Annotated in this window: 60 protein-coding genes, 1 tRNA gene and 1 riboswitch (2 of these 62 cut by a window edge); of the genes, 24 read left to right on the top strand and 37 right to left on the bottom strand. The window is 70.2% G+C overall.

Annotated elements, in window-relative coordinates; translation table 11 throughout:
* From ACIQR3_RS14105 to ACIQR3_RS14115, 3 genes are all read left to right on the top strand, one after another.
* Positions 1 to 37, top strand: the 3' portion of a protein-coding gene (locus tag ACIQR3_RS14105) for a Gfo/Idh/MocA family oxidoreductase (RefSeq protein WP_403538178.1). Its footprint begins 1,034 nt before the window's first position; 37 of the gene's 1,071 nt are visible here — the last part of the coding sequence; its start codon lies beyond the left edge, outside the window; the stop codon is at positions 35 to 37.
* Positions 34 to 513 (top strand): heme-degrading domain-containing protein, encoded by a 480-nt coding sequence (locus ACIQR3_RS14110; protein WP_403538180.1) that lies wholly within the window; start codon positions 34 to 36, stop codon positions 511 to 513. Before ACIQR3_RS14105 ends, ACIQR3_RS14110 begins: the two co-directional genes overlap by 4 nt.
* Positions 514 to 619: 106 nt before the next feature.
* A complete protein-coding gene (locus ACIQR3_RS14115) occupies positions 620 to 1,495 on the top strand; it encodes an LLM class F420-dependent oxidoreductase (protein WP_403538181.1) in 876 nt (291 codons plus the stop codon).
* A gap of 59 nt (positions 1,496 to 1,554) precedes the next feature.
* Here the strand turns inward: ACIQR3_RS14115 and ACIQR3_RS14120 are convergent, their stop codons facing one another.
* The 3 genes from ACIQR3_RS14120 to ACIQR3_RS14130 form a co-directional block, all read right to left on the bottom strand.
* Entirely contained in the window at positions 1,555 to 2,412 is an 858-nt protein-coding gene (locus ACIQR3_RS14120) for a fumarylacetoacetate hydrolase family protein (RefSeq protein ID WP_403538183.1), read from the bottom strand.
* A gap of 134 nt (positions 2,413 to 2,546) precedes the next feature.
* Positions 2,547 to 3,269: a YidC/Oxa1 family membrane protein insertase gene (locus ACIQR3_RS14125; RefSeq protein ID WP_403538185.1), complete on the bottom strand. Its 723-nt coding sequence runs from the start codon at positions 3,267 to 3,269 to the stop codon at positions 2,547 to 2,549.
* Between the two features lie 156 nt (positions 3,270 to 3,425).
* Positions 3,426 to 3,746 (bottom strand): DUF6412 domain-containing protein, encoded by a 321-nt coding sequence (locus ACIQR3_RS14130; protein ID WP_403538187.1) that lies wholly within the window; start codon positions 3,744 to 3,746, stop codon positions 3,426 to 3,428.
* Positions 3,747 to 4,514: 768 nt separating this feature from the next.
* On the opposite strand from ACIQR3_RS14130, the gene ACIQR3_RS14135 reads away from it, so the two are divergent.
* Complete coding sequence (locus ACIQR3_RS14135) at positions 4,515 to 4,859, top strand: barstar family protein (RefSeq protein WP_403538188.1); 345 nt, start codon at positions 4,515 to 4,517, stop codon at positions 4,857 to 4,859.
* A 94-nt stretch (positions 4,860 to 4,953) separates the two neighbouring features.
* On the opposite strand, the gene ACIQR3_RS14140 is transcribed toward ACIQR3_RS14135, so the two are convergent.
* The 4 genes from ACIQR3_RS14140 to ACIQR3_RS14155 form a co-directional block, all read right to left on the bottom strand.
* Entirely contained in the window at positions 4,954 to 5,526 is a 573-nt protein-coding gene (locus ACIQR3_RS14140) for a DinB family protein (RefSeq protein WP_403538190.1), read from the bottom strand.
* A gap of 390 nt (positions 5,527 to 5,916) precedes the next feature.
* Positions 5,917 to 6,174, bottom strand: a complete 258-nt coding sequence (locus ACIQR3_RS14145) for a hypothetical protein (RefSeq protein ID WP_403538446.1) — start codon at positions 6,172 to 6,174, stop codon at positions 5,917 to 5,919.
* A complete protein-coding gene (locus ACIQR3_RS14150) occupies positions 6,171 to 6,245 on the bottom strand; it encodes a hypothetical protein (RefSeq protein WP_403538448.1) in 75 nt (24 codons plus the stop codon). The genes ACIQR3_RS14145 and ACIQR3_RS14150 overlap by 4 nt, the downstream gene beginning before the upstream one ends.
* 203 nt (positions 6,246 to 6,448) lie before the next feature.
* The gene (locus ACIQR3_RS14155) at positions 6,449 to 7,528 is read right to left on the bottom strand and encodes an acyltransferase family protein (protein WP_403538192.1); all 1,080 of its coding nucleotides are present in this window, start codon (positions 7,526 to 7,528) and stop codon (positions 6,449 to 6,451) included.
* Between the two features lie 294 nt (positions 7,529 to 7,822).
* On the opposite strand from ACIQR3_RS14155, the gene ACIQR3_RS14160 reads away from it, so the two are divergent.
* A complete protein-coding gene (locus ACIQR3_RS14160; RefSeq protein ID WP_403538194.1) occupies positions 7,823 to 8,851 on the top strand; it encodes an SEC-C metal-binding domain-containing protein in 1,029 nt (342 codons plus the stop codon).
* A 23-nt stretch (positions 8,852 to 8,874) separates the two neighbouring features.
* On the opposite strand, the gene ACIQR3_RS14165 is transcribed toward ACIQR3_RS14160, so the two are convergent.
* The gene (locus tag ACIQR3_RS14165; RefSeq protein ID WP_403538195.1) at positions 8,875 to 9,726 is read right to left on the bottom strand and encodes a helix-turn-helix domain-containing protein; all 852 of its coding nucleotides are present in this window, start codon (positions 9,724 to 9,726) and stop codon (positions 8,875 to 8,877) included.
* Between the two features lie 15 nt (positions 9,727 to 9,741).
* Entirely contained in the window at positions 9,742 to 10,500 is a 759-nt protein-coding gene (locus tag ACIQR3_RS14170) for a DUF6879 family protein (protein ID WP_403538196.1), read from the bottom strand.
* 269 nt (positions 10,501 to 10,769) lie between these two features.
* Here ACIQR3_RS14170 and ACIQR3_RS14175 point away from each other — a divergent pair, with 269 nt between their 5' ends.
* The 3 genes from ACIQR3_RS14175 (at position 10,770) to ACIQR3_RS14185 (ending at position 13,709) form a co-directional block, all read left to right on the top strand.
* On the top strand, positions 10,770 to 11,270 hold the full coding sequence (locus ACIQR3_RS14175) for a hypothetical protein (RefSeq protein ID WP_403538197.1): 501 nt from the start codon (positions 10,770 to 10,772) through the stop codon (positions 11,268 to 11,270).
* A 75-nt stretch (positions 11,271 to 11,345) separates the two neighbouring features.
* Positions 11,346 to 12,002 carry a class I SAM-dependent methyltransferase gene (locus ACIQR3_RS14180; protein ID WP_403538199.1) on the top strand — a complete coding sequence of 219 codons (657 nt, stop codon included), beginning with the start codon at positions 11,346 to 11,348 and terminating at the stop codon, positions 12,000 to 12,002.
* 357 nt (positions 12,003 to 12,359) lie between these two features.
* On the top strand, positions 12,360 to 13,709 hold the full coding sequence (locus ACIQR3_RS14185; protein WP_403538200.1) for a DNA cytosine methyltransferase: 1,350 nt from the start codon (positions 12,360 to 12,362) through the stop codon (positions 13,707 to 13,709).
* Here ACIQR3_RS14185 and ACIQR3_RS14190 read toward each other — a convergent pair.
* Genes ACIQR3_RS14190 through ACIQR3_RS14205 form a run of 4 tightly spaced genes read right to left on the bottom strand, consistent with a single transcriptional unit; the run spans position 13,635 to position 18,110 of the window.
* Positions 13,635 to 14,102 carry a very short patch repair endonuclease gene (locus tag ACIQR3_RS14190; RefSeq protein WP_403538202.1) on the bottom strand — a complete coding sequence of 156 codons (468 nt, stop codon included), beginning with the start codon at positions 14,100 to 14,102 and terminating at the stop codon, positions 13,635 to 13,637. The two genes, ACIQR3_RS14185 and ACIQR3_RS14190, sit on opposite strands and share 75 nt — an antisense overlap.
* A gap of 44 nt (positions 14,103 to 14,146) precedes the next feature.
* Positions 14,147 to 15,964 carry a DEAD/DEAH box helicase gene (locus ACIQR3_RS14195; protein WP_403538203.1) on the bottom strand — a complete coding sequence of 606 codons (1,818 nt, stop codon included), beginning with the start codon at positions 15,962 to 15,964 and terminating at the stop codon, positions 14,147 to 14,149.
* Positions 15,961 to 17,388: a hypothetical protein gene (locus ACIQR3_RS14200; protein ID WP_403538204.1), complete on the bottom strand. Its 1,428-nt coding sequence runs from the start codon at positions 17,386 to 17,388 to the stop codon at positions 15,961 to 15,963. The genes ACIQR3_RS14195 and ACIQR3_RS14200 overlap by 4 nt, the downstream gene beginning before the upstream one ends.
* Positions 17,389 to 17,399: 11 nt before the next feature.
* Entirely contained in the window at positions 17,400 to 18,110 is a 711-nt protein-coding gene (locus tag ACIQR3_RS14205; protein ID WP_403538206.1) for a hypothetical protein, read from the bottom strand.
* A gap of 310 nt (positions 18,111 to 18,420) precedes the next feature.
* Between ACIQR3_RS14205 and ACIQR3_RS14210 the strand changes: the two genes are divergently transcribed.
* Positions 18,421 to 19,452, top strand: coding sequence for a hypothetical protein (locus tag ACIQR3_RS14210; protein ID WP_403538208.1), 1,032 nt, complete (start codon positions 18,421 to 18,423; stop codon positions 19,450 to 19,452).
* On the opposite strand, the gene ACIQR3_RS14215 is transcribed toward ACIQR3_RS14210, so the two are convergent.
* Positions 19,449 to 20,087 carry an ATP-binding protein gene (locus tag ACIQR3_RS14215; protein ID WP_403538210.1) on the bottom strand — a complete coding sequence of 213 codons (639 nt, stop codon included), beginning with the start codon at positions 20,085 to 20,087 and terminating at the stop codon, positions 19,449 to 19,451. The genes ACIQR3_RS14210 and ACIQR3_RS14215 overlap by 4 nt on opposite strands.
* 219 nt (positions 20,088 to 20,306) lie before the next feature.
* On the opposite strand from ACIQR3_RS14215, the gene ACIQR3_RS14220 reads away from it, so the two are divergent.
* The 5 genes from ACIQR3_RS14220 to ACIQR3_RS14240 all read left to right on the top strand — a co-directional run bounded on the left by ACIQR3_RS14220 (position 20,307) and on the right by ACIQR3_RS14240 (position 24,253).
* Positions 20,307 to 21,152, top strand: a complete 846-nt coding sequence (locus ACIQR3_RS14220) for a helix-turn-helix domain-containing protein (RefSeq protein ID WP_403538212.1) — start codon at positions 20,307 to 20,309, stop codon at positions 21,150 to 21,152.
* Positions 21,153 to 21,353, top strand: a complete 201-nt coding sequence (locus ACIQR3_RS14225) for a DUF397 domain-containing protein (RefSeq protein ID WP_403538214.1) — start codon at positions 21,153 to 21,155, stop codon at positions 21,351 to 21,353.
* A gap of 180 nt (positions 21,354 to 21,533) precedes the next feature.
* On the top strand, positions 21,534 to 23,156 hold the full coding sequence (locus ACIQR3_RS14230; protein WP_403538216.1) for a hypothetical protein: 1,623 nt from the start codon (positions 21,534 to 21,536) through the stop codon (positions 23,154 to 23,156).
* A complete protein-coding gene (locus tag ACIQR3_RS14235; RefSeq protein WP_403538218.1) occupies positions 23,153 to 23,695 on the top strand; it encodes a hypothetical protein in 543 nt (180 codons plus the stop codon). Before ACIQR3_RS14230 ends, ACIQR3_RS14235 begins: the two co-directional genes overlap by 4 nt.
* Before the next feature lie 45 nt (positions 23,696 to 23,740).
* A complete protein-coding gene (locus ACIQR3_RS14240; protein ID WP_403538219.1) occupies positions 23,741 to 24,253 on the top strand; it encodes a nucleoside deaminase in 513 nt (170 codons plus the stop codon).
* Positions 24,254 to 24,317: 64 nt separating this feature from the next.
* Here ACIQR3_RS14240 and ACIQR3_RS14245 read toward each other — a convergent pair whose 3' ends face one another.
* The 3 genes from ACIQR3_RS14245 to ACIQR3_RS14255 all read right to left on the bottom strand — a co-directional run bounded on the left by ACIQR3_RS14245 (position 24,318) and on the right by ACIQR3_RS14255 (position 26,400).
* Positions 24,318 to 24,692 carry a DUF4259 domain-containing protein gene (locus tag ACIQR3_RS14245; protein ID WP_403538221.1) on the bottom strand — a complete coding sequence of 125 codons (375 nt, stop codon included), beginning with the start codon at positions 24,690 to 24,692 and terminating at the stop codon, positions 24,318 to 24,320.
* Positions 24,693 to 24,874: 182 nt separating this feature from the next.
* A complete protein-coding gene (locus tag ACIQR3_RS14250; protein ID WP_403538449.1) occupies positions 24,875 to 25,630 on the bottom strand; it encodes an SDR family oxidoreductase in 756 nt (251 codons plus the stop codon).
* A gap of 20 nt (positions 25,631 to 25,650) precedes the next feature.
* Positions 25,651 to 26,400, bottom strand: coding sequence for an SDR family NAD(P)-dependent oxidoreductase (locus tag ACIQR3_RS14255; protein WP_403538222.1), 750 nt, complete (start codon positions 26,398 to 26,400; stop codon positions 25,651 to 25,653).
* A 114-nt stretch (positions 26,401 to 26,514) separates the two neighbouring features.
* Between ACIQR3_RS14255 and ACIQR3_RS14260 the strand changes: the two genes are divergently transcribed.
* Entirely contained in the window at positions 26,515 to 27,114 is a 600-nt protein-coding gene (locus tag ACIQR3_RS14260; RefSeq protein ID WP_403538224.1) for a TetR/AcrR family transcriptional regulator, read from the top strand.
* 36 nt (positions 27,115 to 27,150) lie between these two features.
* Here the strand turns inward: ACIQR3_RS14260 and ACIQR3_RS14265 are convergent, their stop codons facing one another.
* Positions 27,151 to 27,996 carry a helix-turn-helix transcriptional regulator gene (locus ACIQR3_RS14265; RefSeq protein WP_403538226.1) on the bottom strand — a complete coding sequence of 282 codons (846 nt, stop codon included), beginning with the start codon at positions 27,994 to 27,996 and terminating at the stop codon, positions 27,151 to 27,153.
* A gap of 200 nt (positions 27,997 to 28,196) precedes the next feature.
* Here ACIQR3_RS14265 and ACIQR3_RS14270 point away from each other — a divergent pair, with 200 nt between their 5' ends.
* Both ACIQR3_RS14270 and ACIQR3_RS14275 read left to right on the top strand, forming a co-directional pair.
* Positions 28,197 to 29,141, top strand: coding sequence for an SDR family oxidoreductase (locus ACIQR3_RS14270; protein WP_403538228.1), 945 nt, complete (start codon positions 28,197 to 28,199; stop codon positions 29,139 to 29,141).
* A 187-nt stretch (positions 29,142 to 29,328) separates the two neighbouring features.
* Positions 29,329 to 31,029, top strand: coding sequence for a hypothetical protein (locus ACIQR3_RS14275; RefSeq protein WP_403538230.1), 1,701 nt, complete (start codon positions 29,329 to 29,331; stop codon positions 31,027 to 31,029).
* 90 nt (positions 31,030 to 31,119) lie between these two features.
* On the opposite strand, the gene ACIQR3_RS14280 is transcribed toward ACIQR3_RS14275, so the two are convergent.
* The 4 genes from ACIQR3_RS14280 to ACIQR3_RS14295 form a co-directional block, all read right to left on the bottom strand.
* Positions 31,120 to 31,596, bottom strand: coding sequence for a carboxymuconolactone decarboxylase family protein (locus tag ACIQR3_RS14280; protein WP_403538232.1), 477 nt, complete (start codon positions 31,594 to 31,596; stop codon positions 31,120 to 31,122).
* 75 nt (positions 31,597 to 31,671) lie between these two features.
* A complete protein-coding gene (locus ACIQR3_RS14285; RefSeq protein WP_403538233.1) occupies positions 31,672 to 32,583 on the bottom strand; it encodes an alpha/beta fold hydrolase in 912 nt (303 codons plus the stop codon).
* Positions 32,584 to 32,842: 259 nt separating this feature from the next.
* Complete coding sequence (locus ACIQR3_RS14290; protein WP_403538235.1) at positions 32,843 to 33,403, bottom strand: DUF2267 domain-containing protein; 561 nt, start codon at positions 33,401 to 33,403, stop codon at positions 32,843 to 32,845.
* A 100-nt stretch (positions 33,404 to 33,503) separates the two neighbouring features.
* Entirely contained in the window at positions 33,504 to 33,926 is a 423-nt protein-coding gene (locus ACIQR3_RS14295) for an Hsp20/alpha crystallin family protein (protein ID WP_215166505.1), read from the bottom strand.
* Positions 33,927 to 34,068: 142 nt separating this feature from the next.
* On the opposite strand from ACIQR3_RS14295, the gene ACIQR3_RS14300 reads away from it, so the two are divergent.
* Positions 34,069 to 34,374, top strand: a complete 306-nt coding sequence (locus ACIQR3_RS14300; RefSeq protein ID WP_215166504.1) for a hypothetical protein — start codon at positions 34,069 to 34,071, stop codon at positions 34,372 to 34,374.
* A 67-nt stretch (positions 34,375 to 34,441) separates the two neighbouring features.
* On the opposite strand, the gene ACIQR3_RS14305 is transcribed toward ACIQR3_RS14300, so the two are convergent.
* Entirely contained in the window at positions 34,442 to 35,986 is a 1,545-nt protein-coding gene (locus tag ACIQR3_RS14305) for an MFS transporter (protein WP_403538237.1), read from the bottom strand.
* Between the two features lie 77 nt (positions 35,987 to 36,063).
* Positions 36,064 to 37,326 (bottom strand): DUF445 domain-containing protein, encoded by a 1,263-nt coding sequence (locus tag ACIQR3_RS14310; protein ID WP_403538238.1) that lies wholly within the window; start codon positions 37,324 to 37,326, stop codon positions 36,064 to 36,066.
* Positions 37,327 to 37,971: 645 nt separating this feature from the next.
* Between ACIQR3_RS14310 and ACIQR3_RS14315 the strand changes: the two genes are divergently transcribed.
* The gene (locus ACIQR3_RS14315) at positions 37,972 to 39,390 is read left to right on the top strand and encodes an SGNH/GDSL hydrolase family protein (RefSeq protein WP_403538240.1); all 1,419 of its coding nucleotides are present in this window, start codon (positions 37,972 to 37,974) and stop codon (positions 39,388 to 39,390) included.
* 64 nt (positions 39,391 to 39,454) lie between these two features.
* Here the strand turns inward: ACIQR3_RS14315 and ACIQR3_RS14320 are convergent, their stop codons facing one another.
* The 4 genes from ACIQR3_RS14320 to ACIQR3_RS14335 form a co-directional block, all read right to left on the bottom strand.
* Positions 39,455 to 40,258, bottom strand: a complete 804-nt coding sequence (locus ACIQR3_RS14320) for a DUF1707 domain-containing protein (protein ID WP_403538242.1) — start codon at positions 40,256 to 40,258, stop codon at positions 39,455 to 39,457.
* Positions 40,259 to 40,323: 65 nt separating this feature from the next.
* Positions 40,324 to 41,310 (bottom strand): ATP-binding cassette domain-containing protein, encoded by a 987-nt coding sequence (locus ACIQR3_RS14325; protein ID WP_403538244.1) that lies wholly within the window; start codon positions 41,308 to 41,310, stop codon positions 40,324 to 40,326.
* Complete coding sequence (locus ACIQR3_RS14330; protein WP_215166542.1) at positions 41,307 to 42,083, bottom strand: ABC transporter permease; 777 nt, start codon at positions 42,081 to 42,083, stop codon at positions 41,307 to 41,309. Before ACIQR3_RS14330 ends, ACIQR3_RS14325 begins: the two co-directional genes overlap by 4 nt.
* Positions 42,084 to 42,198: 115 nt before the next feature.
* Positions 42,199 to 42,999 carry an ABC transporter permease gene (locus ACIQR3_RS14335; RefSeq protein ID WP_403538451.1) on the bottom strand — a complete coding sequence of 267 codons (801 nt, stop codon included), beginning with the start codon at positions 42,997 to 42,999 and terminating at the stop codon, positions 42,199 to 42,201.
* A 253-nt stretch (positions 43,000 to 43,252) separates the two neighbouring features.
* On the opposite strand from ACIQR3_RS14335, the gene ACIQR3_RS14340 reads away from it, so the two are divergent.
* On the top strand, positions 43,253 to 45,640 hold the full coding sequence (locus ACIQR3_RS14340; protein ID WP_403538246.1) for a transglycosylase domain-containing protein: 2,388 nt from the start codon (positions 43,253 to 43,255) through the stop codon (positions 45,638 to 45,640).
* A gap of 26 nt (positions 45,641 to 45,666) precedes the next feature.
* On the opposite strand, the gene ACIQR3_RS14345 is transcribed toward ACIQR3_RS14340, so the two are convergent.
* The 3 genes from ACIQR3_RS14345 to ACIQR3_RS14355 all read right to left on the bottom strand — a co-directional run bounded on the left by ACIQR3_RS14345 (position 45,667) and on the right by ACIQR3_RS14355 (position 46,867).
* Positions 45,667 to 45,987 (bottom strand): multidrug efflux SMR transporter, encoded by a 321-nt coding sequence (locus ACIQR3_RS14345; RefSeq protein WP_109498544.1) that lies wholly within the window; start codon positions 45,985 to 45,987, stop codon positions 45,667 to 45,669.
* A gap of 30 nt (positions 45,988 to 46,017) precedes the next feature.
* A riboswitch (guanidine-III (ykkC-III) riboswitch) is annotated at positions 46,018 to 46,083 on the bottom strand.
* 73 nt (positions 46,084 to 46,156) lie between these two features.
* Positions 46,157 to 46,513 carry a co-chaperone GroES gene (locus ACIQR3_RS14350; protein WP_215166495.1) on the bottom strand — a complete coding sequence of 119 codons (357 nt, stop codon included), beginning with the start codon at positions 46,511 to 46,513 and terminating at the stop codon, positions 46,157 to 46,159.
* A 24-nt stretch (positions 46,514 to 46,537) separates the two neighbouring features.
* A complete protein-coding gene (locus ACIQR3_RS14355) occupies positions 46,538 to 46,867 on the bottom strand; it encodes a DUF3618 domain-containing protein (protein WP_215166494.1) in 330 nt (109 codons plus the stop codon).
* Between the two features lie 99 nt (positions 46,868 to 46,966).
* Between ACIQR3_RS14355 and bcp the strand changes: the two genes are divergently transcribed.
* Positions 46,967 to 47,434 (top strand): thioredoxin-dependent thiol peroxidase, encoded by a 468-nt coding sequence (gene bcp, locus ACIQR3_RS14360; protein WP_403538248.1) that lies wholly within the window; start codon positions 46,967 to 46,969, stop codon positions 47,432 to 47,434.
* A 104-nt stretch (positions 47,435 to 47,538) separates the two neighbouring features.
* Positions 47,539 to 47,622, top strand: a tRNA-Leu gene (locus ACIQR3_RS14365).
* A 53-nt stretch (positions 47,623 to 47,675) separates the two neighbouring features.
* Here ACIQR3_RS14365 and rdgB read toward each other — a convergent pair.
* The 4 genes from rdgB to ACIQR3_RS14385 all read right to left on the bottom strand — a co-directional run bounded on the left by rdgB (position 47,676) and on the right by ACIQR3_RS14385 (position 49,946).
* Positions 47,676 to 48,278, bottom strand: a complete 603-nt coding sequence (rdgB, locus tag ACIQR3_RS14370) for an RdgB/HAM1 family non-canonical purine NTP pyrophosphatase (RefSeq protein ID WP_403538250.1) — start codon at positions 48,276 to 48,278, stop codon at positions 47,676 to 47,678.
* A 53-nt stretch (positions 48,279 to 48,331) separates the two neighbouring features.
* Positions 48,332 to 48,739, bottom strand: a complete 408-nt coding sequence (locus tag ACIQR3_RS14375; protein ID WP_403538252.1) for a hypothetical protein — start codon at positions 48,737 to 48,739, stop codon at positions 48,332 to 48,334.
* A 159-nt stretch (positions 48,740 to 48,898) separates the two neighbouring features.
* Positions 48,899 to 49,636: a ribonuclease PH gene (gene rph, locus ACIQR3_RS14380; RefSeq protein WP_215166488.1), complete on the bottom strand. Its 738-nt coding sequence runs from the start codon at positions 49,634 to 49,636 to the stop codon at positions 48,899 to 48,901.
* A gap of 76 nt (positions 49,637 to 49,712) precedes the next feature.
* A complete protein-coding gene (locus ACIQR3_RS14385; protein ID WP_215166487.1) occupies positions 49,713 to 49,946 on the bottom strand; it encodes a glucose PTS transporter subunit EIIB in 234 nt (77 codons plus the stop codon).
* 219 nt (positions 49,947 to 50,165) lie between these two features.
* Here ACIQR3_RS14385 and ACIQR3_RS14390 point away from each other — a divergent pair, with 219 nt between their 5' ends.
* Positions 50,166 to 51,416: a PTS transporter subunit EIIC gene (locus tag ACIQR3_RS14390; protein WP_215166486.1), complete on the top strand. Its 1,251-nt coding sequence runs from the start codon at positions 50,166 to 50,168 to the stop codon at positions 51,414 to 51,416.
* Positions 51,417 to 51,481: 65 nt separating this feature from the next.
* Here the strand turns inward: ACIQR3_RS14390 and ACIQR3_RS14395 are convergent, their stop codons facing one another.
* Positions 51,482 to 52,234, bottom strand: coding sequence for an MBL fold metallo-hydrolase (locus ACIQR3_RS14395; protein WP_403538254.1), 753 nt, complete (start codon positions 52,232 to 52,234; stop codon positions 51,482 to 51,484).
* Between the two features lie 206 nt (positions 52,235 to 52,440).
* Between ACIQR3_RS14395 and ACIQR3_RS14400 the strand changes: the two genes are divergently transcribed.
* Entirely contained in the window at positions 52,441 to 52,857 is a 417-nt protein-coding gene (locus tag ACIQR3_RS14400; RefSeq protein ID WP_403538256.1) for a type II toxin-antitoxin system PemK/MazF family toxin, read from the top strand.
* Between the two features lie 4 nt (positions 52,858 to 52,861).
* Here ACIQR3_RS14400 and ACIQR3_RS14405 read toward each other — a convergent pair whose 3' ends face one another.
* Positions 52,862 to 53,798 carry the 3' portion of a PLP-dependent cysteine synthase family protein gene (locus tag ACIQR3_RS14405; protein WP_403538258.1) on the bottom strand. It continues 14 nt past the right edge of the window, so the window shows 937 of its 951 coding nt (coding positions 15-951); the start codon falls outside the window, past its right edge — the gene reads right to left on this strand; its stop codon occupies positions 52,862 to 52,864.

Below are 53,798 nucleotides of genomic sequence, written 5' to 3' on the forward strand. Positions count from 1 at the left end.
GCGTTCGGCCCTCGACGGATCGGTGGTGGCGCTGTGACGACGAAGCCCGAGCTGACGCCGAGCCTGGAGGAGCTGGAGGCGCAGGAACGCCGCCTGGTCTTCCGTTCCTTCACCCACGACGACGCGTGGGCGCTGGGTTCGCTCCTGGTGGAGCTGGCCCGTGAGCGCCAGGCGCCGGTCGCCGTCGACATCCACCGGTCAGGACAGCAGCTCTTCCACGCCGCGCTGCCCGGCTCCACGCCCGACAACGACGCCTGGATCGCCCGCAAGCGCCGGGTGGTGGAGCGGTACGGCCACGCGTCATACCTGGTCGGCGCCCGGTTCCGGGCCAAGGGCACGACGTTCGAGGAGTCCTCGCGGCTGGACCCCGACACCTACGCGGCGCACGGCGGCTCCTTCCCGGTCACCGTGGAGGGCGTCGGTGTGGTCGGCGCGGTGACGGTCTCCGGGCTGCCGCAGCTCCAGGACCACCGGCTGGTGGTGGAGGCGCTGGAGCGGTTCCTGGAGCGGTGACCGGTCACCCGTCCGGCCGTCCGCCGGGAATCACCTCCGGTACGCCGCGGTTGCCACGCGGTAGATGAGTGATCGTCACCGCACCCCACCGGAGGGACCGGAACCGATGAGCGACACCGCGGCTGCCCTGAGGACATCCGTCGGACGGTACGGCGTCTGGAGCGCCGCCCTGCGCGCCGAGGACGCCGAGGGGCGCGGTGCCCGCGCCGAGGCCGCGGCCGAACTGGAGGAGCTGGGCTTCGGCGCCCTGTGGCTGGGCGGCAACAGCTTCGCCGAGCACGCCGTCCCGCTGATCGAGGCGACCTCGCGGATCGTGGTCGGCACCAGCATCCAGAGCATCTGGGAGCACGAGGCGTCCGAGGCCGCCGCCCGCTTCGCCGAGCTGGAGGTGGCCCGCCCCGGCCGCTTCGTGCTCGGCCTGGGCGTCAGCCACGGTCCGATGGTGAAGGGCTACCAGCGTCCGTACTCGGCGATGGTCGCCTACCTCGACGCGCTGGACCGGGCCGGGGTGCCGGACCACCACCGGCTGCTGGCCGCGCTCGGCCCGAGGATGCTGGAGCTGTCCCGGGACCGGGCGGCGGGCGCGATCCCGTACCTGGTCACGCCCGAGCACACCGCGAAGGCCCGGGAGCTCCTCGGCGACGGCCCGCTGCTGGCCCCGGAGTTCAAGGTGGTCCTGGAGTCCGACCCGGCGCGGGCCCGCGCCACGGCCCGCGGCTACCTCGCCCGCTACCTCCGGCTCCCCAACTACACCGACAACTTCCTCCGTCTCGGTTTCACCGACGCGGATGTCGCGGACGGCGGCAGCGACCGTCTGATCGACGCGGTGTTCGCCTGGGGCAGCGACGACACGGTCCGCCGCCGGATCGCGGAGTTCCACGAGGCGGGCGCCGACCACGTCGCCCTCCAGCTGGTGGAGGACGGCCCGGGCACGTCCCTGCCGAGGGAGGGCTGGCGCCGCCTGGCCGCTCTGCTGGGGTGACGAGGGGCGCCCTGGCCGGGTGACGAGGGCGCCCTGGCCGGGTGACGAGGGCGCCGGGCTCAGGCGCCCTTCAGCTCCTGCCGCTGCCGCCCGAGCCCCTCGATCTCCAGCTCCACGACGTCCCCGGCCCGCAGGTACGGCTTGGGTTCGGGCCGTCCCATGGCCACGCCCGCCGGTGTCCCGGTGTTGATGACGTCACCGGGATACAGGGTCATGAACTGGCTGACGTACCGCACGACCTCCGCCACCGGGAAGATCTGCTCCGCGGTCGTCCCGTCCTGCTTCAGCTCCCCGTTGACCCACAGCCGCAGCCGCAGGTCCTGCGGGTCCGGCACCTCGTCCGCCGTCACCAGCCACGGCCCCAGCGGGTTGAACGTCTCGCAGTTCTTGCCCTTGTCCCAGGTCCCGCCGCGCTCGATCTGGAACTCCCGCTCGGAGACGTCGTGCGCGACCGCGTACCCCGCGACGCAGGCGAGCCCTTCCTCCGCCGACTCCAGGTAGCGGGCCGTACGCCCGATCACGACCGCCAGCTCCACCTCCCAGTCGGTCTTCACGGACCCGCGCGGTACGAGCACGGTGTCGTACGGCCCGACCACGGTGTCCGCCGCCTTGAAGAAGACGACGGGTTCGGCGGGCGGTTCGGCCCCGGTCTCCCGGGCGTGGTCGTGGTAGTTGAGCCCGATGCACACGACCTTGCCGATGCGGCCCAGCGGCGGCCCGATCCGCAGCCCCGTCCCGTCGAGCACGGGCAGGTCGCCGGCGTCGGCGGCGGCCCGGACCCGGGCGAGCGCCGCCTCGTCGGCGAGCAGCGTCCCGTCGACGTCCGGCACCACGCCCGACAGGTCGCGCAGGGTGCCGTCGGCGTCGAGCAGCGCGGGCCGCTCCGCCCCGGCCGTACCGACTCGCAGCAGCTTCATGTTCTCTCTCCCTCGCTAGCGGACCGCCCGTCCGACGGGGCGGGGCGGCGCCCGGGTGCGGCGGGCGGCCCATCCATCGGAGGACTGGTCGATCCTCCAAGGTCACGTTCGGCTCCGCAAGCCCCCGCCGGGGCTCACCGGTACAGCACGGCCCGTTCGACGACGCTCCAGGTGGTGCTGGTGACGACGTAGAGCGCGGCGGCGAGCGGGACGACGGCCACGGTGACGAGGGTGAGGAAGGACATGAACGGCATGGCCTTGGTGAGCGCGGTGACGGCCCCGGCACCCGGCAGCTGCTCCTGCCCGGCGGCGGGGAGCACCGGCCGGTCGGCCATCGTGCGCCGGGTGAGCCGGTAGCCGGCCACGGCCACGGCGGTGACGAGCGCGAACAGTCCCGCGTAGACGAGCCCGGCGCCGCCGAAGGGCCCGCCGCCCGCGAGCGCGTCGCCCCAGTTCCCGCCCAGCGGGGCGGCGAACAGCTGGTGGCCGAGCAGGTGGTTGGCCTGTCCGCCGAGCGAGGTGCTGGAGAAGAGGTGGTAGAGGAGGAAGAAGGCGGGCAGCTGCACGAGGCCGGGCAGGCAGCCGGCCAGCGGTGACACCTTGGCCTCGGCGTGCAGGTCGAGTACGGCCCGCTGGAACCTCTCCGGACGCTTGGCGTACGTCCGGCGCAGTTCGGCGATCTTCGGCTGAAGTGCGGTGCGGGCCTTCTGCCCGCGAGCGGCGGCCCGGGACAGCGGATGGAGCAGGAGCCGTACGAGCGCGGTGAACAGGACGATGGCGGCGGCAGCGGCGCCGGCGCCGAACAGCGGCTGGAGCAGGTCGGCGAGGCCGCCGACCAGATCGGCGAACACGGACATGGTGCGGAACCCTCCGGGGGTCTCGTCGTGCCGGGTGAGGGGAACGGCGGGACCGGCGGACCGGGGAGGGGCACGGAGAACGGTGAGCAGCAGCGCACCGGGTGCTCAGGGGGCGCTCGGATGAGCGGTCCGTGGGCGGGGAGGTGGAAGTGTGCCCTACGCGGCGGTCGCCGGGAGGGCGCGGCCGGGCGCTCGGGGCCTGCGGCGGCCGGCGGCGTCGGGATCGCGTTGCGGCAGGAAGGCCGTACGCCGGTCGCGGTCGCGGATGGCCGTACGGACCCGGGTGGGCGGCACGACGGGCGCGCAGCGCGCGGCGGCGAGGGCGCAGAGGCTGAGCGCGGAACCGGCCGCGGCGGTGGCGGCCAGCGCGACGGTGACGGAGAGCCCCCCGGCGTCGGCCAGGGCGAACTGCACCAACACCGCGACGAGCAGCACGGCGAGGGCCCGGAAACGTACGCCGGTACGACTACGGCCCATCGACGTCCCTCCCCGCTCCCCGGTCACCTGTACGGCTCTTCTTCCGCTCATCCGGTTATACCGCATCCGCCGCAGAAGACGCGGCCCCGAGGTGATCGGTTCCGTGGCCCACGGTCCGGAGGCCGCCGGCCGAAACGCGGACCCCGAGCGCCGTCTCGGCGGACACCCGATACGTAACTCCTGACCCTCTCGGCCTCGCGCCGGCGCCCAATCCCAACACCTACGTCCACAACCCCCACACCTGGACTGACGCACTCGGGCTTGCGCCCCAATGCCAGGAGGGGCAGATCCTGGGTGACACATCCAGGCTTCGAGGCTGGATCCCCACAACCGTGCCCGCAGAGTCGAAGGCGCTACTACAGGACATTCGTCAATTCGGTGTCGAGGCGCAGGGCGCTGGACCACAGCTCATGGGACCATCGATGCCTCGCCCGTTCGAGAACAGCGGCAAGGGCGGCGGTTACAAGCTTCCAGAATTTGACAGCACCGGGAACCCCATTCGCTACACAGAATGGGGAACCGTACAGTCGACTTCGAATCCGAACCCCGGCGGAGAGCGAATTGTTACCGGATCCGATGGTTCCGCATACTATACTCCAACTCATTATCAGACGTCATCGTCATGGAGGTTGGACGATGAATGAAAGTCCTTGGTGGGACGACAATGCACCCTGGATGCATGCCGTCCAGAACGATTCACCCATTCCGGCATGGTACGCATTTCCGCCGAGCGGGTCCATCTTTGTCGCCAGAATGCACGGTCGGGAGATGGGTGACGTCGACGGTGTTTTCTCCCAGTTTTGCAAGACCCTCAGGCTTCCGGGCTATTTCGGCTGGAACTGGAACGCCCTGCATGACTGCCTGTCTGACCTGAACTGGATCAGCGCTACGCGCTACCTCTTGATCATGGAAGAATCAGAAAAGATCCTGAACGAGGCTCCCGAAGAACGCAGCACCTTCTTCCGAACCCTTCTCAGGTCGGCCGAGGACTGGGCTCGTAGACCGAACTCTGCCGAGCATGCAAAGAGTACGTTCCACGTGATTTTCCTCTACAGCGCAGGCGCACGTGATGCGTTGCAGAGGGAAATCGATCGATCCTCGGCGCCGGAGTGACGGATGGAACTACTGGCTTCACCGTTGTACTGGCGCGATATCGCGTGGATAGTGTACGACCGACCCTTTCACTCCAAGAGTCTCGACAGGATACTCATGCGGCCGATCTGGCGGCCTGCTCGATCTTCGCGCAGTGGGCTGCACGGGCTTCCTCGTCGATCCGATTCTCGTGTTCGGGGCGCATCCCGGTTCGGCCGTCGACGCCTTCGCGCAGGATGTCGGCGTGCCCGGCATGCCGGTTGGTCTCGCCAAGGACGTGGACCAGGACGGCGAACAGGTTCGTGTGGGAATGCGGCTCCGGCCACCACGGCACGTGGCCGGGGACATCGAGGGGAAGCTCGTTGATCGTCGCGTCCGAGTGTTCCCACGTACGCCGGTAGAACCCGATCACCTGATCGCGTGTCTCGTCCTCGGCTGCCCACAGATCGCTGCCGTCATGGTCCTGCCACCGAGGCAGCGGTTCCGGGAAAGGGCGGTCGAAGACCTCGCCGAAGTACCTGGCCTCGACACTGGCCACGTGTTTGACCAGGCCGAGAAGGTTGGTCCCAGTAACGGTCAAGGGCCGGCGGGCGTCGTATTCGGATAGTCCGTCGAGTTTCCAGAGCAGCGCCTTGCGGTCCCGCCGCAGTCTCCCGTGCAGGTTGCCCCTTGCGAATGTATCGATCACGCGGCATGAGCCTGCCATGGGCTACTCGTGGCCTCAAGATCCCGTACGTGGAACGCAGCGACCGGCAGAGCCGAAACCTGACCACGACTACGGCCCTGAGCAAGCGCGCGGAACTCGCCACGTGAGACAACCTCTTGCTCCCGGCCAGACAGCCCAGTCCGTCAAGGAGGCTCACCAGCGCGCCTGAGAAGGTCACACTGAACATCCTGTCCGTCGAATCAGTGACGTCCGCTGACCGGACACGGGTCCGGCGAGGCCGTGTGCGTGGTGCGATGCTTCGAGGGAGTGCACGGACGGGCGAGACGTTCGTGACGGAGACGAACTCAAACCGTTCCGGCCGACCTCGATCGCCGTCGTCCAGGGTCTTTGCGGGTAGTCGCTCTGCATCGCTCAGCACATAGCAGACGCGAGGCGGGGCGAACGTCGCGTGACCCGCTCCTCCCCCGCCACTCCCGCCGACACCCTGGTCCTGGACAGCGATGCGGCGGGTGACGGCCCCGCCCGGTTCCCGCGTCTCGACCGGGTGCCGTCCTCGTCGTACGTGAGGACGGCGGTGGTGTTGTCGGGGCGCCCGACGCTCAGGGGGGGGCGGCCCAGGTCGTCGTAGGTGTAGCGGGTCGTGGCGCCGAGGGGGTCGGTGACGGTCAGGGGCGGTGCTGGTCGTCGTAAGTCGTTCGGGTGGTATGCCCCGCGCGGTCGGTCTCGACGACGATCCTCAGCCGGGAGTCGTCGGTGAACTAGGAGACGTGGCCGAAAAAGTCGGTGACGCGCGGGACGTGAAAACCGGCGAGGCGCGTACCAGCGAGGGCCCCGGTGGTTTCGGTGAGCGACTGACCATTCCCAGCCCTTCCGGCGCCACCCGGGCCCACGGGCGGTGGGGACCACCGCGGTCCGGTGTTGCTGCTGACGCTGTCGTTCCGCGTCAGCCGACGAGTTCCCTGGGCGACTGGGCCCGCGGTTCCGGTGCCGGGGCCTTCGGCTTCGGCCGGAAGAGGAAACGGTCGATCGGGGGACGGGTGAGGGGACGGGCCAGGCGACGCATCAGGGGGCTGCCGAGGAAGACCGCCAGGGCGACCGCGCCGAGGAACACGGCGGCTTGTTCGAAGCGGGTATCGACGCGGTCGGCGTAGCCGAGGACCAGGAAGGGGCGGATGAACAAGGGGTGGAGCAGATAGATGGTGAAACCTGCGGCACCCATCGACGTGATGTACGGGATGCGCCGGTTGGGGGTGACACGGAGCAGGCAGAGCACCAGGGCCGCCGACGCCACCAGGATGAAGAAGCGGGGGAGCCAGGCGAGCTCGATGGGCAGGGGAACGTCGTCGTACAGCACCGCGGAATGAGGCCACGGCCGCCAGACGAGGAAGGCACCGCCGAGACCGGCGATCAGCCCGGCCCAGGCAAGGGGCAGGGTACGGCGCGAGGTGAACCACGAGGCGAACAGGGTGCCTTGGCCGAGGCGCCAGCCCAGGTAGAACAGGGGTAGGTACAACAGGGTCCGGGCCCCGGCGTAGTTCATGCCGATCTCACCGAAGTAACCGGATACGAGGGCGAGCGCCGTCGTGCAGAGCAGCGGAAAGCGCAGCTGGGTGATGAGGGGCAGCAGCAGCCGCCACCACAGCAGGGCCATCAGGAACCACAGAGTCCAGGGCCATCGGCTCAGGTGGAAGGTGAACTCCATGCCGAGCAGGACCTTCTCCGTGGAGAGCAGGATCCAGCACAGTGTGGCGGGGACGAGGATCCTTCCGACGAGGCCACGCGCGTAGCGCGAGTCCAGTGGGCCCCCCTGACTGAACACCCCTGCGAGGATGACGAACGCGGGGACGCGCAGCGGCCACATGGTGACGTTGAAGGTTTGAAGCATGCCACCGTCCGGCACGGCCGGCCCTGTGGTGTGCAGCACCACGATCAACGTCGCCGACAGCGCTCGCACGTTGTCCCAGCGCGGGACTCTGTCCGTCGCCGAGGCAGCCTGAAGCCGCTCATTCGATGGCAGTGCCATAACTGCTCGAAGCCTCCGACACGAATCCGATGTGTGCCCAGCACAGGAGCGCCACCGATTGACCGGGGGCGGAAACGTCGCGCCGTGGGGCCAGGCGAGCATAGGCGATCAGTGCGATGAACGTAAGTCCTGATCGCTCTTGTCTCCTAGGTGGGCCATGCCTCCGCTGCCGCACCGTCCTGGCGATCCTGCGCCGCTCCGACGTCCACCCTTCGACCCCGCGAGACCGCGGACCACCGGTACTCCGACCGGCTTCACACCCCTCTGTCACCAGGCCGCAGTACGGTGTCCCCCATGCGCCCCGACACGCCCGCCGAGAACGTCGACCACACCGCCGAAGCGGCACGCCTGGAGCGGACCGCCGGCCTGTACCCGGAGGACGCCGAGGCCCTGCTGCTGCGGGCCGCAGCCCACCTGGAGCTGGCCGGCGAGCGCCCCGCCGCGACGGCCTTCTACGACCGTCTGCTCTCCGCCCCCGGCACCCTGGAGAACCCGGCCCTGGTCCGCGCCCTCAAGGCGTCCAACCTCTGGGAGTACGGCCACGAGGCCGAGGCCAGGGCCATCATCGAGGGCGTCCGCGCGGCGTCCCCGAGGGACCCGGCCCCCTGGGTCATCGTCGCGGAGTCCCTGGAGTCCCACGACGAGCTGGAGTCGGCCCACGAGACCTTCACCGAGGCCGCCCGCCTCCTCCTGGCCGACGCCCCCGAGCCCCCGCGCCCGACCCACCCCCTCCTCTACGGCCGCCACCGCGTCCGCCGCATGCTGGGCCTGCCCCACGACGACTGGGACACCCTCGCCGACACCCTGCACTCCATGCCGGTCACCCTGGACGAGCTGCACGACCCCAAGCGCGTCTGGTCCCTCGGCTCGGACAACCCCGCCGAACTGGAGGCCGAGATCTCCCGCCTCCGCGCCGAACTCGGCGCCTACCGCGAGGCCCTCTCCCGCCCCTTCCCGGTCGCCATGCTCCACTGGCCCACCGAAGAACTGACGGAACTCCTGTCGGCGTACCCGTCCCTCTCCGCGGAGTACCCGTCCTACGAGGAGCACCTGGCGGCGATAGAGGACGCGCTGAGGGAACTGGAGTCGTCGGGGACGCGGAACCTGGGGGTCGTACGGGGCACGGTCCCGTCCTACGAGGCGTTCGCGGCGTCGGAGGGGGCGTCTCCGGCCGACGCGTCGCTGTTGCCGCAGTACGCGACGACTTTGGGGGCGCGGGGGCGGGCGGTTGCCTGGCCGCCGCAGCGGGGGGCCGAATGTTGGTGCGGGTCGGGACGGACGTACGGCGACTGTCATGGAGCGAGCACCGCTGCGGAGCGGTGACCTCCTGGCAGGACGCTGCCACCTCAGCGGGTACGCAGCCCTCGTCGCGCCGCGTTGATGACGTTCTGCGCGTCGACGCCGTACGCCGCGGACTCGCGCAGCGTTCTCCAGGTCCGCCGGTACGTGTCGACGCTCGCCTCGTCGTCGATCCACAACTCCGCGTGCCAGTTCTCGACAATCACCTGACGGTCGTCGTAGATCCAGAAAGCGGTGGCCGGAGGGATCTTGAGCGGGGCGGACAACGGGATGACTCCCAGTTCGACCGTGTCCAGGCCAATGGTCCCCAGCAGGCGGTCGAGCTGGGCCGCGAGCACCGACGGCGGACAGACCAGGGAGTGAAGGGCGGCTTCCCACAGAATGAGGTGAAAGCGCTTCGCGGAGTCGTACAGCGCTTCTTGCCTCTTCATTCGGGACCGGACCGCTTCCTCTGTGTCGCGCGGCGACCGCTGTAGCTCCGCGTACTGCGTGAAGACCGCCCGGGCGTAGTCCGGAGTCTGGAGTAACCCGAAGATCATCGACGACTCCCAGCCGTGGAAGACCGAGGCGTCGGCATGGGCCCTCAGGTGGATGTCCTGGACCGCCTTGTGCCCCGAGGCGAGCTGACGCCGCCATGACCGGATGTGGGACTCGAAGCCGCGAAGGCGCGCGACCAGCTCGTCGTATGCCTCCGCCTGGCCGGTTGCCTCCGCCCACTTGCGCAAGTCATCGGGCGTCGGGGTCTGTCTGCCGTTCTCCAGCCTGCTGACCTTGGACTTGTTCCACCCGTACCGGCCGGCGAGCTCAGCGCCGGTGAGCCTGCCCCCAGGGGCGGAGAGCCGGAGTTCGCGCAGCCGTACCCCGAGTGCTTCCCGTGCCTGCTGGTAGTCCGTGCTCACCGCTCCACACCTGCCTCAGTCCTCCTTCGCGGTCAGCCGTGCCGCGAACTCCTCGTACGGCACGGCATGGTGCAGCGCCGCGTCGCGCGCCCTGACGTACCGCACCACCGCAGCGGGCTCCGTGACCAGCTCCACGCTGAACAGGTGATCAGTGTCATCGAAGTTCAGCAGCGCGACCAGCCGGGAATCGAAGATCCAGAAATCTTCGGCGGGCAGACCGAGGCGGTCGGCATCCCCTCGCCGCAGATTGTGGATCACCTCGCCGACAGCGCTGTTACGGCGTGCGTTGTCGAGCAAGTAGAGCTGGCCGCTCGTGGGCGGCTCGTCGACCACGCGGACCCGCTCGAACCGCTTGCCGAGAGCCACCTGCTCGCGGCGCTCGGCGCACCAGTCCGCGTCAGCGCCCTCCCAGTCGACGGGCTCGCCACGCATGAACTGGGCATAGGTGTCGGTGAGCTCGTCCGACGCGTAGCGGCGACGCGTCTCCAGACGCCAGGCCGTGTGCTCGAACCGTGTGAAGAGCCGGTCGAACTCCTCCAGTCCGATGATGTCGGGCTCGCGCACCACCTCTTTCGGACCGAAATCGACCAACAGCTCGCGCGGTACCACGATGGGCACCTCGCCCTCGTTCAGGTGACGGAGCTGTGCGAGGTCGCCCGGGTCGGTGAGTGCGGGACCGTGAATGATGATCTCGCCCGTGTCGAGGTCCTCATGAAGGGACGGGCATCCGTTGACGCCGCTGCCTGTGCCGTTGAAACGCAGTCGTCGGGTCATGATCGCGTCCTTCCCTCGGGGTCCGGCTCCCGGAGCTTTCCCAGGACTCACGTCCGACGTGCGTGCCCCGGTCACCCTGAATCAGCAACCTCGCGCAACCTCACCGGCGTGCCGAGCAACTTCGCGCAACTCTCGTGCGCCCTGCTCATGACCGTCCCTACCGTCGCATTGCCGGCCGGACCGCAGCCAGGACCCCTGCACGACGCCGCACGCCGGGGCGGGGCGAGTCCGAACGGGAACGACACCACCTGCCATCGAAGGAGCGGCTGATGACCGTCACGCTCGACCGACCTACAACCCTCCGCACGCGGGACCCGAAGGAACTTCTCAATCTCGTCCAGCCCGAGATTCAACACCTGACGATCAACGTGCTGGACAGCGGCATGACCCTCTGGGACCGCGAGGTCGCCCTGCTGCTGCGCGACCACACCATGGTCCGCGACATGGCGGAACGCGTTCTCGGCAACGCCGTCATGTACACCGTCGGTTGCATGGAGCACCCCGAGATCCACCTGGGCGTCGGCAAACTCGTCGACATCGGCGTTCACCAGCTGATCCTCGACACCCCGGTGTGGTGGGCCCTGTGCGACGTGTACAACGAGGGCCGTTACAAGCACCACGCCCCGTTCATCGAGCGCCGCCGGGACGGCCTGTGCGTGCGTACGGCAGACTTCCTGAAGTCCATCGGCTTCGACGTCGACGAGGAGTTGTGGGCGATCGACGGAACGGACTGCTCGCCCTGCGACAACAAGGTCCCCGACAGCCACTGAACGGTCAGGCCCGCCCGCCCCTGTCTTCGCCCTCCGCGGGACAGGGGCCGGCGGCTCCTGCGAGGAGGAATCGCCTTGCCCGCACCACACGACATCGCCGCCGAGACGGAACTGTGGGACACCTTCGCCGCCTCCGCCTTCAAGGACGACATGGAACCCGGCTTCTGCTGGACCCAGTACGCCGGTCACGGACCAGGCCCGGAACTGCTCGGGAACCCGCGTTCCGTCCTGGAGATCGGCTGCGGCACCGGCCGCGCCCTCGCCCACCTCGCTCAGCACGGCATCACCGCCCGGGGCATCGACCTGTCGCCCGTCATGGTCGAGAAGGCCACCGCGAAGTGGGCAAGCACCGGCGCGGACATCCTGTGCTCCGAAGTCCTGGAGTACCTGAGCAAGCACGAGGACGAGTACGACGCCGTCTACTCGATCTTCGGAGCGGCCTGGTTCACCGACCCCAGCCGCCTCTTCCCTCTCGTCCGCCGACGGCTCCGGCCCGGCGGCGTTCTCGTCTTCTCGCAGCCGCCCGCCATCCCCGGCGCGTACGGACCGCAGGGCATGTACAAGGGAGGCTTCGCCGGCAGGGCGACGTTCACCTACCGCTACAGCTACCGCCCGGCCGTGTGGGAGCGCCTCCTCACCCGGGCCGGTTTCGCCACGGCCGACGCGCGGGTCATCGAGGCACCTCACGCCGGCCACATCGGGACGCTGCTGGTACGGGCGGTGGCTTCGTGACAGTTTTCTGGCCACGTCAGCAGGCAGCCGCCTGGTCCCAGCGGACCTACCGCTCCCCCGGACTCCCTGCTCGCCCCCTTTTACAGCCGCGACCGAGACCGCCGAACGCGGGGCCTGGTCCACCGCGACCGGGGCACTCTCGCCGACACTCTCCGCTCAGCACCGGTCGCTCTGGATGAACCGCAGACGCCGAACGCGTATGGTCCCCCGAAGTACTGGGAGGTGTGGGTCCCGTCCCACGCCTCAGCTCACAGGTGAGGCGTCAGTGACTCAATAAAAGTGCGAGACTCTTGAAGTCGAGAGGCTCACACATGATCATCGCCTCTCCCGGAACGACCACCTTCAGGAGGAGCCGGCATGCCCCGCAGCGGCCAGAGGCGACCGCGGTTCGCCTCGCCCTTGACCTCGATCGAGATCTGCGCGGGTGCCGGGGGGCAAGCCGTCGGACTTCACAACGCAGGTTTCGATCACCGCGCTCTCGTTGAGTGGGACCCGCACGCCGCAGCCACCTTGCGGGCCAACGTAAGCGGCTGGCCCGGCTGGAATCAGCATAAAGCTGACGAGATCCGCCCTATGGACGTCAAGGACTTCTTGGACTCTGAGGTGCGGAAAAATCTCGGCCTTGAGCCAGGAGAACTCGACCTGCTCGCCGGCGGAGTACCATGCCCTCCGTTCTCCTTGGCCGGGCACCGGCTCGGCCCGGACGATGAGCGCGATCTTTTCCCAGCAGCGCTTGACATCATCGAGGCCCTCAGGCCGAAAGCGGTGATGATTGAGAACGTCCGAGGGATTCTGGAGCCTCCGGAAGTCTTCATTGAGTACCGGCGATCTATTATCAACACCTTGCGTGACCTTGGTTATCTAGTTCCCGATATAGATCCGGACCAGTCGCCCATCGCACAAGATGTGACCATGCGGAGGGTCTGGCGCCGGATGGATGCGAGGAACTTTGGAGTACCTCAGCTCCGGCCTCGTGCGATTCTGGTTGCTATTCATCAGAGCGCAGTGAAGCCGGAAAGTCCCGGCTTCCGATGGCCGACGGGCATAAAGGGCGCCGAGACAAGCGTATTCGAAAAGCTTGAGAAGAGCATGCTCGCGCGCTGCAAGGCGTTCTGGGACAAGAACGAGAAGGGCGAACCCGCCCGGCCCGGCGAGCGGACCGGGAAGATGGTCTTCGAGGACTGGAAGAGGCGGATCGCCCAGGCTTCGGCGGCAGGCAAGACCGTTGCCCCGACTCTCGTAGGCGGTTCCAGGAAGCACGGCGGTGCTGATCTGGGCCCCACCCGCGCCAAGCGCGCATGGGCGGAGCTCGGTGTCGACGGCATGGGAATCGCTAACGATCCCGAAGACTGTGACCCGGAACGCGATCTGTTCCGCCCTGCCGGCCCGATGCTCACTGTCGCCCAGGCAGCGGTCATCCAGGGTTTCCCGGAAGAGTGGAAGTTCCAAGGGCGGAAGACGGCTCGTTACCGCCAGGTCGGGAACGCCTTCCCGCCGCCGGTTGCCGAGGCAGTAGGACGTGCCATCGCCGCCGTTCTCCTCCCTGAATACAGCGAAGTTCTCACCAGGGACTACGAGATGGAGCCAGCGGGAACCATTCTCGTCGAGGACGTTCCGCAGCAGCTGGAGATCTCAGTCACCCCGCGTCGAGCCGCCCTCACGCCGAGCCAAGACCGTAGCGGCGATTTTGTCGGCACAGGTGTCTGACGGCTCGTGCTCCCAGAAGCGGAGCACGAGCCAGCCAGCTTCCCGGAGCCTCTTGTCGGTATCCCGGTCTCGCTCGACATTGCGGACGACTTTTTCCGACCAGTAACCGGAATTAGTCTTCGGCGGCACGTAGTGCTCAGGACACCCATGCCAGTAGCAGCCGTCGATGAACACCGCGACCTTCGCCGAACGGAAGACCATGTCCGCCGTCCGGCGAAGATCGGGGAGAGGCCGGGCAGCTACCCGGTATCGCAGGCCTGTGGCATGCACGAGCCGCCGGATGAGGATCTCTGGCTTGGTGTCGCGGCTGCGGATCGCCTGCATGTTGCGGCGGCGTGCTGCGGACGAGGCCCAGGATCCTTCCGGAGCCACCCATTCGGCTTCATGTGACACACCGCAGAGGGTAGTGCCGTCGGCCTCGCAGCACGCGGCCAGTCCTAGCGGCCTCCCATGTGACTCAGCAGCGCCTCGATGTCACTCGGTGCGAGGCCGGCCGCGACCGACGGCTCCTCCTCAAGGTCAGCGAGCTGCTGCACGGTGGGATCGTCCAGGATGCGTCCCATGAACTCCAGCTTCCGCTCCAGGCGAACGGCCACGACCTCGTCGATGGAGTTCCGGACAGCCAGGACCGTCACCCGGGTCTCCGTGTCGGGAGCGAGCCCGAGACGGTGGATCCGGTCCAGGCTCTGCAGGAACCGGCCCGCCATGAAGTCGCGGTCCACGTAGATCGCGTCGTGACAGACGTGGTGCAGGCTGATTCCCTCTCCCAGAGTCGCCGGGTTCGAGATGAGCACCATGCAGCCCGGGTCCTCCCTGAATCGGCGGAGCTGTTCCTCCCGGTCAGGAGTGCCGCCGTAGACGACAGCCGGGCTGTACTTCTCCAGCAGGCGCTCCAGCGTGGTCAGGCTCCTGACGAACGTCGTCCACACCAGCGTCTTCCGGCCCTGGGCGGCGTTCTCCGCGATGATCGCCACGGCTTCCTTGTACTTGGGCGAAAGCTCGTAGTCAGGGAGGTTCTGCATGAGCGAGTACAGCGAACTGCCCTCGGGGATCTCCATTGGCGGCAGCTGGTAAGCGAGTGGTTCGTACCGGCTGCCCCCTTCCAGGAGCAGGGCTGGGCTCGTGGCAGCCATAAGGAGGCGGAGGGCTGTTTTCCCGAGGGAACTCAGATCCTCGCGCGCGGCGCCGCTCTTCTCGCCGCCCACGATCGCCGTGTAGATCTCGTCATGCAACGGTGGCATGTCAACGTAGCGGAGGCCCAGCTGAACCGGGGGCAAGCCGAGTTCATGCTTGGTCGTACGGGTGAACAGCGGCCGGAGGACAGAGCTGGCATGCGCGAGATCCCCTCCGGCAACCGCCTGGACCACCGTGCGCTGACCGTGCCCCGGCCACACGAAGCCCAGGAGGTTCTCCAGGTCCCGTGAACCGTTAGGGGCCGGCGTACCGGTGAGAATCAGCCGCCTGGCAGCCAGCGGCCCCAACGCCATGCAGGCCGCCCCGTACGTACCTCGCGCACCCAGCTTCATCCGGTGCGCCTCGTCCAGGATGATCATGGACGGGCCCGACTTGAGCCAGCCGGCCAGCATGGACAGGGACCGGTCGAGACGCTCGTAGTTCACCACGAGCACCTCGGCCCACTGATCGAGCGACCCGTCCAGCACGTTGATCCGCAGCGGGTGGATCAGACACTCAGCAGTTTCGTAGCGCCAGGACTCGTAGGCCGACTTGGGACACACGACCAGCAGCCGACGTACCCGGCCAGCCGCCTTCTGCGCCGCGTACACGGCGAGCGCGACCCGGGTCTTACCCGCGCCGGGCACACTGAAGTTGGCGCCGTGCTGAAGCGACAGGAGCTTCGCGATGTCCCGGCGCTGGAACTCGCTGAGTTCACCCTTCCAGGTATCACCAAGAAGCGCGAGCACGTCGTCTGGCGCGACCTCGCCGGCCGTCTCCCGCCCCGCGAGCCGCTGCTGCACGGTGTGGGCGTCCTGGACCACCCCGGCCACCAGGTCCCGCAGGTCATCCGCCCACTCCACACCGGTGGGATCGGACCAAGTACCCAGCAGCCCGAGGTCCGCGAGCAGCTCGTCCAGAGAGACCGAGGCGCTCAGCGGGCCAAGCTGGCCGCCGGTACGAAACCGGGCGGCCAGCTGGACCAATTCCTGCTGGAACGATTCGGTAGTGCGCAGGACCACGCGCGTACGGGTCTCATCGAACCCGAGGCGCAGCGACTTCTCACCGTTGGTGCTGGTCACCGGGAGCCCTCCGCCGAGACCGCTTCCAGCAGCCAGGACACGCCGTCCCCGGGCTGCGGCAGCCCACGGCCGGCCTGCTGCGCGAGCTTGAGGAGACTGCCCCGCAGCTTCACCACCGCGTCATCGAACGCCTCCTCGTCCAGACTGCGGGAGGTCCGGGCCTGCACCAGGTCGCTCACACACTGGTCGATGCTCGCGCAGGCTTCCGCCAGCCGGGCCGGGGCGAGCTGCTTGCGCTTGCGCAGCCGGGCGTTGCGGCCCGCCGCCTCGATGGCCTCGTCAAACGCCCTCTTGGTGTTGTCCAAGGTGTCCTGCGCGGCGGCCTTCTGCTCGTCTCCGAGGTCCGAGGCTCCGTTCCTCACCACGGCGGCGGTACGGAGAATCTCGTCGTTCATCGCCCGGGCCTCCGCGACGACGGAGGAGGCGGCGGGCACCTCCAGGCCCAGACCGGGGATGGACACCGACTGCGGCTGGGCGGCCGTCGCACCGCCCATGGGCAGCTGCTGCTCAAGCCCCGCCTTCAGGAAGTCCTCGTTGATGTGCCGGACGTCCGTCTTGGAGAAGTTGAGCAGGATCGCGGCCAGGCGCAGTTCCTTCAGGACTTCGGCCTGGTCACGGTCGACCGTTTCCAGTTTCACGTAGAGCCGGTGGAGCTCCTTGAGACGCTCCTGCGCGCCTTCCCAGTCCACCAGGCGCAGTCCGTTGCCGCCGCCGGTGCGGCTGCGCTCGTTCAGCTCTCGGATCGTGCTGAGAATCCACCGCTCCTGGTGGTAGGTGCGGACCTGGATCCGGAAGTCTTTGGCGATCTGCTCCGGCGTCCGGCCCAGAGCCGCCTGTTCCTCCATGGCGATGAGACGGTTGATATAGGAGTAGTCGCGCCGGTGGTCCTTGCGCAGCTGCAAGGACAGCTCGACGGCGTTGATGTCGGCCCAGGTGAACGACGCCGGCAGCACGCCCACCCGCATGGACTGCGCGCCGAGTTCGCGCAGCGCGGCGGCCCGGGTGTTGCCGTTGACCAGCACCCCGTGCCGGGTCACCAGTCCGGGGTCATTCTGTCCGAACTGGTTGAGGCTGTCCTTCAGGACATCGAAGTCCTTGTCCCGCATGCTGGTGTTCTCGGGGTCCGCCTTGAGCAGGAAGCCGAGGTAGTCCTGGCTTTCCGCGCTCCAGGGGTCCTTGTCCAGCGCCGCGTCCCGCTCGGAGTCGTGGCTGCGCTGTGCCCGGATCCGGTGGGTGCCGGGGTTGTAGTAAAGGCTGCTCAGCGGCAGGTCGACCACTTCTACATGGAGCGGCTGCCCGTTCAGGTCGACGGTCACGGTTTCCCGCGTACTGCCGGCGGTCCGGGCCTCCTCCACCTTCTTGCTGACCCGCTCGCTGAATTCGTCCGCCCTCGGCGGGGCCGGAAACTCGCGCATCATCGTCATCCCGTCCTGTCTCAGTCGTCCGTACCGTCGAGCTTCTCGGCCACGGCCTTGCGTGCGTCCTCGGGCAGCGTCCGGTACCGCCCCCACAGCTTCTCCAGCGCGCTGTGGTTACGGCGGTCCGCGGCGATCCATCCGCGAATCACCCGACGCTCTACCGGCGCCAGTGACTCGATCTCCGCCAGGATGTCCGCCATGTTCACGGTGCGGTCCACGTTGCCCCGGCCGCACCGCTGGCACTCGGTGACGAGCTGGTGCACGACACTGCCGTCCGGCTGGATGACCGGCCGGCGTGCCACATTCAGCACGGCCTGTTCCAGTCCGCCGTCTCCGTAGGTCTCACCACCTGTCACACCGCACGTCCGGCAGAGGTAGCCGTCGTCCTGGAACACCTTGGCCCGCTGGGCGTTGGTGATGCTCCCCTTGTGTACGGGCGCCTTCGCCTGTCCCGGGATCCAGACGTCAGCGCCCCTGGTCCGGAAGCGGTGCTCCTGCTGGCGCAGCGTCGGGTCCTCGCGGCTCGTGGCGATCTCCCAGCCGTGGTCACGCAGGTCACGCATGCGCCGGTCGATCTGCGCCACGTCCGGGAACGCGGCCCGCAGGTCGGCCTTGGTGAAGGTGCCGTTCTCCTTCACCTCCTGGATCAGCCACAGCGCGACGCGCGCTTTGGTGCCGAGCTTGCTGGTCCCGTAGGCCGTGTCCCGCCAAGACGGCAGCGTGGTCATCCGTTCCCTCCCCATGTGGGAATTACCTGAATCCGGCCGTAGGGAACACACGTCGCATACCGGCACGAAATCTGCCATCTACTGCACAGGTGTTCACCTTCGGCCACCCCCCGCTTCAAGAGCGGCTTGTCTCCAGTGAACACCACGAATGCCGAAACTCAATCCCGTTTGGACACTTGCCTGACACAAAGCAAGCCTTGCTCATCAAAAGCAAGCACAACTCCGCTACCGCTAAGGCAGAATGAGCACAAACGTTGGCAACAGGCCTGCTGGCAGGTCGGCTTGCCAGAAACGGGGAGGTCTCACGAGCGTGCCGTACAGCAGGAACAGTCGCCCCCCATACGCGTGGGCGAAGAAGTCCTTCGGAAGTGACGTTTCACCGGCACGGCGCGAATTGGCCACGGCCCTCCAGGACCTTTGCCCGCTTCTGCTCATCGTGCCGAAGGAGGGCGGCGCGCCTACGCGGAACCCGACCCAGGGCGAGGTCGCTGACCGGCTCAAAATGTGCGAAAGCGCCCTTTCGAGGGCGCTCAGCGGAAAGGTGCTGCCGCAGCGGGGGTCGGTGGAGATCCTGTTCGAGGCGGCGAGCGCTGACGCCGCGCGGCAGGGCATCGAGGTCAGCGTCACCCTGACTGACTTGTACCAGTTGCACGCGAAGGCGGCGGCCGAGCAGAACGGTGTGATCGCCACGCAACTGAGCACGGACCTGGAGTCCGCATCACGCCAGCTCCGCTCGCTGCGGGACGAGAACAAGCAGCTCAGAAGCGCACATGAGGAGCTGCGGGCGGAGCACGAGGAGCTGCGGGCGGAGCACGAGGAGCTGCGCAAGCAAGCCGCGGTGAAGACCGGCAGCCTGCGAGTTCTCCAGCGGAAGTATGCGGTGTTGCAGCGGAGGGCCGCCTCACTGCAGGAACGGGTCAGCCTCCTCGAAGCCGGCTCACCCGCCGTCTCACCTGACGTTCCAGGCGTCGCTCCGCTGCCGGTCCCCCGTCAGGCGGGGGACCGGCAGCGGACTCAACTCGATAAGGCGGCGGCCACCAACGTCGCCAGGCGAGCGGAAGCTCTGCACGATGACGGCCGGCAACCGGACGAGGTGCTGGCGCTCCTGCGGCACACGACGGACGTCTACAGTCCGGCAGAGACTGCCTTGCTTGTTGTCCTGCTGGCACAGCAAGGCCAGCAGGATCTGATCACGGACTTGATCCATCTCTATGGACGCGACAGGCCCGAAGGTGAGGTCATGCGCGCCGCACTGGAACTGCTCATGTCCGGCGTCCCGGCCGATGCCGAGGCGCTGCTACGGACTGCCACGGAGACGCGGCGGCCGAACGGGGCACCTTAAGCCACCGCTCCCATCTCGGCTTCGAAGTGCATCTGAGCCTGGTCGAGGAGATCGTCCGGGTCGTGACCGTTGGCCATCGTCCAGTGCAGCAGATCGGCGATCAGCTCTACCGCCGATTCCCGCAGAGCCACCTCTCCTCTCCTGGCGGGCTCGAAGCGGGCGGCATCGTCGATGCCGCGGTATGAGCGCAGCACGTGTACCGCCCTTTCCAGCCGGTGGCACACGCGCCCCGCCGGCGCTGCGATCTCGCACCACACCGCCTTTCCTGCCGCCGTCAGCAACGTGCCCCACTCCTCCGCCACTGCGGCGAGCAGGTGCAGGCCGCGCCCGCATTCGTCGTCGCAGCCGGCCGCTGACAGAGACGGAACGGAGTGGCTCTTGTCGTGGACTTCTACGCGCAGTCGCTCACCGTCTCGCTCCAGGACGAGCGTGGCGGACGTGCCCTCTCCCACGTGCTTGATGACGTTCGTCGCCAGCTCCGTGACCACCAGTTCCGTTTCCTCCACGGCGTGCGGCATGCCCCACTGCCCCAGCTGGGCCGTCGCGGCCTGTCGCAGCAGCCGCACCTCGGCCGGCACCGCCTTGAAAGGCAGAACAGACCGGTGTCGGTGTTCCCTCATGTCATCACCGGGCATGCGGACTCCTCCCTCCCGTGCCACGCGGATGCTGCGCCCGCCGTGTCCGTCCGGCTGCACTGCGTAGCGGTTCGTAAGGGGAGAATGACACAGAGAAGTCTCGCCGTGTAACTTCTCACGAGAATCCATCGAGTGAATCTGATGGTGGACGGTCCCCTCGCTGCCTAGCCTGATCAGGCCCGGAGCGACCGCCCGGCGCACGCGCAGAAGGAAGTCCGCATGACCGTGAGGGCCACCACTCGCCGCCGCCAACTGGGCGCCATGCTGAGGAAATTGCGTGCCAGCAAGGGACTGACCCTGGAGGAGGCTGGACGGCTCGTAGGGGTCTCCAAAGCGACGGTGAGCCGCTACGAGACACAGGCCGGGCCGGCGAAGTGGATCGTGGTCGATGCCCTGTGCCGGGAGTACGGGGCCAGCGACGCCGAGCGTGAAGCCATCGTGCGGCTGGCCAAGGACGCCAAGCAGCAGGGCTGGTGGAGTTCGTTCGCGGACTCCATCCCGGAGAGCATGAACCTCCTCCTCACCCTTGAGGACGAGGCTCTGCGCGAGAACCACTTCTCCTGTGTGTACGTGCCTGGCCTGTTGCAGACACGGGCCTACAGCACCGCCCTCCAGAGGGCGAACGAGGTGCCTCTGCAGCCGGAGGAGATCGAGCGACTGGTCGATATCCGGATGAAGCGGCAGGAGATCCTCAGCCGCCCACGACCGCTGCAGCTGTGGGCCATCCTTGATGAGTCCGTCATCCGCCGCGTGGTCGGCTCACCGCAGACGATGAAGGAGCAGTTGGACCGGTTGCTTGAGGCCAACGAGACCCCGAACATACGGCTTCAGATGCTCCCCTTCGCGAAGGGCGCTCACGGCGCGGCCCTCGGGAGCTTCGTCGTAATCGGCGGTGCCCAGCCGGCTCTCGATGTCGTCTACGTCGACTTCCACACCGGCTCTCTCTTCCTGGAGAAAGACGAGGAACTGGAGCGTTACCGGCTTGCGTTCGAGTACCTGCAGGCACAAGCGTTGGACATGGAGGCTTCCTCAGAACTGATCCATCGCGTACGCAAGGAGCTGTAGATGCCTGCCCCAACCGCGCATCACCGTGAACTCAACTGGTTCAAATCCACCTACAGCGGAGCGAACGCGACTGAATGCCTTGAGGCTGCCTTCGTGTCACCTGGAGTGGTGATACGGGACTCCAAGCGCCGGGAGGGCGGCTGGGTCCAGTTCTCCACCCGGGCCTGGGATCAGTTCGTGACCGCCCGGAAAGTCCGCTGATCTCTGGCGGAAGATGCCCTGGTGAGTGCCCCTGCCCCCCTGTAAGAGTGGGTGACGCTGGTGGGGAGCGAGCGGGCGAACGGGGCGGCAGTGCTGAGGTGGAGACAAGTCGCGCTTCTCGGGTGTGGCCTGGCGCTCGGCCTTCTCGCAGTCGTCTCTCCACGCGAGCACGACGACGTCGTGGACGCGACCCAGTTCAGCATCGCCTTCTTCGCCACCTTGCTGACCGGCGAGGCGGTCATCTTCGCGCTGACCTTCTCGGCGGCCAGCTCCTGGCCCTCGCTGCGGGCGATAGACAGCCACATCGCCTTCCGGGAGTGGGTGCTCGTCGGCTGGCTGGCCGCTCTGTTCACCGCTTGCGGGCTGCTCGGTGACAGTGCGGTCAGCGCCACCTACGGCGCACTGCTGTTCCTGCTGGCCAATGTCTTCGGCATCTTCTCCTTCGTCCGGCTCTTCGGCCTGGCCAGCATCGGAGGGCGCAACCGGCTGCTGCGCCGCACTCTCGCCGGAGCGCTGGCCCGGCAGGGCGCGGAGGCCGCTCGTTCCCCAGGCGGGCAGGACAGTGACGCCGTCATCAACTCCTACATCGGAACCGTAAGCCAGGCCGTCACCAGCAACGACCCCACCGCGATACGGCACCTCACCAGCCAGTTGGCCGAGGCGGAGGTGCCGGCCGAGTACGCCGAGCAGGCCGTCTCCCTGCATCTGGACGTGCTGCACCGCCTCGCGCGGGCCACCTTGGTCAGCGGCGCCGATCCAACGCAGGCGGTCTCCTGTGCCCGGGTGCTGATCGATTCGTCCATCGCGCACATCCGCCGACTGACGGACCCGGCTCCGGCCCTGGGAGCGCTCAGCCGGTATCTGGCCTGGCTCGCCAACACCGCGCACCTGATGTCAGTACGCGAAGTGGCCTCCAACCGGGCGGCTCGGGAACTGGTCGCCCTGACCACCGACGCTCGCCTGAAAATCCTGCGCCGCGTGGATCCCGACCCGAAGTCCGCGGCCTCACAGGATGAACTCGGTACCCTTCTCACCACTCCTGTCCAGGCACTGCTGTGGTACGCGGATTTCACCGAGTTCCACGGCGCCCACCAGGCAAGCGCCCTGTACGGCGTGCACGAGATCCTCACCGGCACCAAGTTCATGGGGAACTACTGGGACGGCGCCTCCATCCTCAGCGAGATGCGCGACAACCTGTACGGCGCCGTCGTCTCCGTCACACCTGAGGCCAGGGACACACTCAGCGTCTTCGGCTCCGAAGAGGAGTTCGACCACTTCTGGGCGCTGGTCTCGGTGAACGCGATCGCCACACTGCGCGACGCGCGCCTGCCCCACCCACCCGAACTCATCCGCCCGGAGTTCACGCCGGATCCCCAACTGCTGGGTGCCTACTTGCGTACGTTCGCGACTCACCGGTACCTCACCACCGCCGGCGAGGCCCAAGCCGCCCTGCTGTCCCTCGTGAGCCGGGCCGACACCCCTGACTCAACCACGGCGAGGATCCGCGCCGCACGGCAGGCCCATCACTACCGGGTCCCCGTCCCCGTCATCGAACCGCATCAACGGCCGTCCGCGATGGTCCTCGCGATCGCCTGCCGCCTTGCCCCGCTAACTCCGGACGACACGGACGCCGAGCTTCGCGCGTTCCTGACCGGTCTTCCACTGCCCGCACGCAGAACGGCCGCGCGACTCGCCGCCCGTGTCCTGCCCGGTGCGGCCGGGCATCCGGATCCGGTGGACGCCGTAGCTGCTGGTCTGCGTGTCCTGCAGTTGGTCGGTGCGCACACCCGGGAAGGAACATGAGTGACTCCGGCATAGACGAAGCCGTATGGCGTGAGCGCCTGGCGGCGCTGGAATCCCCGAGCGTGTCCGCGGCCGTGGTCGTCCAGTGTGGCCAGGTCTGGCTCCAGCCGGAGTACACAGCCTTCCGCAACGAGGTCGACCGCGCCCTGATGTCGGCCCACCTGCACAGACGCACGGACCTCACGATCACCCGTGTCATCCTGCACAATCTGCCCAACGCCCCCGAGGCCCCCGCCCGCGCCGGCGCCGTCGACCGGGCTTTCGAGGAGTGGCACCACCGGCTGTCCGCCGCGATCGTCCTGCTCTCCCCCGGCCTCGCCACCCACCGGATACACCGCCTGATACTCAGAGGTGACGAGGTGGCCGCCTCCGTCCCGGATATGGTCGAGATACGCGGAGACGGTGATTGGACGGACACCCAACGAGCCCTAGCAGCCCTGCACATGATCGGCTCCGCCGGTGCCACCACAGTCCTCACGGGGTACGACGTGGATATTGACGGCCCCTTCGGCGACGCCGATCCCTCGGTCTACATGTGAGAACGGGGACGGCTCAATCGCATACTCGGATCACTTGGAGGCAAGGTGCCCTACGCCCCGGCGAGCGCAGAGGACCGCGCGTTTCTCGCCCAAGCCATCGAACTGTCCCGACGCGCCCTGGAAGACGAGGGCAAGACCCCCTTCGGAGCGCTCATCGTCATCGGTGACGAGATCGTGGGCAGGGGAACGAGCTCGGTCGTCGAACGCCAGGATCCCACCGCTCACGCTGAGGTCATGGCGTTGCGCGCGGCTGGCACCCACCTCGGGCGCCATCTCATGGAAGACGCCGTGATGTACTCCAGCAGCGAGCCATGCCCCATGTGCCTGACCGCCTGCTACTGGGCCCGGATCCCGCGCTTGGTGTACGCCGCCACCAGTCATGACGTAGCGGTGAACGGATTCGAGGACTTGCAGTACTATCGCCAACTCGCTCTCCCCAACGCGGAACGGACCCTGATCACCGAGACCGCTGTCGGCGGCGAGACCCAGGAGACAGCGGCCAAGGCACTGGCGAGCTGGGCGGACAAGCTTCCGTTCCCGGTAGAACCCAAGCTCTGACGGGCGACCGTTCGGATCTGTCCCTGTCTTAGCCGGCGTTCGCTGGCTGAGCCGCGAAGAGCGGTCAGTCGGCCGCCACCTGCCGCGACACGGCCGCCAGTTGGTCGAACGTCCGGTTCAACACCGCCCGCCGCTCCTCCTTGTAGGCCGGGGAAGGCCCCAGGTCGTCGATGGTGCGTTCCCAGACGGTCAGGAAGGTCTGCTTCCAGTCCGCGATGACCTCGGGGGCCGGCAGGCCGGTGGTGTGGCCCGCTTCGGCGAGGGTGTGGAGGAGTTCGAGGTTGCACGGTACGGCGACGCCCCAGTACTCGTCGGGTTCGATGGCGACCGGGTCGCCGGTCATGGCGTCGGTGACGTCCGAGACGAGCCGGTCGATGACGAGGGACAGGTGGTCCAGCGCCGTGTCGCTCTCGAAGTTCCCGCTGCCCCAGGTGCCCATCGCAATGTCCTCCGCGGAGTGCCGTCGTGCCGTGGGCCACATCCAAGCAGGGGGGACTGACAGCCGGCCCCGTTCGTGCGGGCCGGCCGGGACGGGCACCAGCAGCGTGGGCGCGTGAACCAGCTCCAGTGCGTTCGCCGTCTCCTCTCCCTCGACGGGGCGTGGGCGGGCCGGCCCCGGTCCTAGTACGCGAGTTCCCCCACGCCGCCGTCGACGCGCAGCACCGTGCCCGCGGTGTAGGCGGACTCGTCGGAGGCGAGGTAGACGGCCGCCTTCGCCAGCTCGGTGGTGGTGCCGAGGCGGTGGAGGGGGACGGTGCGGCGGAGTTCCTCGTAGAGGGCGGCCCGGCGTTCGGGGCCGAGGGGCGCGAACGCGTCGGTGATGGTCGGGCCCGGGCTCAGTCCGTTGACGCGGACGCCCCGGTCCTTCAGTTCGTAGGTCAGTCCGCGGGCGTAGGACAGCAGGCCGGCCTTGGCGGCGCCGTAGACCGTCGCGTTCTCGTGGCCGACGAAGGCCGAGACGGAACCGACGAGGATCACCGAGGACCGCGGCGAGAAGAGCGGCAGCAGGGATTTGATGAGGAAGAAGGGGGCTTTGAGGTTGGTGGACAGGAGCCGGTCGAACGCCTCCTCGGTCCATGCCTCGATCGGGAGATGGGTGAGGTCGGCGGCGTTGCTCATCAGGATGTCGAGCTTCGGCCACTCCTCGCGCAGCCGTGCGGCGAGCACCTCTTGGCCCGGTACGTCGCCGGCGTCGCTGACGAAGGTCAGCAGCGGGCCCCGGCCCTTGAGCTGCCGGGCGGCCTCGTCCAGCCGCTCCCGTGAGCGGCCGGTGATCGCGACGGAGGCTCCCTCGGCGAGGAACTCGCGGGCCGTCTCCAGGCCGATGCCGCTCGTCCCTCCGGTGATCAGTGCGTGCTTGCCCGCGAGGCGGCCCACGGGCTTGGTCTCCTCCCTGCTCATATCGCGGTCCGGCCGCCGTCGGCGGCGACGGTCGCGCCGGTCATGTAGCCGGCCCGGTCGCTCGCGAGGAAGGCGATCACCTGGGCCACCTCGGCCGGGTCGGAGGTGCGCTTGAGCGCCGTGGTCAGGCCCATGCCGCCCAGGTCCGGGCCCATCGCCGCGACCACCTTCGAGGTGCGCATCGGGCCCGGGGCGACGGCGTTGACCCGTACGTTCGACGCGGCGAACTCCGCCGCCCAGGTGCGGGTCAGCGACTCGACCGCCGCCTTGGTGGCGCCGTAGACGGCCATGCCCGGCATGCCGAGGCCGGCCGCGGTGGAGCTGACGTTGACGACGCTGCCGCCGCCGGCCGCGGCCATCTTCGGCGCCAGCAGGGCGGTGAGCAGGAACGGCGCGCGCACATTGACCTCGAAGGCGGCGTCGTAGGCGGCGAGGTCCTGCTCGGTGGTCGGGGCGAACGTCATGAGGCTCGCGTTGTTGATCAGGATGTCGACGGTCCCGGCCTCCTCGGCCAGTCGCCGCACGGCCGCCGGGTCGGAGAGGTCGGCCGCGACGAAACGCACGGTTCCGGTGGACCCGTCGGCGGTGGCGCGCAGGTCCGCCACGGCCTGGGCGCCGCGCTGCGGGTCGGTGCCGGTGAGGATCAGGTCGGCGCCCGCCGAGGCCAGGATCACGGCCGTCGCGTGCCCGAGTCCGCCGATCGCGCCGGAGCCGGTGATGAGTGCTGTCTTCCCTGCGAATTCCATGCGTCGCCCTTCGTGCCGGCCGGGGACGGCCGACTTCTGTGCAGCCGTTCAAGAAGTACGGAAGGGAAGCTACGACTTCTTGAACGCACCGTCAAGAAGTCGTAGGGTCGGACCGTGGCACGCACCGGACGACCCCGCGAGTTCGACAAGGACCAGACGCTGACGCGCGCGCTGGAGCTGTTCTGGTCCCGTGGCTACGGGGCGACATCGATCCAGGACCTGGTCGACGCGCTGGGCGTCGAACGCGGCAGCCTCTACGGAGCCTTCGGCGACAAGCGCCGCTTCTACCTGGACGCCGTCCGGCTCTACTGGGACGTGTACGAGCGGCACCTGACCGCCGCGCTCGACACCACCCCGCTGCTGCCGGCGCTGCGCGAGATCCTGACCCACCCGGCCCGCCTGGACGAGCTGGTCTCCGAGGCGGGCGTGCCGCAGGGCTGCCTGGTCGGCAACACCACCGCCGAACTCGTGCCCGCCGACGAGGAAGCCACGGACGTCGTCAGCCGCTCGTACCGCCGGTTCACCGACCTCGTCACCGAGGCGCTGCGCCGCGCGCAGGCCGCCGGGGAGGTCACCGACAGCGCCCGCCCCGAGGCCCAGGCGCAGCTCCTGCTCTACGTCGTCCAGGGCCTGTCGCTCGTATCGCGGGCCGGTCTCGACCGGGCCGCCGCGCTGGCCGCGATCGACACCGCGGTCGACGCGCTGCGGGCCTGACCCGGTCCGGCGGCGCCCCGCCCCGGGCGTCCGGGCTCAGCTCAGTGCCTGGGCCCCGATGACGGACAGCAGGCGGAGCTTCTCGTGGCTCTCGCTGCCGGGGACGGCGGTGTAGACGAGCAGGAAGTGCGACTGGTCCGGGTCGAGGAGGGTCTGGCAGGTCAGTTCCAGGGGGCCGACCTCGGGGTGGACGAAGTGTTTGACCTCCCTGGGGCGGATGCCGACCTCGTGGTCGTCCCAGATGCGACGGAACTCCTCGCTCCGCGCCAGCAGCAGGTCGGCGTAGTGGGCCGCGCGGGAGCCGGGGCCGCGGAGCGTGACCGCCCCGCGCAGGCCCGAGACGAACATGCGGGTGAGGAAGGCGTGCTCCTCGGGGGCGTACAGCTGGCGCGTGGCGGGGTCGGTGAACCAGCGGTAGCCGAGGCTGCGGGCCGGGCCGCTGTGGACGGTCTGGTCCCCGGTGAGCGCGATGCCGAGCGGGGTCTGCCGCAGCGTCTCGCCCAGCTCGGTGACGATCTCGGCGGGCGTGTCGTGCAGGCGGTCGAGGATGCGCAGGAGGCCGGGGGCGATGTGCTCGCCGGCCGCGCCCCTCGGGGGCGGGGTGTGTCCGGCGAGGCGGAAGAGGTGGTCGCGCTCGTCGAGGGAGAGGTGCAGGCCCTGCGCGATGGAGGCGATCATCTGCTCGGAGGGGTGGGGGCCGCGCTCGCGTTCGAGGCGCGCGTAGTAGTCCGTCGACATGTGGCACAGCGCGGCGACCTCCTCCCGGCGCAGCCCGCTCGTCCGGCGGCGCCGGCCGCGGGGCAGGCCGACGTCCTCGGGTTGCAGCGCCTCCCGGCGACGCCGCAGGAACTCCGCCAGTCCGGTCCGGTCGATCGCCGCCACACGTGCCTCCCCTCCATCGCCGTACGTACGTCCTTCGTCGTCCTTACGTACGTCCTTCGTCGTCCTTCGTCCTTCCGGTCCCCTTTCTATCGCCCGCGCGTCCCGGCAGCCACGGATCGTCGATCCCCCTCTCACCGGTTGCCGCGGCCACGGCGCCGGTCCCAGGCTCGATGACGTACCCGAACGCCAGGAGTGGGCCCATGCCACGCACCCCCATCGACATCACCGTCCCCGACCTGTCCGGCAGGCGTGCCGTCGTCACCGGAGCCAGCGACGGCATCGGGCTCGGCATCGCCACGCGGCTCGCGGCGGCCGGGGCCGAGGTGGTCCTGCCCGTCCGCAACCCGCGCAAGGGCGAGGCCGCGCTCGCCGCGATCCGCCGTACGGTCCCGCACGCCCAGGTGTCGCTGCGCGAACTGGACCTGTCCTCGCTCGCCTCCGTGGCCGCCCTCGGCGAGACGCTGCGGGAGGAGGGCCGGCCGGTCCACCTCCTCGTCAACAACGCCGGCATCATGACCCCGCCCGACCGGCAGACGACGGCCGACGGGTTCGAGCTGCAGTTCGGCACCAACCACCTCGGCCACTTCGCCCTGGTCGCCCACCTGCTGCCGCTGCTGCGCGCGGGCCAGGCACGCGTGACCTCGCAGGTCAGCGTCGCGGCCAACCAGGGCACCATCAACTGGGACGACCTGAACTGGGAACGCTCCTACGACGGCATGAAGGCGTACAGCCAGTCGAAGATCGCGTTCGGGCTCTTCGCCCTCGAACTCGACCGGCGCAGCCAGGCCCACGGCTGGGGCATCACCAGCAACCTCTCCCACCCCGGCGTCGCCCCGACCAGCCTGCTGGCCGCCCGCCCCGAGGTCGGACGCGCCAAGGACACGATGGGCGTACGGCTGATCCGGGTGCTGTCCGCCCGCGGCATCGTCGTCGGCACGGTCCGCACCGCCCAGCTTCCCGCCCTCTACGCCGCCACCTCGCCCGACGCCGAGCGGGGCGGGTTCTACGGGCCGCGCGGCCCGGGGCACCTGGGCGGCGCCCCCGGGAAGCAGAAGCTCTACTCGCGGCTGCGCGGCACGGAGGAGGCGCGGCGGGTGTGGCGGGTCTCCGAGGAGCTCACGGGAGTCGCCTGTCCCCGCAGTTGAGGTCGGGTGAGGTCAACTGACCGCCGTGGACGGCGGGTTACGGCAGGCCGGAAGGTGCGGCACGGAAAGTGGCCGCGCCAACACGCCTCGCGGCAGCCGCGAAGAGTTTCCCCACCGCACCGCTTCTGTTAGCCGAACCTGGTTACCTTCGCGGCCACGCCCGGTCCGGCACAGGAGAGGTATGTCCATGAGCACTCCGGTCCATCGTGTCCCGACACGGCAGTCCTCGGCCATCGTGACGGCGGTCCGGCAGCGCCAGGAGCAGGAGCGGAACGGGAGTTCATCCGGGACCCCGGTGCAGCGCGCCCTGCTGCAGATGCAGTCCAGCGCCGGCAACCGGGCCGCGACGGCGGCGGTGCAGCGCAGCCGGAGTGCGACGCTGGAGAGGGCCCCGGCGGAGACCGAGACACCGGCGCCGGAGACACCGGTGGCGGCGGCGGAGACACCGGTGGCGGCGGCGGAGACACCGGCGGCGGCAACCCAGACGGCCGGGACCGGTGGCGCGGCCGACAAGAAGAAGAAGCGGAAGCGCGACTGGGCCAAGCCGCTCGTCGACAGGTACAAGAAGTACGCCGAGCAGCTCGACGCCTGGGTCAAGGGCGTGCAGACCCCCACCAACGCGGGCGTCAGCCAGACGGCCACCGCCGCGGGCGACGCCACCGCCGCGCACGGCTCCGCCGCCTCGGGTGTCTCCGCCGGGTCGGAGAACCTCGCCGCGGAGCTCGGCAACGCCGGCCTCAGCACCTTGGACGCCGTACTGGCCCTTGAGGACGCCAAGAAGGCCGGCAAGGGGGCCAAGTACCACACGGCGATGAAGAAGGCCAAGGTCAAGGGGACCGACGCGGCCGTCGCCACCGTCAACTCGGGCAGCTACGCCGCGGCCATCGCCAGGGAGGCGGACAAGCTCAGGGAGGCGGCGAACGCCGCGATGTCCGCCGAGGCGAGCGGTTCCCTCAGCGCGGTCGTCGGCACGGCGAAGGGCGCCCGCTCGACACGGCGCGTCACGAGGGCCATCCGCAGGTACAAGGATCTGAAAGCGCTCGGAGATCCCCGTACCGTCCACGAGGCGTCACTGGCCGAGCTGCGGGAGGCCGTGCGGGCGTCCAAGGAGAGGGTGGCCGCGGCGAACGCCAAGGTGGTGGCCGAGCGGACCGGTCCCGAACCTCACGAGGAGGACTTCGCCGCGGACTTCGCCGCGTACTTCGCGGACTTCGAAGCGCTCAAACTCGAAATGGAACGCGCCCGTGAGGCCGCCTTGGCACTGGAGAGCGCCGAGGCGGCCAGCGTGGACGTCGAGACGCTGTCCTCGGCGCAGAAGTACGCGCGCAAGAAGACGGGGTACCGGATCGCCAAGGAATCGGTCAGCGGCGTGGGCGAGACCACCAAGGCCGCGGCCGGCGCCGTGGGGGTGGCCGTCGCGGCGGGGGCGCTGGCGAGCACCCCGGTCGGCTGGGGTCTCGCCGCGGGCGGCGGTGGTCTCCTGCTCCTCCTCGCCGGTTACAAGGGGGTCAAGGCGGTCAGGGGGCGTTACAACGAGAAGCGCCACCCCGAACTGCACGGGGAGCGGGACGAGGACGGGCAGTTCCCGGAGGCCGCGTCCGAGAAGGAGGCGTGGAAGCACGCCCTCGCGTTCTGGCGGAAGGTGGAGAACGGCCCACGCCAGGCCAAGGCGCGCGAGATCTACCGTCTGGCGGCGGGTCCCCTCGTCCCCGGGAGCGCCGACACGGCCGCCCAGACGCGGAAGGACGCCCGGGACCTCCTCAAGGTGCTCAAGTGCGGTCCGGGCGACCACAAGCTGACCGAGGAGGCGTGGGAGAACAGCCTGAACGACCCGGCCCAGAAGACCAACTGGATCAAGGAGATCACCGAGCAGCTGGCCTCCGGGTGACCCGGAAGGGTTGTCGCGTGCCGTCCTCGGGGGCGGCTCTCCCGCCGGTCAGGAGAGCCGCCCCCGAGGCGTCGTGGACGACCGGTCGTCTCAGCCGAACATGCCGGGCTCGTAGCCCCCGGCCGGCTGACGGACGATCACGTTGACGCGGTTGTAGGCGTTGATGACCGCGATCAGGGAGATCAGGGCGGCGAGCTGGTCCTCGTCGTAGTGCTTGGCCGCCACGGCCCACGTCTCGTCGCTGACGCCGGTGGGCGAGTCGGCGAGGCGGGTGCCCTCCTCGGTGAGGGCCAGGGCGGCGCGCTCGGCGTCGGTGAAGACCGTGGCCTCGCGCCAGGCGGCGATCAGGTTGAGGCGGGTCGGGGTCTCGCCGGCCGCCGTGGCGTCCTTGGTGTGCATGTCGGTGCAGAAGCCGCAGCCGTTGATCTGGCTGGCGCGGATCTTCACCAGCTCCTGGGTGGTGTGCGGGAGGGACGAGTCCGTCAGGACCTTGCCCGCCCCGTTGAGGTGGCCGAAGAGCTTCCTGGAGACCGGGTTGGCGAACAGGTCGAGTCGGGCGGCGTTCATGGGTTCCTCCGGGTCGGTGTCATCGGTCGGTACACCCACATGACGGAGGGGACGCGGGGAGTGTGACAGGCCGCGTCACTTTTCCCGGGCCGCTCGGGCGAGGAGGCGGTTCAGGGCCGCCGTCGTCTCCCCGGGGCGTTCGTCCAGGAGCCAGTGGCCGGTGCCGTGCAGCATCGTGAGGTCGGCCCGGGGGATGCGGGCGGCGAGTTCGGTGGCGATGGCGGGGCTGAGGTAGGTGTCCTCGCGGCCCCAGACGATCGCGGTCGGGCAGGTGATCTCACCGAGGCGGCGGCGCAGCCCGGGGCGGGTGGCCGTGCGGTAGTCGGCGAAGAAGTGCAGGAGCCGGCGGCGGCCCTCGGCGGTGCGCATCCAGTCGGTGTAGGTGGCGAGCGTCGCCTCGTCCAGGTGACCGGCGCGCAGGAGGGGGGTGAGGGCGAGGCGGTGGAGGGCCGCGAAGGGGAGGTGGCGGGCGACGGAGCGCAGGGCGGGGACGCGGCCGGCCAGCGTGAGGAGGGTGAAGACGGTGTACCAGGGGGTGGTGAAGGAGGAGTGGGCGCGGCTGTTGAGGAGGGCCAGGCGGCGGACCCGGGAGGGGTGGGCCTGGGTGAAGCCGAGGGCGAGGAAGCCGCCGTAGTCGTGGCCGAAGAGGTTGGCGGAGTCGATGCCGAGGGCGTCGAGGAGGCGGCCCACGCGGGCGACCTCCGTGACGTAGTCGAAGGACAGGTGGAAGGGGTGGTCGGAGGCGCCCCAGCCGAGGAGGTCGGGTGCGATGACGCGGTGGGTGCGGGCCAGGAGCGGGATCTGGTGGCGCCAGCAGCGGTGGTTGGCGGGGTAGCCGTGCAGGAGGAGGATCGGTTCGGCATCGGGCGGACCGGCCTGCCAGTAGGCGACGCGGGCGCCGTCGACCACGGCCGTGCGGCGCTCTCCCTCTCCCCGGTCCCACTGTCCTTCCCTGTTCGCGTTCATGTCGGTCTCCTGCGCGGGCATGCCGCCTCCTCGTCGTCGTACACGGCGCCGTCGTACGTCCTCGTACGTCGTCGTACGTCCTGGTACATGGACGCGCCGAAGGTTCAACGATCAAGGGATGCGCTGTGCACCAGTTTGTTCACTCGTACGGGTGATTCGGCGGGGCTGTGGCAGCGCGCGAGGCAAGCGGTGGGGCGAGGGCGCTCCGGCGACGGGCGGCGGCCACCGTCGGCCCCGCGGTGTGCGGAGGAACGGTGGCCGGTCTCCCGGGGAGGCGGGTTCAGGCGGCGGGGGTCAGGTCCGCCCGGCCGAAGAGGAGGGCGTAGCCGGGCGGGAGGCGGTCCAGGATGCGGGTGGTCAGGTCGTCGCCGATCAGGGGCGGCAGGACGCTGAGCACGGAGCTGACGTCCCAGCGGGCGGTGGCCGGGGTCGCGCCCTCGATGCGCGCGGCGACCGAGTCGACGAACTCGGGGGCGGTCAGCGGTCGGGTGGCCGGGATCTGGGAGGCGACCACTCTGGCGGCCTCCTCCGGCAGGGCCCGGGCCAGGTCGACCCGTTCGTCGCCGACGACGTGGCCGCCGAGGGCGGAGAGGACGATGCGGGTGACGCGTTCCGCCTCCGGCCGGGTCGGGTAGCGGCCGGCCTCGCGCACCTCCTCGACCAGGTCGTCCCAGGCGGGGCGGGACGCCGGGGGCGCGGTCACCGCCGGGGCCGGGGCCGCCGGGGCCGGGATCGAGGCCGCCGGGGCCGGGATCGAGGCCGTCGGGGCCGGGATCGAGGCCGTCGGGGCGGGGGCCGGGGCCGAAGCCGGGGTCGTGCTCGGCATCGTCGTCACGGTCATGTGGGGGCTTCTCCTCCGTTTCGGGCGGGTGCGGGGTCGGCGAGGGCGCGTCCCGCGGGGCCGCCATGAGTCGGGTGCCCGCGGGACGCCGCGTGAGTCGTCAGCCGCTGATCTGCTTGCGGTCGCCGCCGCCCGTGATCTGGATGCGGCGCGGCTTGGCCTGCTCGGCGACCGGGATGCGCAGGGTGAGGACGCCCGCGTCGTACGAGGCGTCGATGCGCTCCGTGTCGAGGGTCTCGCCGAGGAACAGCTGGCGGGTGAAGGTGCCGGTGGGCCGCTCGGCGACGACGGTCTCGGCGCCCTCGGGGGCGGGGGACCGGCGCTCGGCGCGGACGTTGAGGACGTTGCGTTCGACGTCCAGCTCGATCGACTCGGGGTCGATGCCGGGGAGGTCGAAGTGGACGATGAAGTCGTCTCCGGACCGGTAGGCGTCCATCGGCATCGCCGACGGGCGGGCGGTGGTGTTGAAGACCTGCTGGGTGAGCCGGTCCAGCTCGCGGAACGGGTCCGTGCGCATGAGCATCACAGTTCTCTCCTCTCCACAGGGTCTGTGCGATGCCCTCGGTACGTCTTCTTATATAGCTCGCGGGAGGAAAGTTGACAAGCCTGGGCTCAGGTATGGGGTTGCCGTCCGTGTTGTCGCAGGTGGGGGTTAGCCTCGGGGCATGACTCCAAGGATTCCCAGTGCCCTGGTCGCCGCCGGCGGACTCGTCGGCGGGTACGGCGTCGCCCGCTGGACCAAGAAGCGTCAGCTCGGGGGTGTCGTGCTCGCCGCCGCCGGGACGGTCGCTGCGGCGCAGTGGCGGCAGCGGGCGGGCGGCAAGGCGGCGGGGGCGCTCGGCGCCGCGTACGTCGCGGCGTTCGCGGGGTCGCACCCGCTGGCCAAGAAGGTGGGCGCCTGGCCGTCGGTGTGCGGCGTCGCGGGCGCGGTCGCGCTGGCGTCCTGGGCGGTGGCCGACCGGCGGGGCTGAGCCTCGCCGGTCGCGGTTCCCGCGTACGCCCTTTCCCTCCTGCGTACGTCGCACACCCGCGTACGCCCTACACCGCCGCCGCTCCGGACGCCCCGGGCGACCCCGGTGTCCCGGGCGACCCCGGCGTCCCGGCCGGCGTCTTGGCCCCCGCCGCCGACAGCGGCTCGGCGATGTCCTCCAGGGAGCGCCGTTCCGCCTTCACCGCGAGGAACGCGGCCACGATGCCCGCCGCGCACATCAGCGCGGCGCCGATCTGGAAGGCGAGCACCGTGTCGCCGACGACGCCGGACTCGGTGAGGTCGGCGAAGAGCAGCGGGCCGCTGATGCCGCCGGCGGCGGTGCCGAGGGCGTAGAAGAAGGCGATGGCCATCGCGCGGGTCTCCATCGGGAAGACCTCGGAGACGGTCAGGTAGGCGCTGGACGCCCCGGCCGAGGCGAAGAACAGGACGACGCACCAGCACGCCGTCATCGTCGTCGCCGTCAGCGAGCCCCGGTCGAAGAGCCAGGCGGTGCCGAAGAGGAGCACGCCCGACAGCAGGTACGTCGACGAGATCATGATCCGCCGGCCGACCGTGTCGAAGAGCTTGCCCAGCAGCAGCGGGCCGAGGAAGTTGCCGGCCGCGATGACGGCGAAGTAGTAGCCGGTCCGGCCGGTCGGCACGTCGAAGAAGGTGATGAGGATGGTGCCGAAGCCGAAGGTGATGGCGTTGTAGAGGAACGCCTGGCCGATGAAGAGGGAGAGGCCGAGGACGGCGCGGCGCGGGTACTTGCCGAAGACCGTCCTGGCGATCAGGCCGAAGCCGATGGACTTGCGCTGGTGGATGGTGATCTCGCCGGCCGGGGGCGGCAGCTTCTCGCCCTTCTCCCGCTCGATCTCCTTCTCGACGGAGGTCACCAGGCCGTCGGCCTGCTCGCCGTACCCGTGGATGAACTGCCAGCGCGGGCTCTCCGGTACGTGCCGCCGTACCAGCAGGATGACCAGGCCGAGGACGACGCCGAGGGCGAAGCTCAGCCGCCAGCCGAGGTCCTTGGGGAAGATCGCGGTGTCCAGCATGACGATGGACAGCAGGGAGCCGCCGATCGCGCCGAGCCAGTAGCTGCCGTTGATGATGAGGTCGACCCGGCCCCGGTACTGGGAGGGGATCAGCTCGTCGATCGCGGAGTTGATGGCCGCGTACTCGCCGCCGATGCCGAACCCGGTGAGGAACCGGAACAGGAAGAACCACCAGGACTCGAAGGACAGCGCGGTCAGCGCGGTCGCCGCCAGGTAGACCACCAGGGTCGCCATGAAGAGCTTCTTGCGGCCGTAGCGGTCGGTCAGCCAGCCGAAGAACAGGGCGCCGGAGCAGGCGCCCGCCACGTACAGGGCGGCGGCCAGGCCGGTGATCTGCGCGGCGCTGATGTCCAGGCCGCTGCCTTCCTCGGCGATCCGGCCGGCCACGTTGCCGACGATCGTGACCTCCAGGCCGTCCAGGATCCAGACGGTGCCGAGGCCGATCACGATCATCCAGTGCCAGCGGGACCAGGGCAGCCGGTCCAGGCGGGCCGGGACGGCCGTGGTGACGGTTCCGGTGGAGGCGGGCACCGGGGCCGGCGACGAATCTGCTGTCATGGGCTCCCTCTCCGTCGAGCGACGCCTCCCTTGTGCCCTGGTCCTGCGAAGTCACGCCGGAGAGTCACGCCGGGAGGTCACGCCCCCAGCATGCGCGAGACCGTGTAGATCAGCAGCCCGGCGAGCGAGCCGACCACCGTGCCGTTGATGCGGATGAACTGGAGGTCGCGGCCGATGTTGGCCTCGATCTTCTTGGTGGTGTGCTCGGCGTCCCAGCTCGCGACCGTGTCGGTGATCAGGGAGGTGATCTCCCGCCGGTAGGTGGTCACGACGTAGACGGCGGCGCCCTCCACCCACTGGTCGACCTTGCCCTGGACCCTGGCGTCGGAGGCCATCCGGGCGCCCAGCGACAGCAGCGAGGCACGGACCCTGAGGCGCAGTTCGCTGCGCTCGTCCTCGGCCGCCGAGACGATCATGGATCGTACGGCCGTCCAGGCGGACGCGATCAGGTCCTGGACCTCGCCGCGGCCCAGTACGTCCGTCTTCAGCCGCTCCACCCGGGCCCGGGTCTCGGTGTCGGACTGGAGGTCGGCGGCGAAGTCGGTGAGGAAGCGGTCCAGGGCGCCGCGCGCCGGGTGGGCGGGCATGTCGCGCATCTCGGTGACGAAACGCAGCAGCTCCTTGTAGACGCGCTCGCCGACCCGCTTGTCGACGAACCGGGGCGTCCAGCCCGGCGCCCCGCCCTGTACGGCGTCCATCACCGAGTCGCCGTGCAGGACCAGCCAGTCGTGGGCGCGGGTGACGATCAGGTCGACGGCCCTGCGGTGGCCGCCGTCGGCGACGACCCGCTCCAGCATCTTGCCGACGCCGGGCGCGATCTCCTGGGCGTCGGCCCGGCGGGTGATGGCCTCGCCGACCACCGCCTGGACGTCGGAGTCGCGCAGCACGGTCAGGGCGCCGCGCAGCGCGGCCGACAGTTCGGCGGTGACCCGGTCGGCGTGCTCGGGGACGGCGAGCCAGGCGCCGAGCCGGGAGCCGATGCCGACGGCGCGCAGCCGCTGCCGTACGACGTCCTCGGAGAGGAAGTTCTCCCCGACGAACTCCCCGAGGGAGACGCCGAGCTGGTCCTTCTTCTTCGGGATGATCGCGGTGTGCGGGATGGGCAGGCCGAGGGGGTGGCGGAAGAGGGCGGTCACCGCGAACCAGTCGGCCAGCGCGCCGACCATGCCGGCCTCGGCGGCGGCGGAGACATAGCCGGCCCAGGCGCCGGCGCCGTGGTGGGAGGCCCATTCGGCGAGGACGTAGACCAGGGCGACGAACAGCAGCAGGCCGGTGGCGGTGAGCTTCATGCGGCGCACGCCACGCCGCTTCTCCTCGTCGGCGGGGCTGAACGTCGTCATGGCGCGGTCGGGTGACGGGGCGCGGTCGGGTTCCCTCGCGCGATCGGGTGTCGGGGCACGGTCGGGTGTCGGGGTGCGGTCGGGTGACGGGGCGCGATCGGATGACGGGGTGCGGTCGGGTTCCGTGGCACGACCGGGCGCCGTCGCGCCGTTCGGCGGCGTGGCGGGGTCGGGCGGCGTGGCGCGGGCGGGTGCCGTGGCGCGGTCAGGTTCCCCCGCGCGATCGGGCTCCGTGGCTGGGTCAGGTTCCCCCGCGCGATCGGGCTCCGTGGCGCGGTCAGGTTCCCCCGCGCGATCGGGTGCCGGCGCGCGACCGGGTGTCGGCGCGCGGTCGGCTCTCGTCGCGCCGTTCGCCGGAGCGTCGGGGCGGGCGGGCCGGCCCTCGGCCGTGCCCTCGCCCTCGCCGTCGTCCGCGCCCTCCGGCCGTCCCGTGTTCGTCCGTTCCATCCGCTCCGCTCCACCCGTTCGGTGATCCCTCACACATTGTCCCTTCCTGACCGACTCCCGGAACGGAACACAAGTTCCCGGCGTCTGTCCGGAGGGGGACGGCGGCGGGGCCCCGTCCGCGCCCCCGACCCCATGCCGCATCATGGGATCGTCGGACCGGAGCCCCGGGCTCCCCTCTCCCGAGGAGAACAGCACCACATGACCCGCGGTCATGACGGGGGACCGGACACGCCCCCGCTGCCCCCGGTACCTCCGGTACCCCCAGCACCCTCCGCCCAGCCCACCCGGCGCCCCGCCCAGCAGCGCGCCCTGCTCGCCGCCGTCCTCGCGTCGATACTCGCCCTGGCCGTCGCCATATACGTCGGGGTCGCGGCCGACGACGCCACCGGGAACCGCGCCTCGCGCGCCGCGGGCCACGCCCCGCCCGGCGCCGCCGCGCCCGCCTCCACCGGCGCCTGGGTCGGCGCCTGGTCCGCCTCCCCCTCCGGCGCCGAACCGGGCACCCGGGCCACCGGCCTGGCCGGCCGCTCGGTGCGCAACGTCGTGCACACGGCCGTCGGCGGCACCAGCGCCCGCGTCACCCTGTCCAACCTCTACGGCGTCACCCCGCTGACCATCACCCACGCCTCCCTCGCCCTGGCCGACGGCGCCGGCACCGCCGCCGCGGCCGACGGCACCATGCGGCGGCTGACCTTCGACGGCGCCACCCGGGTCGTCATCCCGGCCGGCGACCAGGTGATGAGCGACGCCGTACGGCTCACCGTCCCCTACGGCGCCGACGTCCTGGTCACCACCTACTCCCCCACCCCGTCCGGCCCGGTCACCTACCACTCGCAGGCCCGGCAGACCAGCTACCTGGCCCCCGGCGACCGCGCCGAGGACACCACCGGCACCAGCTACACCCCGACCCCGTACTGGCGCTACCTGAGCGCCCTCGACCTGCTCAGCAACGAGGCCGAGGGCACCGTCGTGGCGATCGGTGACTCCATCACCGACGGCGCCACCTCCACCCCCGACGCCAACCGGCGGTGGACCGACGTGCTGGCCGCGCGGCTGCGCACGGCGGCCGAGGAGGGGCGGGACGTGCCGCGCTACAGCGTCGTCAACCAGGGCATCAGCGGCAACCGCGTACTGACCGGCGGCGTGGGCACCCCGCCGGACAACCCGAGCGCGCTGGACCGGTTCGACCGGGACGTGCTGGGCCGGACGGGCGTCCGGGTCGTCGTGATCGACCTCGGCGTCAACGACATCCTGCGCGACCCCGGCGTCACCGACCCGGACCTCATCCTCGACGGCCTGCGCGCCCTGGTCGAGCGGGCCCACGCCCGCGGGCTGAAGGTGATCGGCGCGACCCTGATGCCGTTCGGCGGCCACCGCGGCTACAGCGACGTCCGCGAAGGGGTACGGCAGGACATCAACGCCGCGATCCGCGCCGGCGAGGTGTTCGACGCGGTCGCCGACTTCGACAAGGCGCTGCGCGACCCGTACGACCCGCGCCGGCTGCGCCCCGACTACGACTGCGGCGACAACCTCCACCCCAGCGACCGGGGGTACGAGCGGATGGCCGAGGCCCTGGACCTGGACGCCCTGAAGGGGGCGGCACCGGCCCAGCTGTGAGGACACCGGGCCCCGGCCCGGCTCGGTCCTCCCGGCTCAGCCCTCCCTGCTCAGTCCCCTCTGCTCAGTCCTCCCGGCGCGGGCGGCGCTCCCGGTGCTGGTCGCGGTGGTCCCGGTGGTCCCGGTGGGCGTCCAGCATCCGCCGGTGGGCGTCCATCACGTCGTCGCGCAACGAGGCGTTCAGCTCCCTCCGCGCCTCCTTGCGCTCCAGCCGCTCCCGGCGCCGCTCCTCCTTCAGCCGCTGCCGCTCCGCCCGGGTCGGCTTGCGCTCCACCCCGACCCCGCCCCAGAAGGCGAAGCCGGTGACGATCACGCGCGGGGCGCCCGGGTCGCCCGGCACGCCCTCCTCACGGTGGTCGAAGCCGCCCATGACGCCGATGCCGCGGACGATCACCTCGACGCCGGGCGGCACGACCACGTTCATCCCGCCCATCACCGCCACGCAGTTGATGACGACCTCGCGGTCCGCGAAGTCCGCCTCGCGCAGGTCGATCTCCCCGCCGCCCCAGAACGCGAAGGAGTTGAACCGCTTCGGCACCCGCCAGCGTCCCTTGCGCTGGAAGCCGGACATCACGGCGACGGCCCACGTCGAGGTCGCCTCGCCGCCGGTGATCCGCCCCGCCCAGCTCCCCGCCCCGGCCGGTTCCTTGGTCATCGACACCTTCGGCGCCGGCGCCGCCGTACCGACCGGCAGGTCCTTGGTGATCGGGGCCAGCTCGCCGTAGGTGCGGGCCGCGTACGTGGCGTCCAGCCGCTCCTCGAACTCCGCCATGTCCAGCCGCCCCTCCGCGAGGGCGTCCCGCAGGACCTCGGCGACTCGCTCACGGTCGGCGTCGGATGCCCGGAGGTCCGGGGCGTCGTCGGTCATGTACAGCAGCCTACGAGTTCACCGCGCCCGGCACTATGCCCAACGTGCCGCCCCCGCGCACCCGCTCACGCGCTCGCCCGCTCCGCGTACATCCGGGCGATCACCGCCTCGATGTCGGGCTCCCGCACCGACAGGTCGACCAGCGGATAGGCGGCGGCGACCCGCGCCACCAGCTCGGCCGCCGACGCCGACGCCGGGAAGGCCAGCCACTGGCGGGGCCCCTCCACCCGCACCACCCGCGCGGGCGCGGGCACCTCGATCGGCGGCAGCTCGCGCGCCAGGTCCACCACCAGGGTCCGTTCCGACTCCCCCGCCTCGTGCAGCCCGGCCAGCGCACCGTCGTACATCAGCCGGCCGTGGTCGATCACCATCACCCGGGAGCAGAGCTGCTCGATGTCGGTCAGGTCGTGCGTGGTCAGCAGCACCGTGGTGCCGCGCTCGGCGTTCAGCTCGCGCAGGAAGCCGCGCACCTTGGCCTTGGAGACCACGTCCAGGCCGATGGTCGGCTCGTCGAGGTAGAGGACCTCCGGGTCGTGCAGCAGGGCCGCCGCGATGTCGCCGCGCATCCGCTGGCCCAGCGACAGCTGGCGGACCGGCACGTCCAGCAGGGCGCCCAGTCCGAGGAGTTCGACGCAGCGGTCGAGGTTGGCGCGGTAGCGGGCGTCGGGGATGCGGTACATGCGGTGCGCCAGCCGGTAGGAGTCGATCAGCGGCAGGTCCCACCACAGCGTCGTGCGCTGCCCGAAGACGACGCCGATACGGCGGGCCAGGCGGGTGCGCTCCCGGGACGGGTCGATGCCGGCCACCCGCAGCGTGCCGCCGCTGGGCGTCAGGATGCCGGTGAGCATCTTGATCGTGGTCGACTTCCCGGCGCCGTTCGGCCCGATGTAGCCGACCATCTCGCCGCGCGCCACGGTGAACGACAGCCCGTCCACCGCCCGCACCCGACGCCGCTCCCGGCGCAGGAACCCGGTCCTCCTGCGTACGTCGAAGACCTTCTCCACGCCGTCGAGATGGATGAAGCGGTCGCCCGCCGATGCCGTCACCGTCAACTCCCCGTACTCCGATAGGAACGCAGCCCCGCCCGCCACGCCAGCCCCGCCAGCGCACAGCAGCCCGCCGCCACCAGCGGCGACGCGAACGCCGTCCAGCCCGGCAGACCCAGCGGATACGGCCGCCCCAGCACATACGACGCCGGCACCCAGTTCACGAAGGCCAGCGGCAGCACGAACGTCACCCCGCGCACCAGTTCCTGCGCGAACAACGCCGGCGGGTACTGCAACAGCGTCGTCCCCCCGTAGGTGAACGCGTTCTGCACCTCGGAGGCGTCCTGCGCCAGGAACTGGAACGCCGCCCCCGCCACGAACACCGCGCAGAAGATCGCCCCTCCGGCGGCCACCATCACCGGCATGAGCACCACCTTCGCCGGCGTCCACGCCACGTCCAGCGCGGACACCGCGAAGCCCAGCACCAGCGCCCCCTGGATCACCCGGCCCACCCGGCGCAGGGCGAACCGGTCCGCCGCCACCTGCGCCAGCACCGGCGCCGGACGCACCAGCAGCAGGTCCAGCGTGCCGTCCCGGACCCGCCGGCCCAGCCGCTCCATCGACCCGATCGCCAGGTCCGCCAGCCCGAAGGCGACGGCGGACAGCCCGTACAGGAACGCGACCTCGGGCAGCGACCAGCCGCCCAGCGCGTCCACCCGGGAGAACATCAGCAGCACCGCCACGAAGTCCAGCCCGCTCGTCACGAAACTCGCCGCCGTGGTGATCAGGAACGACACCCGGTAGGCCATCGTCGACCTGATCCACATCGCGGCGATCATCCCGTAGGCGCGCGGCCCGCCGACCCCGCGGCCCTCGTCCGGCAGCGGCCCGCCGACCCCGCGGCCCTCGTCCGGCAGCGGCCCGCCGGCACCGCCCCGGTCGTGCCACCGGCCGTCACCCACCCTGCACCACCACCCTGCGCGTGGCCGCCGCCCACACCAGCCGCCCGGCCGCCGCCAGCACCACCGCCCAGCCCGCCTGGAACGCGAACGTGCCCCACGGATCCGCCTCCCCCAGCAGCACGTCCGCCGGCGCCTGCAACAGCGCCGACCACGGCAGCAGCCGCACCACCTCGCCGAGCGCCCCCGGGAACACGTTCAGCGGCAGCAGCATCCCCGAGCAGAAGAACCCGGCGATCCACGCCATCTGCTGCACCCCCGTACCGTCCAGCAGCCAGAACGCCGACAGCGCCACCAGGAACCGGATGCCGTAGCTCACCAGCGTCCCCAGCACCACCGCCACCAGGAACGCCGCCCACGTCCCCGCGTCCGACGGCAGGTGGGCCGGGAAGAACAGCGCCCCGAACGCGAACGGCACCACCCCGCGCCCCGCCAGCTGGAACAGGCACCGGCCCAGGTCCGCCGCCAGCCACCACAGCTGGAAGTCGACCGGCCGGTACAGATCGATGGCGATGTCACCCGAACGGATGCGCTCCGTCAGCTCGCCCTCCACGCCGCCGCCCCCGAGCGCCAGCGCCGCCAGCAGCGCCTGCCCCACCCACACGAAGGTGACCGCCTGCGCCTGGTCGTACCCGCCCAGCGCCGGCCGCTCCTCCCACAGCGCCAGGTACGTGTAGACCAGGATCAGCCCGAACACCGTGTTGGTGAACACCCCGGCCGCCGTGGCCGCCCGGTACGTCGCGTACCGGCGGAACCCGCCCGCGACGACCGCCGCGTACACCCGCCACCCGCCCACGCCCACCTCCGACCTCCTCCCGGCACCGAAGCGCAGGAGCCTAGTACCGGCCGAAGGAGGCATGCCACGGGTTTTCCGCAGGCCGGTGCGGAGGGAACTGAACGACGGATGCGACAGTCTTGTTCACAGGGGTCACAGGAGTCCCCTCTGCGCGCGCACCACGCCGACGCCGTACGGACCCGACGTACGACGCACCGCACCCGCACCCGCACCCGCACCCGCACGCACTGCACCCCAGGAGCCATACGCACACATGAGCGACGAGCCGCAGCCGAAACAGCCGGCCCCGGGCCGGTCCGCCCGCAGCCAGGACACCACCGCCCCCTCGGGCGGCAAGCCGAAGCGCCCGGAGCGCACCGGCTGGCGCCGGATCGTCCCCACCTGGCGCCTGACGCTCGGCACCGTGCTGATCGCCGCCGTGCTGCTGGTCGGCGGCTTCTTCCTCGGCTACTCGCTGGTCAAGATCCCCTCCGCCAACGCCCTGGCGACCCAGCAGAGCAACGTCTACCTCTACGCCGACGGCACCGTCCTGGCCCGCGACGGCGAGGTCAACCGGGAGAACGTCGGCCTGGACGCCATCTCGAAGGACGCCCAGCACGCCGTCCTCGCCGCCGAGGACCGCGACTTCTACACCGAGTCCGCGATCGACCCCCAGGCCATGATCCGGGCCGGCTGGAACACCGTCACCGGCAAGGGCAAGCAGTCCGGCTCCACCATCACCCAGCAGTACGTCAAGAACTACTACCTCGCCCAGGAACAGACGGTCACCCGCAAGGCCAAGGAGTTCTTCATCTCCATCAAGCTCGACCGGGAGAAGAGCAAGAACGACATCCTGGAGGGCTACCTCAACACCAGCTTCTTCGGCCGCGGCGCCTACGGCATCCAGGCCGCCGCCCAGGCCTACTACGGCACCGACGCCACCGACCTCACCGCCGCCCAGGGCGCCTACCTCGCCTCCCTGCTGAACGCGCCCAGCCAGTACGACGTCGTCGCCCACCCCGAGAACAAGGGCGCCGCGACCGCCCGCTGGAACTACGTCCTGGACGGCATGGTCGACCAGGGCTGGCTCGACGCCGCCGAACGCGCGGAGCTGACGTTCCCGATGCCGAAGGAGACGACCACCTCCACCGGCATGTCCGGACAGCGCGGCTACGTCGTCGGCATCGTCAAGGACTACCTCGTCGAGCACGGCATCGTCGGCGAGGAAGACCTCGACCGGGGCGGCTACCGCATCACCACCACCCTGGAGAAGGACAAGCAGGACGCCTTCGTCGAGGCCGTCGACGACAAGCTGATGTCCCAGCTGGACAAGAAGAACCGCAAGGTCGACACGTACGTCCGGGCCGGCGGCGCCTCCGTCGACCCGAAGACCGGCAAGGTCGTGGCGATGTACAACGGCATCGACTACGTCAAGCAGTACACGCCCAACGCCACCCGCCGCGACTTCCAGGTCGGCTCCACCTTCAAGCCGTTCGTCCTCGCCTCCGCCGTCCAGAACTCCTCCGTGACCCAGGACGGCCGCCGCATCACCCCCAACACCGTCTACGACGGCACCAACAAGCGCGCCGTCCAGGGCTGGGACGGCGGCCACTACGCCCCCGAGAACGAGGACCAGACCTCCTACGGGCAGATCACCGTCCGCGAGGCCACCGACAAGTCGGTCAACGCCGTCTACGCGCAGATGGCCGTCGACGTCGGCTCCGACAAGGTCAAGGAGACCGCCGTCGACCTCGGGCTGCCGGAGGCCACCCCCGACCTGGTCGAGAGCCCCTCCATCGCGCTCGGCGTCGCCCAGGCCAGCGTCCTGGACATGGCCGAGGCCTACGCCACCCTCGCCAACCACGGCAAGCACGGCACGTACACCCTGGTCGAGAAGGTCGTGAAGGACGGCGACCAGGAACTGAAGCTCCCCGAGCGCAAGGAACGGCAGGTCATCAGCCGCGAGGCCGCCGACACCACCACCTCCGTGCTGCGCAGCGTCGTCCAGAAGGGCACCGCCACCGCCGCGCAGGCCGCGGGTCGTCCGGCCGCGGGCAAGACCGGCACCGCCGAGGAGGACACCGCCGCCTGGTTCGCCGGCTACACCCCGGAACTGGCCACCGTCGTCGCCGTCATGGGCCAGGACCCGGAGACCGCCGCCCACAAGCCGCTCTACGGCGCCACCGGCCTCGCCCGCATCAACGGCGGCGGCGCCCCCGCGGAGATCTGGGGCCAGTACACCCGCCAGGCCCTGAAGGGCGAACCGGTCGGCAGCTTCGACCTGCGGCTGCAGCGCGGCGCCTCCGAGAGCGAGGCCCCCTCCACCGGCCCGTCGGCCAGTTCCACCGACACCGGCGGGCCCAGCGGCGACGACGAGGCGAGCCCGGACGCGTCGCGGAGCAGCGGCCGGACCCCCGGCGCCACCCAGCAGGCCACCCCGCCCGGCACCGGCGACACCGGCACCACCCCCGGCGACGACGGCACCGGCGGCGAGACGGCCGGCACCGGCACCGACCCCGGCGGGGACGACGGCACCGGCGGCGACACCGGGACCGGCGACGACGCGCCGCCCGGCAGCGGCGAGGGCACGGACGACGGCACCGGGGGCGACGACGACTCGGACTGGCCGTTCCCCGACAGCTCCGACACCACTGGCCAGTGAGTCAGTGATTCTGTGAGTCAGTGAGGTCAGTGCCCGGAGGTCGCCTTGAGCCCCACGACGGCCACCAGCAGCAGACAGACGAAGAAGATCCGGGCGGCGGTCGCCGGCTCACCCAGCACCACCATGCCGAGCACCGCCGCACCGGCCGCCCCGATCCCGACCCACACGCCGTAGGCCGTACCGATCGGCAGCGACCGGGCCGCGTAGGACAGCAGCAGCATGCTGGCGACGATCCCGGCGCCGGTGAACAGGGACGGGACGAGACGGGTGAAGCCGTCCGTGTACTTCATCCCGATCGACCAGCCGACCTCCAGCAGACCGGCGACGACCAACAGAACCCAGGCCATGACGGCACCTCCGAAAACGTACTGAACGGTGGTGCGTCGTCTTTGCGTGACCCGGTACGGCGCGTCTCGTCGGGTGGCTTCCCAAGGTAGCAAAGCACACGGGAAAGGGCTGGTGACCATGGTCACCAGCCCTTTCCCGTGTGTTCGGCCCCGTGCGTTCGGCGCGCGGTCAGAGATACAGCCCGGTGGAGTCCTCCGACCCCTCGAACCGGTCCGCCGCGACGGCGTGCAGGTCCCGCTCGCGCATCAGCACGTAGCCGACACCCCGCACCTCGACCTCGGCCCGGTCCTCGGGGTCGTAGAGCACCCGGTCCCCGGGCTCCACCGTCCGGACGTTCTGCCCGACGGCGACGACCTCGGCCCAGGCCAGCCGCTTGCCGACCGCCGCCGTGGCGGGAATCAGGATGCCGCCCCCGGAACGCCGCTCGCCCTCGCTGGTGTCCTGCCGCACGAGTACCCGGTCGTGCAGCATGCGGATGGGCAGCTTGTCGTCCTGGGTGCTGGGATCGTTTCTCTTGACGCTCACGGCCCCGAACCTACCTGCTCCGCCTCAGCGCCCGCGCCGCCGGGTCCCGAGGGCCACCAGGCCCACCACCCCGACGGCGACCAGCGCCACGGGCACGATCCGCTCCAGCCGGGGCGAACCGTCCTCGTTCACGAACCGTCCCTTCACCTCGCTCACGGCGCGGTTGACCTGGACGTACGCCCGACCGAGCGTGTGGTCGATGTTCGACGCGACCTTGGCCTTCGCGTCACCCATGATCGTCTTCGGGTGCACCCGCACCCCGATCTCGTCGAGCGTCTCGGCCAGCACCTCGCGGCGGCGCTTGATGTCCGCCTCGATCTGCGCCGGGGTTCTCGTGTCCGACGTGTCCGCCACCGTACGGCCTCCGATGTGATGCTGATGTCGTGCTGTTCCGGACAGTCTGTCAGCTCCGCGGCTCGCCGCACTGTCAGCACCCCCGGTTACTCTGTCCCGATGAGCGAGCGACTCCAGCCCGGGGACGTGGCCCCCGCCTTCACCCTCCAGGACGCCGACGGCAACGAGGTGTCCCTGGCCGACCACAAGGGCCGCAAGGTCATCGTCTACTTCTACCCCGCAGCCCTTACCCCCGGCTGCACGAAGCAGGCGTGCGACTTCACGGACAACCTCGACCTGCTGGCCGGCGCCGGCTACGACGTGCTCGGGATCTCCCCCGACCAGCCGGAGAAGCTGGCCAGGTTCCGCGACACGGAATCCCTGAAGGTCACCCTCCTCGCCGACCCGGACAAGTCCGTCCTGGAGGCGTACGGCGCCTTCGGCGAGAAGAAGAACTACGGCAAGACCTACCTGGGCGTCATCCGCTCCACGATCGTGGTGGACGAGGAGGGCAAGGTGGAGAGGGCCCTGTACAACGTCCGCGCGACGGGCCACGTAGCCAAGATCATCAAGGATCTGGGCATCTGAGACATCCCCGTGGGGGCGGCGCCGGAACAGTCCGGTACCGCCCCTTCCCCACAAGGGGAGGCGGGAAAGGGGACGCACCGATCCCGGTACCATGACAAGCACTCGCGGCGGTGGCGCAATGGCGACGCAGCAGACTTAGGATCTGTGGCCCTTGATCGGGCTTGAGGGTTCGAATCCCTTCCGCCGCACGACAGTGGCCTGCGCACCGAAGGTCGATGCGCAGGCCCCTTGCGTCGGGCGCTCAGCCCAGCAACTCCCGCACCACCGGCACCAACCCCCGGAACGCCTTCCCCCGATGACTGATCGCGTTCTTCTCCGCGGCCGTCAGTTCCGCGCAGGTGCGGGTCTCGCCCTCCGGCTGGAGGATCGGGTCGTAGCCGAAGCCGCCCGTGCCGGACGGGGAGCGGCGCAGGACGCCCATCAGCTTGCCCTCGACGACGCGTTCCGTGCCGTCGGGGAGGGCGAGGGCCGCCGCGCAGGCGAAGTACGCGCCGCGGTGTTCGTCCGCGATGTCGGAGAGCTGGGCGAGGAGGAGGTCCAGGTTGGCCCGGTCGTCGCCGTGGCGGCCGGACCAGCGGGCGGAGAAGATGCCGGGGGCGCCGTTCATGACGTCGACGCAGAGGCCGGAGTCGTCGGCGACGGCGGGCAGGCCGGTGGCCCGGGCCAGGGCGTGGGCCTTGAGCAGGGCGTTCTCCGCGAAGGTCACCCCCGTCTCCTTCACGTCCGGGACCTCGGGGTACGCGTCCGTGCCGACCAGTTCGTGGGGGAGGCCGGCCTCCCCCAGGATGGCGCGGAGTTCGGTGATCTTTCCGGCGTTGCGGGTGGCGAGGATCAGGCGGGTCATGCGCATCAGTATCGCGGTGACCCGCCGCTCCCTTCACATCCGCTCGCCTCGTGCTACGGGGTGCAGACCTTCGTCAGTTCGCCCGCCGCGTCCGTGACCGGGCTGATGTCGGGGGTCGCGTCGCCCTTCTCCACGGAGGTGCGGACGTTCTCGACGGCCTTGCCGAGGTCGTCCACGGCCTTGTTGACGTCGGCGTTGTCGGTCTTGTCGCCGAGCTTGTCGAGGTTCTTGTCGATGCTGTTCAGGGACTCCTCCAGCTGCGTCGGGTCGTTCGACGCGGCCTCGACGGCCTGCTGGAGCTCACTGACGCTGTCGGCGATGGCGTCGGCGGTCTGGACGCAGTCCAGTGCCTTGTCGACGGCGTCGCAGCCGGTGGTCAGCCCGGCCGTCAGGCCGACGGCCACCACGGCGGCGGCGGTGGCGAGGGCGGTGCGACGACTTCGGCGTCGGATCGTGGCCATGAGAGTACGGTCCTTCCCTGCGGACAGGGCCGGGCGGCCCTCCGTGCGGTGCTGGTGCGCCGGATGCGGGGCGGTGGGGCCCGTACATCCGTATATGGGTAGGGACGCGGGGGCGGGCGGTCCAGTTGCGTGCGCGGACCGCCGTTCTTTTCCCCGTCTTTACCTTTCGAGGACCGTGTCGAGGGCCTTGCGCTGGAGGTCGGTGAGTTCGGCGCAGCCGGCGGTGGCGAGGTCGAGGAGGGTGTTCAGCTCGTCGCGGGCGAAGGGCTCGGCCTCGGCGGTGCCCTGGACCTCGACGAAGCGGCCGTCGCCGGTGCAGACGACGTTCATGTCGGTGTCGGCGCGGACGTCCTCCTCGTAGCGGAGGTCGAGCATGGGGGTGCCGTCGATGATGCCGACGGAGACGGCGGAGACCGTGCCGGTGAGCGGCTTGCGGCTGGGGCGGATCAGCTTGTTGGCCTGGCCCCAGGTGATGGCGTCGGCCAGGGCGACGTAGGCGCCGGTGATGGCGGCGGTGCGGGTGCCGCCGTCGGCCTGGAGGACGTCGCAGTCCAGGACGATCGTCGTCTCGCCGAGGGCCTTGAAGTCGATGACGGCGCGCAGGGAGCGGCCGATGAGGCGGCTGATCTCGTGGGTGCGTCCGCCGATGCGGCCCTTGACGGACTCGCGGTCACCGCGGGTGTTGGTGGCGCGGGGCAGCATGGCGTACTCGGCGGTGACCCAGCCCTCGCCGCTGCCCTTGCGCCAGCGCGGGACGCCTTCGGTGACGGAGGCGGTGCAGAGGACTCTGGTGTCGCCGAAGGAGACGAGGACGGAGCCCTCGGCGTGCTTGCTCCAGCCGCGTTCGATGGTGACCGGGCGGAGCTGTTCGGGCGTGCGGCCGTCGATGCGTGACATGCGGACGAGCCTAGCCGTACGGGAAGAGGGTCCCTTCCGGCGCGGGAAGGGACCCTCTTCGCGAGTGCGGTGTCGGCTACATCATGTCTTCGATGTCGGCGGCGATCGGGTCCGCGTCCGTGCCGATGACGACCTGGATGGCGCTGCCCATCTTGACGACGCCGTGGGCGCCGGCGGCCTTGAGGGCGGCTTCGTCGACGAGGGAGGGGTCGTGGACCTCGGTGCGGAGGCGGGTGATGCAGCCTTCGATCTCGTCGATGTTGTCGATGCCGCCGAGTCCGGCGACGATCTTCTCAGCCTTGGTGGCCATGTTCCTTCTCCCCTGGTCCGAACCGCTTTGTCGCAGTAACCCACAGTCGGCCCGTCTGCGCGAGCCCGCCGACTGGTCTACACCACCCTCCCGCGGCGACCGGCGCCGGGGTGCCGCCGTACTGACGGAATCGTGGGTTCCTTATGTCGCCTTCATCGTGTTAGAACAGGTCCGCACCACTGAGTGGTGTAGACCACCACCTGTGTTGGAGGAAGCACGATGAGCACCGCCACCGCCTCGGCGGCTCCCGCGAAGAAGCGGGGATCAGGCCTGTTCCAGGGCCTGCAGAAGGTCGGCCGCAGTTTGCAGCTGCCGATCGCCGTACTGCCGGCCGCGGGCATCATGGTCCGGCTCGGCCAGGACGACATCTTCGGCAAGGACGGCCTGGGCTGGGACAAGGTCGCAGCGGTCTTCAACAACGCGGGCAGTGCGCTGACCGGCTCGCTGCCGATCCTGTTCTGCATCGGCGTGGCGATCGGTTTCGCGAAGAAGGCGGACGGTTCGACAGCGCTGGCCGCGGTGGTCGGCTTCCTCGTCTACAGCAAGGTGCTCCAGGCGTTCCCGGTCACCGAGGCGGTGGTGAAGAAGGGCGAGGACGTCGCCGCGACGTACAACGACCCCGGGGTGCTCGGCGGCATCATCATGGGTCTGCTGGCGGCGGTGCTGTGGCAGCGGTACCACCGCAAGAAGCTGGTGGACTGGCTGGGCTTCTTCAACGGCCGCCGGCTGGTGCCGATCATCATGGCGTTCGTCGGCATCGTGGTCGGTGTCTTCTTCGGTCTGGTCTGGGAGCCCATCGGCGAGGGCATCTCGAACTTCGGTGAGTGGATGACGGGCCTGGGCGCGGGCGGCGCGGCGCTGTTCGGCGCGGTGAACCGCGGGCTGATCCCGATCGGCATGCACCAGTTCGTCAACACGGTGGCCTGGTTCCAGCTGGGCGACTTCGAGAACGCCTCGGGCGAGATCGTGCACGGCGACATCACCCGCTTCCTGGCCGGTGACCCGTCCGCCGGCATCTTCCAGTCCGGCTTCTTCCCGATCATGATGTTCGGTCTGCCGGCCGCCGCGATCGCGATCGCGCACTGTGCCCGTCCCGAGCGCCGCAAGGCCGTGATGGGCATGATGGTCTCGCTGGCGGCGACGTCGTTCGTGACGGGTGTGACCGAGCCGATCGAGTTCTCGTTCATGTTCATCGCGCCGCTGCTGTACGTGCTGCACGCGGTGCTCACGGCGGTGTCGATGGCGGTGACGTGGGGCCTGGGGGTGCACGCCGGCTTCAACTTCTCGGCCGGTGCCATCGACTACGCCCTCAACTGGCACCTGGCGACCAAGCCGTGGCTGATCATCCCGATCGGTCTGGTCTTCGCGGTCGTCTACTACGTGGTGTTCCGCTTCGCCATCGTCAAGTTCGACCTGAAGACCCCGGGCCGGGAGCCCGAGGAGGAGGTCGAGGACCTGACGAAGGCGTAGGCGCCTGCCGCCGTACGAAGGGCCCCCGGAACCGTCCTGGTTCCGGGGGCCCTTCGTGCGTGGCGTCAGATCTCGTACGTCGCCCCCGGCGCCGCCACTTCCGACGGGCCGCCGTAGACGGCGCGGGCGTCGGCCAGGTTGACGCGGGGGTCGGTCCACGGCGGGATGTGGGTGAGGACGAGGCGGCGGGCGCCGGCGCGGGCGGCGCTCTCGCCGGCCTGGCGGCCGTTGAGGTGGAGGTCGGGGATGTCCTCCTTGCCGTGGGTGAAGGCGGCCTCGCACAGGAACAGGTCGGTGTCCCGGGCGAGTTCGTCGAGGACGGGGGTGACGCCCGTGTCGCCGGAGTACGTCAGTGAGCGGCCGCCGTGCTCGACGCGGACGGCGTAGGCCTCCACGGGGTGGGCGACGCGCTCGGTGTGCACGGTGAAGGGTCCGACCTCGAAGGTGGACGGCTTGACCGTGTGGAAGTCGAAGACCTCGCTCATGGAGGAGGCGGAGGGCGTGTCGGCGTAGGCGGTGGTGAGCCGGTGCTCGGTGCCCTCGGGGCCGTAGACCGGCAGGGGGGCGCAGCGGCCGCCGTCGTACCGGTAGTAGCGCGCCACGAAGTAGGCGCACATGTCGATGCAGTGGTCGGCGTGCAGATGGCTGAGGAAGATCGCGTCGAGGTCGTAGAGACCGCAGTGGCGCTGCAGCTCGCCCAGGGCGCCGTTGCCCATGTCGAGGAGCAGCCGGAAGCCGTCGGCCTCGACGAGGTAGCTCGAGCAGGCCGATTCCGCGGACGGGAACGACCCCGAGCAGCCGACGACGGTGAGCTTCATGGAGCAGAAACCTCCGCTGGCGGGTGTGGAGAGACGGGGGTCGTGCGGTTCACCGAGCGTAAGGCGCAAAACCGGGGGTCGCTCCTCCGCCAGGGGCCGTTGTGGGCGAACTCACCTGCGGTGTCACCGGTTCGGCTGGAAGAGGGGGCGGTCGGGACCGTCGAGGGGGCGCGCATATGCCGCGCGCGCCGGTAACGTCGGCGGGTATGAACGCGTCCTGGTGGCTGGTGATCGCGGCGGTGGCCCTGCTGGGGCTGGTCGCGGCGCTCGTGGACGGCTGGGGCCGGGGGCACCGGCCGCCGGGGGTGCGGGTGCGGCCGCGGCCGGCGGAGATCTGGTGGGCGACCGTGCCCTACGAGGAGCGCGGGGGCGGGAAGGACCGGCCGTGCCTGGTGCTGTCGGTGCGGGGGCGGCGGGCGGTCGTCGCGAAGATCACCACGCGGTACCGGGAGGGGCGGGACGGGGTGATCGCGCTGCCGCCGGGGTCGGTGGGGGACGCGCGGGGGCGGGCGAGCTTCCTGGACACCGGTGAGCTGCGGAAGGTCCGGGTGGGGGACTTCCGGCGGCGGGTGGGGGTGGTGGACCCGGCCCTGTGGGACCAGGTCCGTCACCTCTCGTCGTAGCGGGTCAGGCCCAGAGCTGGCCGTGGAGGGTCTCGATGGCCTCCTCGGTGGTGGCCGCGGTGTAGACGCCGGTGGAGAGGTACTTCCAGCCGCCGTCGGCGACGACGAAGACGACGTCGGCGCTCTCGCCGGCGTTGCGGGCCTTGGTGGCGACGCCGATCGCGGCGTGCAGGGCGGCGCCGGTGGAGACGCCCGCGAAGATGCCCTCCTGGGCGAGGAGTTCGCGGGTGCGGGTGACGGCGTCGGCGGAGCCGACGGAGTAGCGGGTGGTGAGGACGGAGGCGTCGTACAGCTCGGGGACGAAGCCCTCGTCGAGGTTGCGCAGGCCGTAGACGAGGTCGTCGTAGCGGGGCTCGGCGGCGACGATCTTGACGTCGGGCTTGTGTTCGCGCAGGTAGCGGCCGACGCCCATCAGCGTGCCCGTGGTTCCCAGGCCGGCGACGAAGTGCGTGATCGACGGGAGGTCGGTGAGGATCTCCGGGCCGGTCGTCGCGTAGTGGGCGCCGGCGTTGTCGGGGTTGCCGTACTGGTAGAGCATGACCCAGTCGGGGTGCTCGGCGGCCAGTTCCTTGGCGACGCGTACGGCGGTGTTGGAGCCGCCGGCGGCCGGGGAGGAGATGATCTCGGCGCCCCACATGCCGAGCAGGTCGCGGCGTTCCTGGGAGGTGTTCTCGGGCATGACGCAGACCATGCGGTAGCCCTTGAGCTTGGCGGCCATGGCGAGCGAGATGCCGGTGTTGCCGCTGGTCGGCTCCAGGATGGTGCAGCCGGGGGTGAGCCGGCCGTCCTTCTCCGCCTGCTCGATCATGTGCAGCGCGGGGCGGTCCTTGACCGAGCCGGTGGGGTTGCGGTCCTCCAGCTTGGCCCAGATCGAGACGTCGGCGGAGGGCGACAGCCGCGGCAGGCGCACCAGGGGGGTGTTGCCCACCGCGGCCAGCGGG

This window comes from Streptomyces sp. NPDC090994, assembly GCF_044768905.1.
Taxonomy (GTDB): Bacteria; Actinomycetota; Actinomycetes; order Streptomycetales; family Streptomycetaceae; genus Streptomyces.

Coding starts and splice junctions, on each gene's coding strand:
- ACIQR3_RS14245 (WP_403538221.1), bottom strand. CDS start 24,692: ATGGGCACCTGGGGCAGCGGGAACTTCGAGAGCGACACGGCGCTGGAC.
- ACIQR3_RS14170 (WP_403538196.1), bottom strand. CDS start 10,500: ATGACCCGACGACTGCGTTTCAACGGCACAGGCAGCGGCGTCAACGGA.
- ACIQR3_RS14330 (WP_215166542.1), bottom strand. CDS start 42,083: ATGATCGCCGCGATGTGGATCAGGTCGACGATGGCCTACCGGGTGTCG.
- ACIQR3_RS14160 (WP_403538194.1), top strand. CDS start 7,823: ATGCGCCCCGACACGCCCGCCGAGAACGTCGACCACACCGCCGAAGCG.
- ACIQR3_RS14315 (WP_403538240.1), top strand. CDS start 37,972: ATGACCCGCGGTCATGACGGGGGACCGGACACGCCCCCGCTGCCCCCG.
- ACIQR3_RS14175 (WP_403538197.1), top strand. CDS start 10,770: ATGACCGTCACGCTCGACCGACCTACAACCCTCCGCACGCGGGACCCG.
- ACIQR3_RS14205 (WP_403538206.1), bottom strand. CDS start 18,110: ATGACCACGCTGCCGTCTTGGCGGGACACGGCCTACGGGACCAGCAAG.
- ACIQR3_RS14300 (WP_215166504.1), top strand. CDS start 34,069: ATGACTCCAAGGATTCCCAGTGCCCTGGTCGCCGCCGGCGGACTCGTC.
- ACIQR3_RS14400 (WP_403538256.1), top strand. CDS start 52,441: ATGAACGCGTCCTGGTGGCTGGTGATCGCGGCGGTGGCCCTGCTGGGG.
- ACIQR3_RS14385 (WP_215166487.1), bottom strand. CDS start 49,946: ATGGCCACCAAGGCTGAGAAGATCGTCGCCGGACTCGGCGGCATCGAC.
- ACIQR3_RS14125 (WP_403538185.1), bottom strand. CDS start 3,269: ATGTCCGTGTTCGCCGATCTGGTCGGCGGCCTCGCCGACCTGCTCCAG.
- ACIQR3_RS14290 (WP_403538235.1), bottom strand. CDS start 33,403: ATGACCGTGACGACGATGCCGAGCACGACCCCGGCTTCGGCCCCGGCC.
- ACIQR3_RS14375 (WP_403538252.1), bottom strand. CDS start 48,739: ATGGCCACGATCCGACGCCGAAGTCGTCGCACCGCCCTCGCCACCGCC.
- ACIQR3_RS14310 (WP_403538238.1), bottom strand. CDS start 37,326: ATGACGACGTTCAGCCCCGCCGACGAGGAGAAGCGGCGTGGCGTGCGC.
- ACIQR3_RS14340 (WP_403538246.1), top strand. CDS start 43,253: ATGAGCGACGAGCCGCAGCCGAAACAGCCGGCCCCGGGCCGGTCCGCC.
- ACIQR3_RS14390 (WP_215166486.1), top strand. CDS start 50,166: ATGAGCACCGCCACCGCCTCGGCGGCTCCCGCGAAGAAGCGGGGATCA.
- ACIQR3_RS14305 (WP_403538237.1), bottom strand. CDS start 35,986: ATGACAGCAGATTCGTCGCCGGCCCCGGTGCCCGCCTCCACCGGAACC.
- ACIQR3_RS14395 (WP_403538254.1), bottom strand. CDS start 52,234: ATGAAGCTCACCGTCGTCGGCTGCTCGGGGTCGTTCCCGTCCGCGGAA.
- ACIQR3_RS14255 (WP_403538222.1), bottom strand. CDS start 26,400: ATGGAATTCGCAGGGAAGACAGCACTCATCACCGGCTCCGGCGCGATC.
- ACIQR3_RS14120 (WP_403538183.1), bottom strand. CDS start 2,412: ATGAAGCTGCTGCGAGTCGGTACGGCCGGGGCGGAGCGGCCCGCGCTG.
- ACIQR3_RS14345 (WP_109498544.1), bottom strand. CDS start 45,987: ATGGCCTGGGTTCTGTTGGTCGTCGCCGGTCTGCTGGAGGTCGGCTGG.
- ACIQR3_RS14185 (WP_403538200.1), top strand. CDS start 12,360: ATGCCCCGCAGCGGCCAGAGGCGACCGCGGTTCGCCTCGCCCTTGACC.
- ACIQR3_RS14215 (WP_403538210.1), bottom strand. CDS start 20,087: ATGCCCGGTGATGACATGAGGGAACACCGACACCGGTCTGTTCTGCCT.
- ACIQR3_RS14275 (WP_403538230.1), top strand. CDS start 29,329: ATGAGCACTCCGGTCCATCGTGTCCCGACACGGCAGTCCTCGGCCATC.
- rph (WP_215166488.1), bottom strand. CDS start 49,636: ATGTCACGCATCGACGGCCGCACGCCCGAACAGCTCCGCCCGGTCACC.
- ACIQR3_RS14295 (WP_215166505.1), bottom strand. CDS start 33,926: ATGCTCATGCGCACGGACCCGTTCCGCGAGCTGGACCGGCTCACCCAG.
- ACIQR3_RS14220 (WP_403538212.1), top strand. CDS start 20,307: ATGACCGTGAGGGCCACCACTCGCCGCCGCCAACTGGGCGCCATGCTG.
- ACIQR3_RS14320 (WP_403538242.1), bottom strand. CDS start 40,258: ATGACCGACGACGCCCCGGACCTCCGGGCATCCGACGCCGACCGTGAG.
- ACIQR3_RS14130 (WP_403538187.1), bottom strand. CDS start 3,746: ATGGGCCGTAGTCGTACCGGCGTACGTTTCCGGGCCCTCGCCGTGCTG.
- ACIQR3_RS14285 (WP_403538233.1), bottom strand. CDS start 32,583: ATGCCCGCGCAGGAGACCGACATGAACGCGAACAGGGAAGGACAGTGG.
- ACIQR3_RS14200 (WP_403538204.1), bottom strand. CDS start 17,388: ATGACGATGATGCGCGAGTTTCCGGCCCCGCCGAGGGCGGACGAATTC.
- ACIQR3_RS14235 (WP_403538218.1), top strand. CDS start 23,153: ATGAGTGACTCCGGCATAGACGAAGCCGTATGGCGTGAGCGCCTGGCG.
- ACIQR3_RS14280 (WP_403538232.1), bottom strand. CDS start 31,596: ATGAACGCCGCCCGACTCGACCTGTTCGCCAACCCGGTCTCCAGGAAG.
- ACIQR3_RS14270 (WP_403538228.1), top strand. CDS start 28,197: ATGCCACGCACCCCCATCGACATCACCGTCCCCGACCTGTCCGGCAGG.
- ACIQR3_RS14155 (WP_403538192.1), bottom strand. CDS start 7,528: ATGGCACTGCCATCGAATGAGCGGCTTCAGGCTGCCTCGGCGACGGAC.
- ACIQR3_RS14135 (WP_403538188.1), top strand. CDS start 4,515: ATGGGTGACGTCGACGGTGTTTTCTCCCAGTTTTGCAAGACCCTCAGG.
- ACIQR3_RS14115 (WP_403538181.1), top strand. CDS start 620: ATGAGCGACACCGCGGCTGCCCTGAGGACATCCGTCGGACGGTACGGC.
- rdgB (WP_403538250.1), bottom strand. CDS start 48,278: ATGACCCGCCTGATCCTCGCCACCCGCAACGCCGGAAAGATCACCGAA.
- bcp (WP_403538248.1), top strand. CDS start 46,967: ATGAGCGAGCGACTCCAGCCCGGGGACGTGGCCCCCGCCTTCACCCTC.
- ACIQR3_RS14225 (WP_403538214.1), top strand. CDS start 21,153: ATGCCTGCCCCAACCGCGCATCACCGTGAACTCAACTGGTTCAAATCC.